This window comes from Azospirillum palustre (assembly GCF_002573965.1).
GTDB classification, from domain to species: Bacteria; Pseudomonadota; Alphaproteobacteria; order Azospirillales; family Azospirillaceae; genus Azospirillum; species Azospirillum palustre.
Genome location: NZ_PDKW01000040.1, coordinates 572,382 through 630,052, shown reverse-complemented (window position 1 = coordinate 630,052; position 57,671 = coordinate 572,382). Strand labels below are relative to the sequence as shown.

Below are 57,671 nucleotides of genomic sequence, written 5' to 3'. Positions count from 1 at the left end.
CGGCGCCGGGGGTCAGCACCTGGATGCGGGTGGCGGCGGAGAAGGCGGCGAGCGCCCCGTCGACCGACTGCGGCGCGATAGCGAAGCTGACGGCAGTGGCCGGGCTGGTTTGAGCCATCGCCGCGGGACTGCCGGGCAGCAGCAGCCCCGGCGCGATCAGCACCGTCGTCGCCAGCAGCCGTCCCAGGAACCTGCGGCCGAACGGGCCGTCCTGGACGCTGCCCCGACATCCACCCTTCACGCCAAACTTCGCCCCAAACTTCGCCAATGCCATCGCTCGCCTCTGATATCCGGTGAGAGACCGCGTCGCGTTCTGCGACTGCGTCTCATTCTCTTCTTTCCCGGACATGACGATGGGACGGCGGAGATCCCTGGGTGGTTTTTTTCAGGCCTGCCGATTTTTTTCAGGCCGGCAGCATTTTTTAGCGCAGCAGGGTCAGGTAGGGGGTGATGCGGGTGGCGTGGACGCCGAGGCCGCGTTCCAGCGCATCGAACACGGCATCCGGCCGGTCGAGCGCGAAGACGCCGGAGACCACGCGCTCCGCCGCCTCGTCGTTCAGCAGCACCACCCGGCCCGGCCATTGCCCGTTCAGCGCGGCGATGACGGAGGCCAGCGACTGCTGGCGGAAGACGATCTGCCCCTGGCGCCAGGCGAAGGCGACGGCGGGATCGGCCGCCCGCGGCCCGCTCAGGCCGAGCGGACCGGCCTCAGCACTTTGGCCCGCGTGCAGGCGGACGCTGTCGGGCCAGGGGGCGCGGCTGTCGGTGCCGGGATGTGCGGAGACCTCGACCAGCCCGTCGCCGACGGTGACGGTCGTGCGCCCGTCCTCGCGCCGGACGCTGAACTGGGTGCCGAGCACGCGGGCGGCGCCGGCCCCGCCATCGACGACGAAGGGACGGTCGGGGTCGCGGGCGACGTGGAACCACGCCTCTCCCCGCAGGATGCGGACGCGCCGCTCGCCGTCCCGGAAATCGAGCGCGAGCGCGGTGCCGCCGTTCATCTCGGCGGTCGAGCCGTCAGGCAAGGTCAAGGTCCGGCGCTGTCCGGCCGGGGTGACCTGATCGGCGACGGCATCCTGGTAGAGCGTCGGTCCGCGCCAGACGCCGAGCCCGCCGACAACCAGCAGGACCGCCATCGCCGCGGCGAAGCGCCGGACACCGGCCGCCGCCGGGCGGCGGGACGGCGCGCTGCGGAACCCGGCATAGGCAGCACGGTGGGCATCACGGTGGGCCGCGCGGGCCGGCTCCTTCAGGTCGTGCAGCAGGCTTTGCACGTCGGTCCAGGCATCGGCATGGGCCGGGCTGCGGGCCAGCCATTCGGCGAAGGCGGCACGCTCCGCCGCGGTGTGATCGTCGGATTGCAGGCGGAAGAACCACGCGTTGGCTTCGGAGAACAGCCGGTCCCCGTCGGAACCGATGCCGTCGGATCCATTGTCTGCCGCTCCCCTGCGCTGGCCGTCCCGATGATCCGTCACGTCTTGCCGCAAGCTCCTGTTTGCCTCGTGTGGTTGAAGACGACCGACGGAGGCCGATCCCTCAAAGAAAATGACCGGTCGGGACGCGAACCCCGCCGGTCAGCGCAGCGGGCGCCGCCTCATGTGGGCGCGGCACTGCTCCAGCGCCGTGCGCAGATGGTACTCCACCGTGCGCGGCGAGATGCCCAGCCGCTCGCCGATGGCGCGGTAGGGCAGCCCTTCGACATGGTAGAGCAGGAACACCTCGCGGGTTTTGGGGGGCAGGGCATCGATGGCGCCGCGCAGCCGGGCCATGGTCTGGGTCCGCTCGACCAGCGCGTCGGCGGCGGGGCCGGCGGCCGGCAGATCGTCGTCGGGCGGACCGGCCTCGCGCAGGCGCTGGCGCCGGGCGGCCCGGCAATGGTCCAGCGCGATGCGGTCGGCCACCACATAGAGCAGGCCCGCCGGATTCTGGACCGCCTCGCCGTCGGGCAGGCGGGCCAGCCGCAGGAAGGCGTCCTGCGCCAGATCGCCCGCCGTCTGCGGGTCGCCGGTCCGCCGCGCGATGGCACGCTCCACCCGCAGCCGATGCGCATCGAACAGCTCCGCGATCTTGCGCGCCCATGTGCCGACGGCGCCTGTCATCGGGCGCGCCGGGGCCGGGTGGCGTCGGGGAGGAGAGGGCGGAAAATGTCGGTCACGGATGCGCGGGTTGCCGGGTGCAGGGAAGCCGGCAGCCATCGGGCCATCGCCCGGAACGCCGGTCGCACCGGTATAGCCGCACCGGGCTTAGAATGCGAACCATTCTTATTAGCGGGAGATGCCCGGTCGGGACATCTCCCGTTTCCTTCCCGACGCTTACCAGGTCGCGCGCAGCGACAGCATCGCGTTGCGCGGCTCGCCGTAATAGCCGTAGCTCTGGATGCTGGTCATGTATTTCTTGTCGAACAGGTTGTTGACGTTCAGCGTCGCCGAAACCTTCTCGGTGATCCGGTAGCGGGTCATCAGGTCCACCACCGCGTAGCTGCTCTGCTCGGTGCGCCGGCTGCCGGTGCCGTTGTAGATGTCGCCCTGCCACTTCACATTGCCGCCGACGGTCAGGCGGTCCCAGGAGCCCGGCAGCCGGTAGGTGGTGAACATCTTCAGCGTGTCGCGCGGCACATAGGTCAGCAGCCGCTGGCCGCTGGCGTCCTTCACGGTGGTGTGGGCGAAGCCGCCGCCGACCTGCCAGCCGGGCAGCATCTCGCCGGTCAGCTCCAGCTCGAAGCCCTTGCTCTTGGCGCCCTTGGCCGCCTTGTAGGCCTGCCCGCCGTCGGGGGTGAAGCGGCCGCTGTCGGCGACGGCCAGATTGTCCTGCTGGATCAGGAACACGGCGGCGCTGGCGTTCAGGCGGCCACCGAAGAACTCCGCCTTCACGCCGGCCTCATAGGCGTCGCCGTCGATCGGGTCGAGGCTCTTGCCGGCGACGTCCTTGTAGTCCTGCGGCTTGAAGATGCTGGTGTAGCTGCCATAGACCGACCAGATGTCGGTCACGTCGAAGACGATGCCGGCATAGGGGGTGAGCACGCCGTTCTCCGACCGCTTGTCCGCGGTGCCGGCGGCGTCGTTCGGGTGGCTCTCCTCGCTCTGCTCCCAGCGGCTGATGCGACTGCCGAGGATGACGGACAGGGCGTCGGTCGGCCGCAGCCGCGTGGCGAGATAGGCCGCCATCTGCCGTTCGTTGGTCTGCGACCAGCCTGTCGGGTTCAGCGTCGGCTGGGCGATACGGCCGTTCCATGTGTAGTAGTTGGAAATCGAGGTGTCGTAGCCGTCGATGTACCAGAGCGGATAGTCGAGCCCGCTGCGCTTGGCGTAATAGCCGCCGACGCCGGCCATCAGGTCGTGGGTCCGCCCGAACAGCTCGAAGGGGCCGGTCACGTCGGCGTTGATGGAGGTCTGCTGCAGGGTCGAATTCCAGCGGCCGGGCCAGATGCCCATGCCGGTGCCGTCACGGTCGAGGGTGCCGCGCACGCCGTAGCCGAGCAGGCCGTCATATTCGCGCGTGCTGTGCTCGACATTCAGCGTCGCCGTCCAGCCATTGCCGAAGCGGTGCTTCACGTCGCTGAAGACGGTCAGGTTGTCGTGCGTGAAATAGGCCCAGTCGGCCCCGCTGTTGAAGGAGCGCGAAAAATCCGTCCTGCCGCCGTCGGCGAAGAACAGCGGAAAGCCGGCGCGCGAGGCGTCGTCCGACCTGTGCTTCTGGTATTCGATCCCGGCGGTCCACAGCGTGTCGTCGCTGATGTCGGCCTCCAGAACGCCGTAGAGCACCTTCTTGCGCTCGTGCAGCCGGTCGATGAAGCTGTCGCCGTCCTGATAGGCGCCGACGACGCGGCCGCGCAGGCGGCCGTTCTCGACCAGCGGGCCGGACAGGTCCGCTTCGCCGCGGTAGCGGTTCCAGGAACCGCCCTGTCCCTGGACATAGCCCTGGACGGTGGGGGTCGGGCGCTTGCGGACCAGATTGACCGCCGCGGAGGGATCGCCGACGCCGTTCAGCAGGCCGGCCGCCCCGCGCACCACCTCGACACGGTCGAACAGCGCCATGTCGGAGATGCTGTCGCCGAAGCCGTACACCGTCGAGCGCGGGATGCCGTCGACCTGATAGTTGCTGACGGCGAAGCCGCGGGCATAGATCTCGGAGCCGTCGCTGCCGAGTGCCGCGGACTGCTGCCGCGTCACGCCGACGGTCTGGTTGAGAACGTCGCGGATCTCGTTCAGACCCTGGTCGTCCATGCGCTGGCGGGTCATGACGCTGACCGACTGCGGCGTCTCGCGCAGCGTCAGGTCGAGCTTGGTGGCGCTGGTCGACGGGCCGGCGGCGGTGTAGGAGCCGCTGCCCTCGCTGCGGCCGCGGTCGCCGGAGGCGACGCCCTGCACCGTCATCGTATCGAGCATCGTCGCGCCGTCGCTGCCGCTGACCGGCTTTTCCAGCGTCACCGTGTCGGCATCGACGAAGCGTGCGGTCAGACCGGTCCCCGCCAGCAGACGCACCAGCGCCTCGCGCGGGGCCATGGTTCCGGTCACGCCGGGGGAGGAGAGGCCCTGCGCGATGTCGGTCGGGTAGAGGATTTGAAGCCCGGCGGCCTGCCCGTAGGCGGCCAGCACGCCCGGCAGGGGACCGCCGGCGATGGCGAAGGCGCGCGTGCCGGTCTGCTGCGCCACCTGCGGAACGGCCCCGGCGGTGGCCGCCGCCTGTGCGCCATGCAGCGCGGTCGACGCCAGCAGCATCCCCATCAGGACCGGCTTCCAGCCGATCCGGCCACCACTTGCCTGTCCCCCGGCCACCCGTTTGCCGACCGCCCGTCCTGTCGGGCGCGCCCCAGTACCAACCATCGCTACGACCCCCAAAAATGCGAATGAGTTGCATTTGCCATTCGGTGAGTCAGGACGCTGGCCGAAGGGCGGTCCCTCACCCCCCTTCGCAAAAAAAACTCTGCGGAACCGGTTAGACGGAACGGATGATGACCAGTCCGGGAAAAGGCCGCATCGTGCGCACGGGCAGGGTGCGGACGATGGCGTTGAGCGCTGCGTCCGGGCGGGCGATGTCGACGCTGCCGTCCACCCGCAGAGCCGCGAGCGGACTGTCCCACAGCAGGATGCGGGCGGGATGGTAGCGGTTGAGATCGGCGACCACCGCATCGAGCGGCTGGGCCTGGAAGACCAGCCGCCCCTGCCGCCACGCGGTCTCCGCCGCCACCCCGTCGCGCAGCAGGGGGCCGGGGCCGTCGGGACCGTAGCTGCGGCAATGGCCGGCGGCGAGATGGACCGGCGGCCGGTTCCCCGCCGCCAGCGTGGCCGTGCCCTTTTCCACCGCGACCACCACATCCTCCGGCCGGCGGTGCACGGTGACGGTGGCGTCGACCATGGTGACGCTGCCGTCGGCGCAGGCCACCGCGAAGGGGCGCCCCGGATCGGCGGCGGCGACGAAGCGCGCCCGGCCGTCGATCAGGCGGACCCGGCGCTCCGCGGTGGAAAACTCCACGGCGAGCGCACTGCCGGCGTCGAGCTCGACCGACGAGCCGTCGGCAAGCGCCAGGGAGCGGCGCTCGCCGGTGCCGGTGCGGATCTCGCCCGGCCAGCCGGTCAGGACCACCGTCGCGCCCAGCCCGGCGGCGCAGGCCGCGGCCCCGCCCACGCCGAACGCCAGCAGCCGGCGCCGGGTCGGCAGCGGGCGCACGGCGCGGCGCGGGTCGGGAACGCGGCCGAGATCGCCCCAGACGCCGGACAGCCGGTCGAACTCCTGCCGATGGGCGGGATCCCGTGCCAGCCAGTCGGCGAAGGCCGCCCGGTCGGCCGCGTCGGCGTCGCCGGATTCCAGGCGGACGAACCATGCCAGCGCCGCCTCGCGCGGGTCGCCGGACGGCTCCGGCGGTCTGCCGTCGCGACCGGTCACAGGGCCAGCCGGTCGCGGCAATGGGCCAAGGCCTTCATCACATGCTTCTCCACCATGCTGCGCGAAATGCCCAGGCGCACGGCGATGTCGGCATGGCTCAATCCGTCGAATTTGTGAAGTAGAAACACCTCCCGGCAGCGCGGCGGCAGTTCGGCCAGCGCGCGGCTCAGCCGTTCCAGCCGCTGCTTGTACTCCAGGGCGGTTTCCGCGTCGGGCTCCTCCAGCGGGCGTTCCATCCCCAGCTCGGCCGGGGCGAAGCGGCGTCCGCGCCGGGTCTCCGCCCGCAGCCGGTCGAGCGCGATGTTGTCGGCCATGCGGAACAGGTAGGAGCGCGGGTTGTCGATCTCCGGCAGGGCGGCCAGGCTGCGCAGGCGCAGGTAGGTGTCCTGCACGACGTCTTCGGCAAGGCAGAGCGATCCGAGGCGCCGGGCCAGATGGCCGGTCATCTCCTCGTAATGGACGATCAGCAGACCCAACAGGGAAGACCGGTCTCTTTCAGCCATGACCTCGGCGACACCCGTTCCAGCGATCCATCGGAAATCCAGTCCTAACCATGAATGATAATCATTCGCAATCAATACATCGCCCTTTGCAAAAAACTTCGCGAAACGGGGGTGAGGGAGGGACCGGCGGCGGTCGTCATGACGTGAAGGCGGTCTATGCGCCCGTTTTCGCCGGCTGGAGGATGTCGCTTCGGGGGTGAGGATCGAGCATCCGCCAAACGTCTATTATTGAGAACGACACGCATTCGCGCATTTCGATTCCACAGGGACAGCGACCGCCGCCATGACCAGATCACCCCCGCCCGCCCGCCGCCGGTACAGGGCCGTTCTCGCCGTCGGGGTGGTCGTCGCCGGCTTTGCCACCGCCGCCCTGTTGCGTCCCGGCGACCCGGCCGCCTCCGCCGAACTGGCGGCGATCGGGCGCGGCACGGTCGAGGACACGGTGACCGCACTCGGAAAGATCCAGCCGCGCGCCTATGTCGATGTCGGCGCCCAGGTGTCGGGACAGCTGATGCGGCTGCACGTCAAGGTCGGGCAGATGGTGCGCGAGGGCGACCTGCTGGCCGAGATCGACCCGGCGCTGCAACAGGCCAAGGTCGAGGCCGGCCGTGCCGAGCGCGCCCGCCTGACCGCCCTGCTGGACGAGCTGCGGGCACGCGCCGACTTCGCCCAGGCCCAGCTTGCCCGCCAGACCGCGCTGCGCCGGGTCGAGGCCGGGCGCGGCGAGTCCTACGACCAGGCGCGCATGGAGGCGCGCACCGCCGCCGCCCAGGTCGATGCCACGCTCGCCCAGATCCGCCAGACGGACTCGACCCTCCAGGCCGACGAGGCGCAGCTCGGCTACACCCGCATCTACGCGCCGATGAGCGGCACGCTGATCGCGGTGGACGCCCGCCAGGGCCAGACCATCAACTCGACCTACGAGGCGCCGGTCCTGATGCGGATCGCCGACCTGTCGGCCATGACCGTCTGGACCCAGGTGTCGGAGGCCGACATCACCCGCCTGACCGACGGCATGCCGCTCTACTTCACCACGCTCGGCCATCCCGGCCGGCGCTGGACGGCGCGGTTGCAGCAGATCCTGCCGGCGCCGCCGAAGCCGGTGACGAGCGGCTCCACCAACGGCGCGGCCTCGTCGGGCGGCGGGACGGGGGCCAGCACCGTCGTGCTCTACACCGCCCTGTTCGAGGTCGCCAACGAGCGCGGCGAGCTGCGCCCGGAGATGACCGCCCAGGTCTTCTTCGTCGCCGCCGAGGCGAAGGATGCGCTGACCGTCCCGGTCGCCGCCCTGACCGCGACGGACGAGGCGTCGGGGCGCCACAGCGTCGCGATGATCGGGGAGGGCGGCGCCGTCGTGACGCGCGAGGTGCGCATCGGCGTGCGCGACCGCTTCAACGCCCAGATCCTGCAAGGGCTGGCCGAGGGCGAGCGGATCGTGGTGGGCTGGCGGACCGACGACGGCCGGCCGCCCCGCATCGGGTTCCGGCTGTGAGCGCCCCCCTCCTCGTCCTGGAGGACATCCGCAAGACCTACGCCACCGGCGGCGGCGTCGCGGTGGAGGTGCTGCGCGGCGTCTCGCTGACCGTCGAGGCGGGGGAGTTCGTCGCCATCGTCGGCAGCTCCGGCTCGGGCAAATCGACGCTGATGAACATCCTCGGCGGGCTCGACCGCCCGACCTCCGGCAGCTACCGGGTCGGCGGGCGCGACGTGTCGGAACTGGAGGGCGACGGGCGGGCGGCGCTGCGGCGTGACGGCTTCGGCTTCGTCTTCCAGCATTATCACCTGATCCCCGGCACCTCGGCGCAGGAGAATGTCGAGATGCCGGGCCGCTATGCCGGCCTGCCCGCCGACTTGCGGGAAAGCCGCGCCGCGGCATTGCTCGGCCGGCTCGGGCTGGCGGAGCGCCGCCACCACCGGCCCAACCAGCTGTCGGGCGGCCAGCAGCAGCGCGTGTCGATCGCGCGGGCGCTGATGAACGGCGCGCCGGTGATCCTGGCCGACGAGCCGACCGGCGCGCTCGACAGCGCCAGCGGCGCCGAGGTGGTGGCCCTGCTGCGCGAACTGGCCGCCGAGGGCCGCACCATCGTCCTGATCACCCACGACCGCAAGGTGGCCGAAGCCGCCGACCGGGTGGTGGAGATGCGGGACGGGCGGATCGTCGCCGACAGCGGCACCGATGGCGGCAGGCGATCCCGTACCGCCGCTCCCGCTCCCGCTCCCGCCCCGGTCCCGGCGGAGCGCCATACCCCGGCCTCCGTCTGGACCAGCGCCGGGGAGGCGTTCGCGGCGGCGCTGCGCTCGCTGGGGGCGAACGGTTTCCGGACGGCGCTGACCCTGCTCGGCATCGTCATCGGCGTGGCGTCGGTGATCGCACTGCTCGCCATCGGCGAGGGCGCCAAGCGGGCGGTGATGGCGCGGGTCGGCGCGCTGGGGGTGAATTTGGTCTATGTGCTGGCCGGCAGCGGGGATCCCCGCCTGCCGACCACGCCGCTGACCGAGGCGGACGGCGAGGCCATCCTGCGGCTTCCCAACGTCGAGAGCGTCATGCCCTACCTCGACATGCCGGTGATGGTGCGGTACGGCAACATCGACCACCGCACCAGCGGGCTGGCGACCTCGGCCTCGCTGCCGCTGACCCACCGCTGGCCGGTGGCGCTCGGCTCCTTCTTCACCACCGCCGACGAACGGGCCGGGGCGGCGGTCGCCGTGCTCGGCCACAATGTCGCCAAGCGGCTGTTCCCGAACGGGGAGTCGCCGCTCGGCCGCCATGTGCAGGTCAACAACATCCCCTTCCAGGTCACCGGCGTGATGGGGCAGAAGGGCGACCTCACCGGCAGCCAGGACACCGACGACTGGGTGTTCGTGCCGCTGTCCACCGGGGTGCAGCGGCTGGTCGGCAAGCCCGACCTGCAGCTGATCCTGGTGTCGGTCCACGATGTCGGGCGCATCGCCGCGACCCGCGACGCCATCAGCGAGCTGATGACCAAGCGGCACGGTCAGGAGGATTTCCAGATCCGCGACGTGACCGCGCGCATCAAGACGGCGACCGAGACGCAGGACACCATGACGCTGCTGCTCGGCAGCGCCGCGGTGGTGACTCTGCTGGTCGGCGGCATCGGGGTGATGAACATCATGCTGGTCAGCGTGACCGAGCGGACCCGCGAGATCGGCATCCGCATGGCCGCCGGGGCGCGGGCCGCCGACATCGAGCGGCAGTTCCTGATGGAGGCGGCGCTGGTCGCCGGGCTGGGCGGTCTGGTCGGGGTGGCGCTGGGGCTGGCGAGCGGCGCGCTGGTCGGGCTGTTCGTGATGCCGGTGCTGTTCACGGCGACCGCCATCGCCGGGGCGGTGACCTCGGCGGTGGTGACCGGGCTGGTCTTCGGCCTGATCCCCGCCCGCCGCGCCGCCCGTCTCGACCCGGTGGCGGCGCTGTCGAGCGAGTAGGGCGTGAAGATAGGCGAAGGGGCGGGATGCCCCTTCGCGGCGCGCGGATCGCGCGCCGGCCCCCTCACCCTCCCCATGCTTTGCATGGGGCCCCTCCCTCTCCCCGGGGGGGAGAGGGCAATCCTCCGGGGCTCAGCGCAGCCCCGCCTCCAGCTGTTCGGCGATCTTCGCCAGGGCGGTGTCGATGGCGGCGGGGGGGCCGCTCTCCAGGCTGTCCAGCACGATCAGGCGGGCGCCGCCATCGGCGACGGCCTGGGCGATCTCCGGGGCGGGCCGGCGGTGGTGGAGCACCGCCGGGATGCGTTCGGCCCGGAGGTAGGCGGTCAGTTCGGCCAGCCGCTCCGGCGTCCAGTCGCGGTCGTCGCGGGTCCAGACCTTGCGCAGGTCGAGGCCGAAATCGGCGGCGAGCATGGCGAAGCGGTCGGACAGCGCCGCAACCGACGGGTCGGGCAGTGCTGCGAAGCTCTGCGCCGTCCGCGAGGACAGCGCCAGCAGGCTGCGCTTCACCGTGGCGAGGTTGGCGTCGATGGCGGCGGCAGACGCCGGGTAGAGGCGCCGCAAATCGGCGGCCAGGATGTCGGCCATCCGCCCTGCATTGGCGACGCCCAGCCAGGGGAAGGCGGCGCCGTCGCGCAGCGCGATGCCGGGCAGGGCGCCGTCCACCGGCCGGGCGGCGTCGATCTCGACCAGCCGGATGTTGGCGCGCCGCGCCAGCGGATAGAGCGGATCCTCCGCCCAGACCGAGCGCAGGGTCAGCACCGCATCGGCCTTGCGCGCCGCCTCGGCGAACTTGGCCTCGCCGCGCCCGCTGAGGAAGGACTGCTGGCGGCCCATCGGGATGGCGGGCGGCACCGCCGCCTCGACCTCCACCGCCGTGCCGCGGGTCAGCGCCAAGGCAAGGCCGGCGGTGACCGGATGCCCGGCCAGCAATGTTTCGGCACCGGCGGTCTGCGCGGCCGGGGCCGCCGCCAGCAGCAGGAGCGCTGCGAGCGTGATGCGTCTCATCCCTCGTCCCCTCTCATGACCAGACGCGCCAGCAGCGCGCCGAGGAACAGCAGCCCGGCCGCCAGGATGATGGCGCCGCCCGACGGCACCGGCAGGGCGAACTGCACCGGCAGCAGGATGCCGGCCACCGCCGCGATGCTGGCGAAGGCGACCGACAGCAGGAAGAAGCCGCGCAGCGACGTGGCGACGACGCGGGCGGCGGCGGCCGGGATCACCAGCAGGGCGCCGACCAGGATGGCGCCGATGATCTTGACCGAGGCGACGGTGACCACCGTCACCAGCACGATGAACAGATAGTCGAGCCCCTTCACCGGCACGCTGCGCACCCGCGCCAGCGCCGGGTTGAAGCTGGCCAGCAGCAGCCGGTTGAACAGCGCCAGCATCGGCAGGGCGACGCCGAGCGCCACCGCCAGCAGCACCGTCAGGTCGCGGTCGTCCACCGTCAGCACCGAGCCGAACAGCACGTTTTCCAGAATGTGGATGTTGACCCGGCTCGCCAGGACCAGCAGCAGGCTGGCGCCGAGCGCCAGCGACACCGACAGGAAGACGCCGATCAGCGTGTCGGAGGTCAGGTTGCTGCGGTTGCGGGTGTAGTTGACCAGCAGGGCGAACAGCAGGCAGTAGCCGAACAGGCTGGCATAGGGGCCGGTGTAGGGCTCCCCCACCAGAATGCCGATGGCGACCCCGGTCAGCGCGGCGTGGCCGACCGCTTCGGAGAAGAAGGCCAGCCGCTTGGTCACCACCAGCGTGCCGAGCCCGCCCAGCACCGGGCCGATGACCAGACCGGAGAGCAGCGCGTTGACCAGAAAGCCGTGGGTCAGGCCGGCGGGCAGCCACCCGGCTGCGGCCCAGCCCTGGATCAGGGCGCGGAATGTTTCGAAGCTCATGACGCCAATGCCCCGGCCATGCTGCGGGGGGCGGCGGAGAACAGGCCGAGCACCCGGTCGGGCGACAGCATCTCCGGCGGCGGGCCGTCGAACAGCACGCGCCGGTTCAGCCCCGACACCCGCGTCGCCAGCCGCCGCACCTGGGCGAGGTCGTGCTCGACCCACAGGATGGTGGTGCCGGCGGCGGTCAGCTCGGCCAGCAGGGTCTCGAAGATGGCGACGCCGGCCTCGTCGAGCGCGGTCATCGGCTCGTCGAGGACGATCAGGTCGGGCGCCGGGATCAGCGCCTGGGCGAGCAGCACGCGCTGGCGCTCGCCGCCCGACAGGGCGCCGAAGCGGCGGCGGCCCTTGCCGGCCATGCCGACGCGGGCCAGCGCCTCGCCGTAGCCGAGCCGGCGGTCCGGCCCGAGGAAGGCCGGGCGGCGCTGGCACAGCACGGCCAGGAAATCCTCCACCGTCAGCGGCAGGCCGCGGTCGAACTCGACCGCCTGCGGCACGTAGGCGATGGTGCCGGGCGCATCGCCGGGCCAGTCGAGCCGGATGGTCCCGCGGTGCGGCGCCTGTCCCAGCAGGGCGCGGATCAGCGACGACTTGCCGCCGCCGTTGGGGCCGACCACCGCATGGACGGCGCCGGGGGCCACGGCGAGCGAGACCTGTTCGAGGATGGCGGTGCGGCCGAGCGTCAGGTCGACGCGGTCGAACAGGATGGCGGGGCCGTTCGCTCTCCTGCCGCTCAAGGCGCGGTCTCCAGCATCGCCTGGACCAGCGTGTCCATGTTGCGGGTCATCTCGCGCTCGAACTGGGCGGCAGCGTAGTCGCCATGCGAGATGTGGGAGAAGCTGTAGAGTCGGATGCCGGTCTCGCGGCGGATCGTCTCGACATAGGCGCTGGGGAAGTTCAGCTCCGAGAAGATCACCTGGACGTCGAGCCTGCGCATCGTCGCGATGGTCTCGGCAAGCTGGGCCGGGCTGGGCTCGATGCCGTGGGCCGGCTCGACGACGGCGGAGACCTCCAGCCCGAACTCGCGCAGCAGGTAATCGTAGGCGCCGTGGATGGTGGCGACCCTGAGGCGGGTGTCGCCGGCGCCGGCCAGCTTGCCCAGCGCGTCGGCCCGCAGCTGGCGCAGCCGGCGGGAGTAGGTCCGGGCGTTGGCGGTGTAGGCCTCGGCGTTGGCCGGGTCGAGCCGCCCCAGCTCGCGGGCGATGGTGGCGACCTGAAGAACCGAGCCGGTGATCGACAGGAAGCTGTGCGGGTTGACCACCTTGCCCGAGGCCCGCGCCGCCGACCCAGCAGCTGGCAGCGGCGGCACGTCGGCATTGGCCTCGACCACCGGCAGCTTGGGCTTGGACGAGGCGGCGATCATCCGTCCGGCGAAATCGTCGTGGCCGATGCCGTTCAGGACGATGGCGTCGAGGCTGCCGATGCGCTGGATGTCCTCCGGCCGCGGCTCGTAGGCATGCGGGTTGAAGCCGGCGGGGATGATCGGCACCACCTCGGCCCTGTCGCCGACGATGTTGGCGACGTAGGAATAATAGGGGTGCAGGGTGATGCCGAAGCGCTTGCGCCCGGCGGCAGCGGCAGTGCCGGCGGGAAGGACACCGGCCGCCAGGGTGGCGGCGAGGAAGCGGCGGCGGTTCAGGGAAATGGTCATCGGATCGCACTCATCGGGTCACGCCGGCGGTGAAGGTGGAGGTGATCCGCTTCCAGCCGGCGGCGGCCAGCGAGGCTTCGTCGAGGCGTGCGGGCGGCGCCTCGGCGGCGCGCTTCAGCCAGATCGCGGGGCCATGGTAGTCCCCGCCCCCGTCCCCATGGTCGTCGCCATCCAGCAGCAGGACCAGCGACCCCGCTGTTCCGGGATCGGCGGACAGGCCGGCATAGGCGACCGTCCCGCCAGATTCCACCAGGGTCCAGGCATGGCCGCCGCGCGCCGCGGCGCTGGCGTCGGCGGCGAAGGGCGGCAGGGCCTGGGCCGCCAGCTCGGCCGGGGACGGCGACCGGCCGTTGGAGATGCCGGCGGCCTTGCGCAAAGCAGCGATTTCGGCGGCCGCCATCTTGAGGTCGGCGTGCAGCCCCTGTTCGGCGGCGGTCAGGGCGGTGCGGGAGTCGATCCGGTGCGGGGCCAGGGCGGCCTCCGCGTCCGGTGCCGGCCGCAGCCCGACCGCCGCCGTGGCGGTGGCGAGGATCAGGCCGGCGGCGAGCAGGACCCACAGGGTCTCGCGCTCGGCGCCGGCACGGCGGACGATCTGGTGATGCATGGGGTGGAGAACCCTATTTGATGGCGCTGTGCTCGATCTCGACCGTGTGGCCGGGGCCGGCATCGAACAGCACGTAGAAATCCTGGGCCGGGCGCGGGAAGGACAGGGTGGAATCCTCGCCCAGCCTGCCCTTGACCAGCACCTGCTCGTCGTAGGCGATCACGTCCAGCACCACGCCGGGCGCCTTCGAGCCGTCGGAGAAGCCGCCGGTGCAGACCACCGTCTGGCCGTCCGCCATCCTGCACTCGCAGACCGGGTAATGGGCGTGGGCGGCGGTGGCGGCGCACAGGGCCGACAGGGCGGCGGCGACCGCCAGGGCATGAATACGGGCAGTCATCGCTTTCCTCCCAGAAAACCGGCCAGCGGGGTCGAGGTCTGATGGATGCGTCCGCTCCAGTCCTCGACCGTCACCCACAGCTCCTCGGTCCCGGCCGGCTCGGCCGGCACCGCCACCTCGGCCTCGCGCTCGTACGGGTTGCCGAAGCTGAGCGCGCCCGCGGCGCGCAGGTTCCGCGGCTTGCCGACGCGCAGGAAGACGCCGCGCACCTTGTCGATGTCGGCCGGGCGGAGATGGACGTGGTATTCCTTCATCCACTCGCCGTTGCCGGCCCGATGCGGCGATTCGTCGTGGGTGACGAGCGTGATCGGGAAGGGGCCGGCGCTGACGTCCCGCCGGATCTCGGGCGGGGCGAAGATCGGCTTCGGGCTGAAATAGTTCGGCAGGAAGGGAAGCGGAACCAGCATCATCAGCGCGCTGAGATGGAATTTGCCGCGGTGCCAAAATTTACGCATTGGAGGATGCCCTCGCCGTCCTCAGCCCGCGCACCGCCTCGACCGTGGCGCGCGCCGTCCGCTTGGTCCAGATCAGCATGCCGCTGAACACCAGCAGGCTCATCAGCGAGCCGAAGGCGAACCAGATCAGCTTGACCGGCAGGCCGCCGAAATCGCCGGTGTGGAGCGCCCGCATGATGGTGCGGGTCAGCTCGACGCCGGACGAGCCCTCCAGCCCGCCCTCCACGGCGATCACCTCGGCGGTGTAGGGGTTGATGCGGACGATGTCCGGCAGCAGCGGCACCTGCCCGGAGGAGCCGAACACCGATGCGGTGTCGTAGGCGGTGTCGGGCAGCCGCAGGTAGCGCAGCCGCATGTCCGGCAGGGCGGCCATGGCCGCGGCCACCACGGCGTCGGCGTCGGTTTTCGGCCTGACCGCCGACACGGGAATCTGGTCGCGGGCGACCATCACCGGCGCCTTGCCGCCGCCCAGGCCGATGCCGAGATGGAACAGGGCGATGTAGATCAGGAACCACAGGCTGGTGACGGAGATCACGGCGATGAACCAGATCGACCAGGTGCCGGCGACGCGGTGCAGGTCGCCCCACATGACGCGGGGCGCCTGCGTCCAGCGGATGCGCGGCTGGTAGAAGGATTTCCAGAAGCGCTTGTAGACCACGAGCCCGGTGACGAGCGAGCCAACCAGCGGAATTGCCAGCGCCGTCACCAGATACCAGCCTGTCGGGAAGGTCATCAGCCAGCCGTGCAGCGCCCGGATGAACTGGCGGAACGAGTTTCCGGGGGACAGGCCCTGGACCGCGCCGGTCACCGGGTTGACCCAGGCGGTGGTGTAGGTGCCGTCGGGCAGTGCCATCTCGGCGCCCACCGCCATGTGGGAGCCGCCCCAGCTGAGCGAACCGACCTGTCCGCCGGGCGCCGCCGCTTCGGCCGCGGCGATCAGCGCGCTCGGCGGCAGCGGCTGCCCCTCGCCCGACGCCCGCATCGACGGATCGACCAGCCACGTGATCTCGGTGCTGACCACGGCGATGGTGCCGGTGACGCAGATGAAAAACAGGAAGGCCCAGATCGGCATCGCCAGCCAGGAATGCCACAGGAACCACAGCCGCGTGCGCGACTTGCCAGCACTCATCTCGATCCTCTCCGCACGGAACATCCTCGCCCTTTCCCCTCAGACGAACGGGCGGGCCTCCAGCCTCAGGATGAAATGCGAAGGATTCTCATTTTTTCGGATGCGGGTCGAAATCCGGGCGCAAGCCCGTCCGTGGCGGCAGCACCCTGTTCAGCGGCCTGGCGGTGGCGGCACCAGCGCATCCATGGTGCGGACGATGCGGGGCGCATAATGCAGCGAGGCCATCGTCGCCATGCCCTTGGCCACCATCCGCAAGGGGGCCGGCATCGGGCGCGCGACATCGATCATCAGGATCGCGCGCAGTTCCGGGCTGTCGTTGACCACCTCGTGATCCCAGGAATCGTCGAACAGCACGCTTTCGCGCTCCTTCCACTGATGGATCCGGTCCTTCACCCGGATGTGCGGCGGCCGGACCGTCGGCACGCGCAATGGCAGGTGATAGCGCAGATACATGCGCGACGGCCCTTCATGGGCGCGCACGCTCTTGCCCGGCTCCAGAATCGAGAACATCGCCTGATAGACGCCGGGAATATCCCGGACCAGCTCCAGCGTGCGCGGCGCCAGCGTCCGGGCGGCCTGCGGCACGCGGCCGAAACAGGTCAGCATGAACACGCTCCACCGCCGGTCGCGCTGCAACCGGCCCGACGAGTGGATCACGTCGGTGTCGATGCTGTGGTAGGAGGGCAGCCGCTCGTAGGCGGCCAGCACCTGGTCGAATTCGCCGCGGATGGTGTCGTAGGCCGCGTCGATCCGGCGCAGAGCGGGCATTTCCCGGTCGATGTCGTGAAACACCGGACGGGAGGCGCCGCCGGTGTGCAGGTCGAACAGCGGGTTCAACAGCGCTCCCGACTTGTAGAGCGACATGTTGCGGCGCCAGCGCCGCAGGGTCGGGATCAGCCCGTTGGGATCGGTCTTCTGCAGGGTCAGCATACTGGGTCCCCTTGGAAACAAGGATGTGTGGGAGGCGGGCCGCCGAAGCACCGGCCATCGCGGCCTCCTGATCGGCCGGGTTGTGCGCCAATCTCCATTATATAGACATATGTTCTGCTTCGATGTCCACGGGGCGCGGAGATATTTCATAATCATACACGGGCATTGATTTCAAAAATTTGCCCACGTTGGTGTGATTGCAAGCAGTACATTCGCATGCAAAAGACTTTTAGTTTTAAAATTGTTGTCACAGTTCTGATAATCGAAAAAATTATGTTTGTTTGTTATTGACACAATAAGAGCATCAATTGCACACTTCGCCGGCACATAAAAACAAATACTTTCCCAAAAAAGCCGGAACCCGACCGTCAGGCAGCAGCTTGCCGTGCCGTGAAGCATCGGCGTGCGACGGACAAACATCCATATACAAATGGGAGAATAATCGTGAGCTTTGCCTCGTACCGCGAGCAGCATGTCGCATTTCTGAACAAGGCGGTGAAGCCCGTCGACCTGACCCTCGACCAGCTCGAAGGCCGGTCGTTCGGTCCGGGGACCCACACGGGCCCGATGGTGATCTCCTCCGACCCGTCGGAGGACAATCTGGGCTCCAAGCTGGTCACCCTGCAGTCGGTCCAGCATCTGAAGGACATCGCCGGGATTTCCGACGATCACTTCGCGGCGAACCCGCATGCCGACCGCAGCGTCCGCTATCCGACCCAGCCGGTGCAGACCGATTTCGACAAGGCGATCGAACGGGCGCGCAACGACAACTGCGCGCTGGAGAGCCTGATCCATCCCGCCGACCACAACACCATCGGCCAGGCGATGCTGGCCTTCGTCAGCGGCAACAGCCAGAAGGTCAAGGCCTTCGAGCCGGTGATCAACGCCCTGCGCTTCCCCAACCAGATTCTGCTGACCACCGGCCAGGACATCACCGTCACGCCGGGCAACCCCCTGGTCATCGGTCCCAACAGCCCGTACGTCACCCAGGACCCGGTCCTCGGCGCGGTCGCCATCTTCGGCACCGTCACCGTCCAGCAGGGCGGACAGATCCAGATCCTCATCCCGGTGACCTTCAAGGCCGCCCAAGTCAATATGCTGTGAGGGCTGTCCAATGGCGGTCAACTACAACATCACCGTTCTCGGCACCAACGGGACGGCCGGCACCAGCGGCAGTCCCGGCGGACAGGGGTCTTCGGGCAGCAGTGCGACCGGAGGCGTCTGTAGCGGCAAGAACAACGCAACCTGCAGCACGGCGCCGACCCGCGCGAGCCAAGGCGGTACCGGCGGCACCGGGACGGCCGGTTCGCCCGGCAGCGACGGCAGCTGCCCGGCGAGCCTGACCTTCCAGGTCGGTTCCATCTCCGGCGCCTTCAATGCCCTGGTCACCGGCGGCAACGGCGGGGCCGGCGGCAATGGCGGCAATGGCGGCGCGGGTGGCAACGGCGGGGCCGGCGCCACCGTGGCCAGCTGCTGCCAGGGCCAGTACGGGACCAGCATGCCGGCCGGCGCGACCGGTACGGGCGGCAACGGTGCCAATGGCGGTGCAGGCGGCAATGGCGCGTCCATCGGCACCGCCATCGTCATCCTCTACACCGAGCTTGTCGGCTCGCCGACCTACAGCCTCGACGCGACGACGTTCGGCCAGGGCGGCGGCGGCGGTGCGGGCGGCAACGCCGGCGGTGCAGGCGGCAGTCCGGGATCGCCCGGCGCCACCGGCAAGAACACGCCGGCCGGCTCCGGTCCGACGATGACCATGCGGCCCTACAGCGGCTGACCGCCACCCCACGAACATCGTCGAGAACGGACACCTGACATGACGAACTCGATCAACGCTCAGATCCTGATCCTTGGATCCGGCGGAACCAACGGGGCAACCGGCATGGCCGGCGGCGCCGGGCCTTCGGGTGTGGCCGGTAACCCCGGAACAGCCACCGCCCATACGAACTGGTGGGGCAAGGTCACCTACACCTGCACCTGTGCCACCAACGGCACGGCCGGTGGCGGCGGGGCGGTCGGAGGAAGCGGCACCGCCGGCACCGCCGGAGGCGAGCCGCCTCCCTTCACCCTCCATTACGGCAGCCTGTCCGGCCCGCTCACCATTCTGTCGCAGGGCGGCAATGGCGGTTCCGGCGGCTCCGGCGGCCAGGGCGGCACCGGAGGTGCCGGCGGCGACGGCGGAAAGAATCAAACCGTCTGCACCGACTGCAACGGCAAGAATCCGCAATGCAACACCACACAGGGCGGTGGTGGCGGCAGTGGCGGCACCGGGGGTGACGGTGCGAACGGCGGCAATGGCGGCAATGGCGGATCGGTGACCGTCTATTGGGACACCGATCAGGGCGATATCGTGGTGCAGACGCCGGGCGGTGTCGGCGGTGCCGGCGGCGCCTTCGGCTTCGGCGGCGCCGGTGGTGCCGGCGGCGCGAACGAGGCCGGCGGCAACGCCGTGCCCGGTACGAGCGGCGGTGCCGGCCGTGCGGGAACCCCCGGAACTCCGGGCCAGACCGGCGCCCAGTCCGTGATCCGCTATCCGACCACGGCCTCGGCGGCCTGATTGGCGGCCGGGAGGCGCCGGGCTCCGCCTGTCACGGAGTTCCGACGCCTTCCGGCTGGTTTTCGCCGTCCCCCTTTCCCGATTCCTCCGCCAACATCCTCACGCCGGGAGCCCTGGTGCCATGGGAAGCGTCAGCCAGTATTCTGCGACCACCGCCAACGCCCTGCTCGATCTGGTCGACATCGCAGGCGGAGACCTCAGCCAAGCCTACCTCCCGGCGACCCTGAATCTCGTGACCACCTTCGCGAATGGCTCCGTCACGTCGGGCGGCGGTCAGGGATTGCTTGCCACCGGCACGGTGGCCGGCATCGACGGGCCCGTCGCGGTGCTGGCGGTGGGTGTCAACTGGCCCGCCTTCATCTCGTTCTTCGAGCAGTCCTTCCTCGCCACCACCACCGCGCCCCCCTACCTGAATGTCGGCGGCACCACCTCCCTGATCGCCCTGGGCTATTCGCTGGCCTACAACGCGATCCACACGCAGATCTGGGCCGCCGTCGCCAAGCTGAAGCTCGTGCCCGGATTCGCCTCGAACGTGCCGCTGCTGGTGGTCGGCATGGGGCCGGCCGGGCCGCTGGCGCAGATGGCCGCCCTCGACCTGCGGCCCGGACAGACCGGGCCGGACGGCAGCGGCGGCTCCATGACCAGCCCGGTCGGCACGGCCGGCTGCTATTCCTTCTCGACCCCGGCCTACGGCAACGCCTCCTATGCGGCGGCGGTGACGACGGCGTTGGGGTCGGTCTTCCTGTGCAACCTCGATGGCATCGACTTCTACCCGTCGATCACGGGGGCTCCGGCCGAATTCGCCTTCAGCGGTGCGGCCCAGACGCTGACCGCGTCGGTTCCCGCCTCCGACGTGCCCTGGCTGGAACGCACGCCGGCCTTCTACCAGACCGCCTACGGCGCGCCGCAGCCGCAGCTGGCCGGCGGCGGAACGGTGACGCCGGTTCCCGGCTACAGCGGCGACCTCGCCTACACTCTGGCCCTGCTGACGACGGCGACCTATGGGCGCTTCCAGCATCCGGATCTGCCGCAGCCGCTGCCGTCCGGCTACACGCGGGCGGCCGACGTCGTGGTCAACGGCGTCACCTGGGCGTCGATCTACAGCTCCGGTGATCGCACGGTGGTGGCGTCGCGCGGCGCCTGCTCGTGGATCGAGCTTCTGGCCTTCATGGGCAACGGGTCCCTGCTGCCGCTGCCCTGGTTCACCTCCGGCGGCCGCATCCTGCAGGGGCTCTACAACTTCTATCCAGGCTATGCGGCGGCGCTGTTCACCGCCCTGTCGGCGGTTCCCGGCGTGGCGGGCAAGCCGCTGGTGTTCGCCGGCCACGACTTCGGCGGCGCCCTGGCCGCGCTCGCCGCCTACAATCTGGCGCTGGTTCCCTACGGCGGCATCCCCTCCGCAACCGCCGTCTACGGCTTCGGCACCGTCCGTTTCGGCGATTATGCCTTCCAGAGCGCCTACCAGTCGGCGCTCGGCAGCGTCAGCTACCAGCTCCTGCGGCCGAACGACGTGATCGCGGCCAATCAGGGACTGTCGCTGATGGCCCCGCTGCCGACGACCATGCGGCTTTCCGGCGGAATGCTGAGCCCGGTCAACAGCACCACCGGCCATACGCTCGCCCTCTACACCTCGCTGCTGAACCCCCAGGCCTCGGCGGGCGCGCAATCCTTCGCCATGCACGGGCCGGTGGCCGCATTGCCGGCGAACGCGCGCCGGCTCGGCCTGCTCGCCGTCACCGCCGCGCCGCGCATCGTCACGGCGGGCGGGCCCGAACCGACGCCCTTCCTGTCGCGGATGACCGAGTTCTACGGTCTCCATCCCGGACATCTGTCCGGCCCGGTCCTCGACACCGCCAATCACCAGGGCCGCATCGTGCTGTCCGCCGACCCGAGGGTCAGCACGCTCGCCCCGGCGCAGGTCTTCGCCGGAGGGAGCCGGGTCTTCGCCGCCGGTTCAATCATAGTCCGGGCCGGCCAGACCCTGCATGTCGGTTCGCCCGGCAGCCCGCCGCTTCGCCTGGTCGCCCGCTCCATCCTGCTGGAGCCGGGTGCGACCCTGTCGGTCGAGAGTTCGGTGCATCTTACCGTCGGCACGATGACCGCCATGGCGGCCGGCGGCACCACCGTCAATCTTCATGTGACAGGGAGCAACGGCTACGACGGGTACCCGGGATCGCAGGGTGCGCGGGGTGCGCAGGGCGCTCCCGGCTATCCCGGCGGGAACGGGGGGGCGGGTTCGGCGGGCGCGCCGGGGAGCAATGGGGACCTGCCATCCTACGTATCCTTCTTCATCAGCGTCATCTCCGGGACTTTCGTCGTCCGCGTGACCGGCGGTCAGGGCGGCAACGGCGGTCAGGGCGGGGCTGGAGGTGCCGGCGGCACCGGCACCCCTGGCGGCTATGGCGGCAGCGGCGGCAACGGCGGCCGGGGCGGCAACGGCGGCAACGGCTCGTCCATCCTCGTCCAATACGAGATGATGGAACCCGGAACCGTCGTGACTCTCCAGGATTTCGGCGGCCTGCGGGGAGCCGGCGGGGACGCCGGCGCCGGGGGGGCGGGCGGCGCCGGGTCTCCTCCCGGCCCATCGGGCAATCCGGGTCTGCCGGGCCTGTCAGGGCAACCCGGCACCCCGTCGACCCTGCAATTCGTCCCCTTTTCCTGACGGCCGGTGCGGAGCGCTGCCATGCCCACCAAGACCCTGCCCGACAAGGCCGAGGCGCCCGCCGCCGTGCCTGACAGGCCCGCCGTGAAAGCCGGTGTGAAGGCCGGCGTGATCTCCAGCTGGCCCAGGCCGGCGGGGAACCGGGTAATCGACCCCTTCAACCCGCCCTTGCCGCGCTATTCCGGGCCGCAGACCATCGCCCACGAGGAGATGCCGGCGGATGCCCGCGCCTTCATGGACCGGCAGCTGTCCTTCCACGGCATCGACCCGGAGGAATTCCGGCGGCGCTGGCTCGACAGCGCCCGGCACGGGCGGGCCATGCGGATCTCCTGGGTGCCCGAGCGCTCCTTCGTCGAACCGGCGCAGACCTTCCGCCACACCTGGGTGCGCTATGCGCTGGACGGCATCGTCCTGCGCCCCGGCGCCGAGCTGACGCTGGAAACGCCGTTCGGCGACCCGGTGGAGCTGTATGTGCATCGGCTGACCCTGATGGAGGGGGCGCGGCTGACGGTGCAGGGCGGGGCGGCCCGGCTGGTGATCGGGCAGCTGGTCGGCGCGCGGCCGGAAACGGCGGACAGCGTCGAACCGGCGACGTTGCTGCTGGCCAGCGCCGACGGCCGCGACGGCGACCCCGGCGCCAGCGGCGGTGCCGGCCCGCTGGGCAGCACCGACCTGCCGGACGGCGGCGGCGGCGGCGGCGGCAAAGCCGGCGAGCCGGGCCTGAACGGCATGCCGCTGCGGGACATGGCGGTCACCGTCCACACGGTGACCGGCCGGTCCCGGCTGCTGGTGCGGCCGGGCCGCGGCGGCAATGGCGGCCGCGGCGGCCGCGGCGGGCCGGGGGCCTACGGCCATGCCGTCGCGTTCCACCGCATGGGCCAGGGCGGCGACGGCGGCCATGGCGGCGAGGGCGGCGGCGGCGGGGCCGGCGGCGATGCCGGGCTGCTGCGGCTCGACGTGCATGTCCGTCAGCCGGGATCCGCCTTCGACCTCGACGTCGCGGACGGCGCGCCCGGCGCCGGTGGCGAGGGGGGAGCCGGCGGGGCCGGGGGGATCGGCCTTCCCGACGGACTGACAGGACATGCCGGACGCGACGGAGCGCCGGGCCGGCCGGGCCGGCCGGCGCTGGTGCAATGGCTTCGCACAGGGGAGTGACACCCGTGACCACAGAGCCCGAGACCACAGGGACCGCGCGCACCGGCATCGTTCCGGCGCGCTCCACTGCGCTGCGGGGGGCCGCAGCCGCGGATCTTCTGGCCGAGAATCCTCTGGCCGTCGACCTGACCAGTGCTTCCAGCCCCATCCTGATCGAGGCGGCGGGCGTCGAGGCTCCGGCCATCCAGCTTGCGGTCGCCTGCGGGCTGCTGCTGCCGGTCGACGGGCAGGAGGGCGTCTATCAGCTCAACCCCGACTGGTTCACCGACCCGGTGGGCAAGACCGGCCAGGGAATGAGCGAGAACGCCGTCACGCTGGCCCTGGTGATCGCCCAGCTGATCGGCCAGGCCTCGGGCAGTTCGCTCGGCATTCCGGTGCGGGAGCCGGGGGCGCTGGGAACCTGGTATCCGATCAACAAGCCCGGCACCGACACGCCGAGCGGCCTCTATCTGGCGACCCAGCCGGTGTCGTCCGACAGCAATGGCAGCGGCGAGCCGCTGACGGTGTTCGGCCTCGGCGTGATGTACACCACCACGGTGACGCTGGGGACGGATGAGAAGGCGGAGCTGGATCTGGTGGCCGACGGCCCCTCCAGCATCGACCTGAAGGTCTGGGGCATGGTGCCGGTCGCCCTGCTCGGCAACGGCGGCGTCGAGGTGGTGGTCGGGCAGGCCGGCCATCCCTTCACCATGGGCTTCGAGGTCACCGGCGGCGACGGGCCGCTGATCGACGCGGCCGGCTTCTCCTTCACCGGCGTGCGGCTGACGGTCGACCTGTCGCCCGCGACCGACCCGGCGGTCAACGTCTCGCTGGTCATCACGCAGCTGACCCTGCCCACCGCGCCGGGCGCCCGCGACTTCACGCTGGCCGACCTCCAGGCGATCAGCGGCGCCGAGATCCTGGCGACGGCGGCGGCGCTGGCGGTGACGGCGCTGGGCAAGCTGGTCGGCGACCAGCCGTCGCTGTCCTACCTGCTGCCGGCGCTGGGGCTGGGCGCCAGCGTGCCCGGCGTCGACGGCGTGCTGCTGCCGATCCTGCGCTGGGACAGCTTCATCGCCCTGGCAGTGAGCGGCGGCGACGTGGCGCGGCCCTTCGTCGACTGGTTCACCGCACTCGCCACCGACGGGCCGACCCTGTCCGCCTGGATGAAGGCGGTGGGCGGCGCCGTCGGCGGGCTGACCGGCACCGACGCCACGGTGTCGGGAAGCGGCACGCGCGACGATCCCTTCGCGGTGCCCGTCCTCAGCGTGAGCAGCGTCGGCACCCTGCGGCTGACCGCCGGCACCGGGACCGACACGGCGGGCTTGCGCCATTTCTATCCCGGCCTCGCCTTCGCCTCCACAGCACTGGTGCTGGGCAGCTCCAGCGCCGCGGTGACCGGCAGCGCCGGGCTGGAAATCCTCGATTTCACGCTGGCCACCGGCGGCGGGGTGCAGGGCGTCGCCCCCGGCCGCTTCAAGGCCGGCATCCTGCTGGCCAATAAGGACATCACGCAGCCGCTCTACAGCGGGACCATCCTCGGCGGCACCTACAGCTTCGGCGCGCTGGCCGGCGGCATGTCGGTCATCGTCGCCGACGGCGGCGCCACGGTTCAGCCCGCCTTCTCGCTGCTGTCGGTGACGACCCCCACCGGCAGCTATCCCACCATCGACCTGACCCAGCCCGGCGACCTCGTCGCGGCGGCCGAGGCCGAGCTGAACGCCGCCATCGGCGACGCCTTCAACGCGCTGTTCGGTCTGGGCACCGACAGCGAGGTCGGGCCGTCGCTGGCGGCGCTGCTCGGCGTCGCCCCGCCGCCGGGCGCCACCGCCTGGCCGTCGTCGCTGACGCCGCCCTTCAGCCTGTCCGGGCTGCCCAACTCCATCCAGTTCCCCGTCGAGGCGCTGAGCCGCTACTGGGCAGCGCTGATCCGTGGCGACGTCGAGGTCGACGGCCAGCCGCCCTTCTCCTTCATGGTGGACGCGCTGGGCACCGTGCTGCGGCAGGTCGGCGGCGGCAGCGGCGGCGTGACCGGGTCCGGCACCAACAGCGATCCCTGGAGCATGACGCTCGGGCCGGCGGGCAGCCCGGCGGCGCTGGTCGCCTACATCGCCGACACGCAAACTTCGAACGGTGCGGCCAAGCGGCTGGTGCTGGGCCTCGGCGTCGGGGCGACGCTGCCGATCGCCGGCAACACGCTGGACCTCGCCTTCCGCATCGAGGCGCTGGGGCTCGATGCCGGCGCCGCTGCCGGCCAGGGCATCCGGTCGGCGCAGATCCTGCCGGGCATCGGCGTCTACGGCGCGCTGCCGTCCGGCGTGTCGACGCCCGCGGTGGCCGGAGCCTCGCTGCAGATCGACAAGGGCGGCCTGTCGCTCTACTGGAGCCCCTACGACGGCTGGCACTGGTCGATGTCGGTGGCGGCCCCGACCCTGGTGGTCGATGGCGTGCCGGAGCCGGTCGGCACCGACATGAACTATTCCGACGCCACCGGGCTGTCGCAGCTGGTCACCGATCAGGCCGCCACCTTCGGCGCCATCCTGACCGGGGTGCTGGGCGTGGCGCTCTACCGCGCGCAGCGCCGCGGCGGGCTGGCGCTCGACGGCTGGCTGGGGCTGCTGCCCAACCTGGGGCCGTTCATGCCGCAGGGCATCGACTGGCCCGACGGCATGCCGGTGCTGGCCCCCACCAGCTTCACCGATCCAATCGGCCAGGTCCGGGCCCAGCTCAAGGCGGTGCTGTCCACGCCGGACCGCGCCGCCGCGGTGCTGGGCCTGCTGGGCTGGGCAATCGACGGCACGGCGGAAACCGCGGCGCCCGTCGCCGGCACCGGCACCCAGCTGGATCCCTACCGGGTGCCGCTCGACGTGCCGTGGAACCTGCAAGGCACGCTGTGGCAGGATTCCGGCCAGACCATGGCGGTCCCCGGCCTGTCGACGCTGCTGTCCTACACGGCGGGCGACGTCACCGCGGTGACCAGCGTCCGGCTGGACCCGATGGGCATCTCCTGGAGCACCGGCCTGCCGGTTGCCGCCTCCGGCGTTCCGGGCCTGTCGGTGCAGGCCGTGCTGAGCGGCACGGGCGGCACCCTGGTCACGGTCGACGGCGTCGCCGTCGAGAGCGTGACGCTGGGCGTCGTGCTGACCATGGACCTGTCGGGCGGAACGGCGGGCTTCGCCGCGACCCCGGTCCTGGCGGCCAAGCAGACCGACGGCACGGTGATTGTGCTGGACGGCACGCTCGATCCGTCGGCCAACAGCGCCCTGCTGTCCATCGTCAACGCCGCCATCGGCGTGGCCGCCGCCGCCTTCAAGGGCGACGAGACCTTCCAGCTGGTCTACGGAATCCTCGCCGACCTCGGGCTGGCGGTGCCGGCGGCCAGTGCCGACGGTCCCTACGGCATCGACCCCGGCGGCTTCACGGCGCTGGTGTCCAGTCCGCTGGGCTTCCTGACCGACCGGCTGATGGCGGCGCTGGCCGACGCGACGGTGCAGCCGCTGCTGTTCCAGGCCATCGACGCGACGCTGGGCTTCTCGCTGCCGGAGATGCCGGAGCCGCTGCTGGCGATGCTGGCCGGGCTCGGGCTGGTGGCCGACGCGGATCACGGCTATGCCGCCAACGCCGAGGCGATCCTGGCGGTCGCCCGCGCCCCCGCAACCGAACTGTCGCAGCGCCTGACCGCCCTGCTGTCCGATCCGGATGCCCGCTCGTCGGTCATCGCGGCGATGACGCACGGCTCGCAGAGCTTCACCGTCGGCCCCTGCACCCTGACCACGGCCAACGGCCGGATCATGACGCTGACGCTGCCGCGCGGCGGCTTCACGGTGGGATCCTTCCTCGACCCCTCAATGACCGTGCGCGTCGATCTGCAAACCGGCACCATCACGGCCACGCTGGACTGCTTCCTGCCCGATGCCGGGTTCAGCGTGCTGTCCACCCTGACCTACACGGTCGGCGGCAGCGCCCCCACGGTGACGGTCTCGCTGGTCTGGGGCGACGGGTCGGTCCCGCAGCCCACGCCGCTGGTGATCTGGCCGTTCGACCAGAGCGCCTTCATCGACCAGCTCGCCGCCGTCGGCCCGGCCTATGTGCTGGCGACCTTCGTCGCCGAGGCGGTCGACGACATGCTGCTCGCCAAGTATCCGCTGGCGCGCAGCCTGTTCCAGGCGTTCGGGCTGGCCGACCCCGATCCGGATACCGGCGTCTGGCAGATGAAGTCGGCGCTCGGCCTGTTCGAGAAGCCGGTGGACTGGCTGCTGTCGGACGCGGTGGTCGGCCAGGACGGGCTGCTGAACATCGCGCAGATCCAGAAGGTGCTGGGCAGCCTGCCGTCCGGCACCGCCGGGGGGCTGACCCTGGCGCAGGCGCCCGGCGGCGTGCTGCTGTCCGGCCTGCCCTATGGCTTGCAGGTGACGGTGACCGCCGACCCGGCGACCGGCCTGTTCACGGTGGCGCCGGCCTTGAGCGAGGCGATGCCGCTGCTGGCCGGGGCGGAGTTGGAGTCGATGGGCTTCGGCCTGTCGCTGACCGCCAACTACCAGCCGGGCCTGAGCGGCAGCGGCCGGCTGACCGCCGCCATTCCCGGCCTGGACCAGCCGCTGTTCCTGCAGGGCGGCTACGACAAGGGCTTCACGCTGACGGTCGGCGAGGAGGGCGACGGCAAGCCGGTGCTCGACCTCGTGCCGTTCGGCGGCTGGCAGACCTTCGTCCTCCAGGTCGCCGCCGAAGTGGCGCAGACGCTGTTGCAGACGCTGACCCAGCAACTGCTCGACCAGCTCGCCGCCGAGGGCGACACGACGCTGACGCAGTTCGTCACGGCGCTGCGCAGCACCGCGGCCTCGCTGGACATCAACGCCCTGGTGCAGTCCCTCATCGCCGCACAGCCCGACGCGGCGGCGCTGGAGGCGGCGGCGCTGGCATGGCTGCGCGAAAGATTGCAGCCGGAGCAGGCGGCCGCCACCGCGTCCGCCGTCGCCAGCCTGTTGCAGCTGGCGCTGAGCGGCGTCACGAGCGACGGCGGCCTGCTGGTCTATGCGCCGTCCAAGTCGGTGCCGGTCACCGTCATGGCCGGCGTGCGCACCGTGGGCGCCGAGACGCTTGCCGGCATCTGGGCGACCCTGTCGGTCACCGCCGCCGACAGCGTGGTGGTGGCGCTGACCCCGACCGGCGTCGGCGTGCCGCTGACCGGCACGCCCGAGGCGCGCGTGCAGTTCGGGCTGTCGGCCCAGGCCATCATCGCGCTCAACCAGGGCCCTGGCCTGACGGTGTCCTACGACAGTGCCGGGGGCGGCGTCGCGGCGGCGGTCGATCCCCTGATGACGGCCGGCGCCTCCAGCAGCCTGAACGCCGAGCTGCTGCCGCTGCCGTTCGGCGTGGCGACGGGCGACGGATATGCCGGCCGGCTTGAGGCGGCGCTGGCCGTCTGGCTGGAAGGGGTGATGGTGCAGGCGCTGCCGCGCTACGTCTCGGTCGTGGTGCTGAACACCCAGACGGTGGTCAGCTGGCTGAACGCACCGCTGTTCACCGGCTCGACCCTGACGGCGGGGCAGGTGCTGACCGCCTCGCAGCTTCTGGTGACCGAGGACGGGGCCTATGCGCTGAACGACCTGGCGTCGTTGCAGTCGCTCGGTGTCGAGGGCTTCCTGGCCGGCTTCCTCAAGGCGCTGACCCAGACGCAGATCCAGGTGCTGTCCTTCCCCGACGGCGGCGGCATCTGGCTGGAACCCGGACCGGACGGCAGCTATGGCGTGCGCTTCGCCGCGACCGGCCTGTCCTTGAAGCAGGTGCCCTATCTGGTCTTCCAGCTGGGTGCCACCGACACCGAGTGGATCGCGCTGACCGGGGCGGACCCGTCGCAGTACCAGCCCGGCGTCGCGGCCTACCTGCCGGTCGACGGGCTGATCCCCGACTTCACCGCGGTCAAGCTGCGCCTGATCAACATCGGCGTCGATTTCCAGGGCAAGGCGGGCACGCCGCTGGTCGATTTCAGCCGCTTCCAACTGGCGAAGATCAAGCCGCGCGGCCTGCTGACCTTCGACTTCGCCCAGTCCGATCCGATCACCGCCTATGGCGGCGGCGTCGATGTCGAGGACATCGCCATCTCGCTGGCCCCCGACACGCTGACGCCGGGCGCCAACACCAACCCGGTCGCGCAGAACCTGCTGGGGTCGGGCGACACCGCCTCGGCCGGCAATCCGGCGGCGAACCCCGGCTTCTCGATGCGTGCCGGCTGGATGTCCGGCGAGGATCTGGGCGTCGAGCTGTACGACAGCAACGGCGGCAGCCAGACGCGCATCTGGCTGCCGGTGCAGCGCAGCTTCGGCCCGGTCCATGCCAACAAGGTCGGCATCGGCTGGGACAACCCGACCAAGATCGGCAGCGTCCTGTTCGACGGCGGCCTGACGCTGGCCGGGCTGGACGTCGAGCTGATCGACCTGTCGGTGAGCGTCAACGTCACCCAGATCACCGACTACAGCCAGTACAGCCTGGATCTGGCGGGATTGTCGGTGTCGTTCAGCGGCGGTTCGGTCAGCGTGTCGGGCGGGCTGCTGAAGCAGAACGACCCGCTGCGCTACGATGGCCAGCTTCTGGTCAAGGCGGGCAGCTTCTCGCTCTACGCCGTCGGTTCCTTCGCGCTGATCCCGGTCGATCCGGACAGGCCCGACGGCGACAAGGCGGTGTCCTTCTTCGTCTTCCTGAACCTGAACGCGCCGCTGGGCGGCGTGCCGGCCTTCTTCGTCAACGGCGTGGCCGGCGGCTTCTCGGTCAACCGCAACATCATCGTTCCCGATGCCGGGAACATCATGTCCTTCCCGCTGATCCAGGGCGCCATTTCCCAGGCGACCTTCGGCAGCGACCCGACGCCGGCCAGCGCGCTCGCCGTGCTGTCGCAGGACGTCTACCCGCAGATCGGCAGCTATTGGGTCGCCGCCGGCCTGAAATTCTCCAGCTTCCAGATCCTCGACGTCTTTGCCATGCTGCTGGTGAAGTTCGGGCGGGAGTTCGAGATCGACGTCATCGGCGTCGCCACCGCCACCCTGCCGCCGCAGGTCCAGCCCTCCGCGGCGCTGGCCTACATCGAGCTGGCGCTGGTCGCCTCGTTCAAGCCGGACGAGGGCGAGATCTCGGTCACCGCCCAGCTGACCCCCAGCTCGTTCCTGCTGGCGAAGGACTGCAAGCTGACCGGCGGCTTCGCCGCGAAATTCTGGTTCGGCTCGAACCCCTATGCCGGCGACTTCGTCATCACGCTGGGCGGCTACAACCCGTCCTTCCAGCCGCCGGACCATTACCCCAACGTGCCGCGGCTGGGCTTCGACTGGCCGGTGCTGAGCAGCTCGGCGATGACGGTCGGCGTGTCGGGCGGCACCTATTTCGCCCTGACGCCGTCGATGATCATGGCCGGCGGCTATCTGAAGGCGCTGTTCAAGGCCGGGCCGCTCAAGGCCTGGTTCAACGCCGGGGCCGACTTCCTGATCGCCTGGCAGCCCTTCTATTACTATGCCGGGGTGCAGGTGTCGGTCGGCGTCTCCTTCGGCTTCGAGGTCGCCGGCGTCAAGGTGACGCTGACCGCCGAGCTGGGGGCCGGGCTGGAGTTGTGGGGGCCGCCCACCGCCGGCAAGGTCAAGGTCAGCTGGTACGTCATCTCCTTCACCATCCCCTTCGGCGACCAGGGTCAGGACCTGTCCAGCACCCAGCCGCTGAGCTGGGAGGAGTTCGAGGCGCGCATGCTGCCGCAGCCGGACTCGCAGACGGCTCCCCTGGCAAATGCCCGGACGGCGTCGATGATGCTGGCGGCGGCGGAGGGGGAGGGCACCTCCTCCGGCAACACGGACGGTGCGGACGCCACCCAGGTGGTCGTCAACATCCAGGTCAGCAGCGGCCTGCTGAGCGAAGCCGGGGAGTTCGGGCCGACGGTCCAGTCCGCCCCCTTCGCCATCGATTTGCGGTCGGTGATGCCGGCCTCCACCGTCACCGTGGCGGAGTCCAGCTATCAGGCCTCCAGCCCGTCGCTCGGCATCCCGCCGATGGATCTGCCGGACATCGCGACCGGGATGGCCGTCACGCTGGAATCGCAGGACGATCAGGGGGTCTGGACCACCCTGTCCATCGACCGGCCCGGCCTGACGCCGGCAACCCTGTCGGGCGGTGCGGCGGCGGCGATGTGGTCGACGCAGGCCTTCGACCCGGTGGGCAAGCCGTCCTCCGACTTCATCGCCGGTGCCGCCTTCGGCATGACCCTGGCCGCCACCGGCGACCATGTGGTCGACACGCTGGCGCCGATGGACCTGCTCACCTCCTTCGGCTACGAGCAGGCCGACCCGCTGCCGCTGCCCTTCGCCGTCACCCCCGTCTACACCGCACCGGCGGCGCTGTCGCAGGATGGCCGCTTCGCCGTCCTGATGGGAAGCATCATGGCGCCGACGCCATCGACCCTGCGCGGCCAGGTGATGCAGGCGCTGGAGGACGCCCAGGTCGCGGTCATCGTCGACCAGAACCTGTCGGTGATGGCCAGCTTCGCCGACCAGATCTTCCAGGCGGCGCCCAGCCTCGCCGAGCTCGGCTTCGACCTTGCGACCTCCGGTCCGCAGGCGCTGGCGGCGCCGCAGCCCAAGCGCGCGGCCAAGGCCGTAGCGGTGGAGGCGCCGCTCGCCCCGCGGCTGCTCGGTTCCTCGCAGGCCTACGCGCTGCCCGCAGCGGCGCCGCGGCGCATCCAGTCCGCCAGCGCTGCGGCTGTCGGTGCGGCCGGGGGGAGCGCCCGCAAGGGATCGGTGCTGCTGCCGGCGCCGCGGGTGACGATGCGCTGGGCCGATGCCGACGTCCGCCCGACGCGCGGCGGTGCCCGGACGCTCGCCGGTACAGGGACCGCGCCGTCCGCCATCGAGGCCGGCCTCAGCCTCCAGCCGGGATCCGTCGCGGTGTTCGATGCCGGACGGGGGGCGGGAGCGCCGATGCTGGAGCTGACGGGTGGAACCCCGGTGATGGTCCACGCCTTTGACAAGGCCGGCCGTATCCTGTCCAGCCGCCTGGTCTCGCCGGCCGGCAGCACTGCCGAGCCCCTGCCTGCCGACACCGCCCAGGTGACGCTGGTCGGGGTGGACAGTGCCGGGACGGCGGCGGTTGCGGGCTGGAACCGGCACAGCACGCTGGTCCAGGCCGACCGCTACACCCTGCTCGGCAGCGGCTGCACCGTGCGGCCCCAGGCCGGACCGCGCCCGCAGCGCGGCCAGCGCGATGCAGCACCGATTGCGGCACGGGGACCGGTGGAAGGGGCGGCGATGCTGACCCGCAACCGCGTCCAGACCGGCGTCGGCAGCACCGCGCCGGGCTGGGTGGAGACCGTCTTCGGCCACACCGTCGGAACCGTGGCGGTGGTGCTGGACCGCAGGGCGGACGCCGATGCGGTGACGGTGAAGATCGCCGCGACCGGTTCCCCCTGGACGGTCGGGTACGGCGTGGCGGCGACCCCCGTGGCCCGGATCGCGGCCGGCGACGGCACCATCCTGCTCTACGACGCCGCGGCTCTGGCCGCGACGGGGACCGCTGAAGTCGCCGGTGACGGCGAGCGGCATGCCGTCCTGGTGCGCGGCGTCGAGGGGCTGGCCGGTGTCTATGGGCTGGCCGGCACGCCGGCCGAGGTCGAGGCCGGGTGGGACGGGCTGTCGCTCCCGGCGCTGGGGCGCAGCGTGGCGCCGCGTCCGGGCCTGGGCCAAGGCCTGGGCCAAGGCATGGGACGGGTTGCATCGGCGAAGGCCGGCGGCCCGACCCTGCTGCGGTTCGTCCGCAGCAACGCGGCGTAGGGGTGCGGGTGCCCCCGCCCCGGCGGGGTGGGGGCGATTGGCAGGACAGGTTCGTGAGGAAGGGGATCCCACATGTCGAACGCGATCGCGCTGGCCGGTGACGGCGACGCGCTGCAACCCGGCCAGATCCGGTTCAGCCAGGCGGCCCTGCCGCCGCTGCCCGCCGGGACCTATCGGCTGAGCGCCACCCAGACCGTGGATGGCATCAAGGATCAGGACACGCCCCCCACCTACACGGCGGTGCAGACCTTGCAGATCCAGGGGCCGCGCTTCGCCCTGGCGCCCGGCGACCTGCAATCGGTGATGCCGCCGGCCAACCAGACGGGCTCCTGGGAGAACACGCTGCCCAACGTGGTGCTGCGCCGCCGCACGCTGCCCTGGGAACGCACGCTGGACGGCAGCGTCCCGCCGGCGGACAGCGTTCCGGCGCCGTGGATCGGCCTGCTCACGGTGACCGCCGCCGAGCTGGGCGGCGAGGCCGGCGCGGTCGCCGCACCGTCGCCCGTGCACAGCGGGACGGTGTCCGATCTGGTCCAGCCGACGAACACGGCGGTGCTGGGGCCGCAGCTGTCGGGCGTCCCGCAGGCCGACATGCAGACGGGCCTGCTGCTGCTGGACTTGCCGGTGACGCTGTTCCAGTCGGTGGCGCCGACGCTGGCCGACCTGTCCTGGCTGGCCCATGTGCGCGAGGTCAACACCGATCACAAGGAGATCCTGGGGCTCGACGAGGATGGCACCTTCTCCATCGTCGTCGGCAACCGGACGCTTCAGCCGGGGGCGGTGAACTACCTGTTCCTGGTCTCGCTGGAGGGGCACCAGGACCATCTGGCCGGCAGCACCATTCCGTCCTCCTACACCACCATCCGCTTCGCGTCGCTGGCGTGGTGGAAGGTGCAGGCCGATGTCTCCAAGGGCGACTTCATCGAGATCATGCAGGCCCTGCCCGACAATGGCGGCGTCGATCTGGTGCAGATGCCCCATCTGCCGATCCCGGCCTCCGGCAATGGGGACGCCGACGACCCGTCCGCCATCGCCGCCATGGGGCTCGGGATGGGCTATGTGCCGCTGACCTACCGCATGCGGGTGGGCGAGCAGGCGACGGCCTGGTACCGCGGCCCGGCCAGCGCGGTGCCGACCAAGGCCGACGGGCTGGGGCCGTTCGTCTTCAGCGATCAGGCGATCCGCTACGACCCGACCACGGCGCTGTTCGACGTGTCGCAGGCCGCCGCCTGGCAGATCGGCCGGCTGCTCGCCCTGTCGGACTCCACCTTCGCCCGGCTGATGTTCCTGTGGCGCAAGGAGTTCCATCAGGCGGTCGCCGCCAATGTGGTGCTCGGGCAGGTCGCCGATGCGCTGCCGGTCACGGCGGAGACGATGCTGGCACTGCCGGCCGCCGGGCCGGGGAGCGGCGGGCGCACGCTTGCCCTCTCGCACCAGACCGCCGCCGTGGCGCTGGCCGAGGCGTTCGCCGCGCTGGCGGGGCGGGAGGTGGCGGTTCCCGCCGCCGATGGCGGAAGCCTGTCCGGCATTCCCCGCCGGATCCGCCGCGAGGACCGGCCGCCGGTCGCGGCGGCTCCCGGCCTGCAAAGTAACGGCCTGCGGAGTGCCGCAGCTTCAGCAGACGCCGCGACGGGTGCCGCCGATCCGCTGGAGGCGCTGCTCGACCACGTATTCGGCCCTTCCGCGGAGTGATCGTCATGGACCGTGCCATCAGCAACCGCGCCGCCACCTTGCAGGCGCTCATCGACACGGCGACCGCCCCGGCGCTGGCCGCGCGGCGCTCCGGCCCGGCGCATGCCCGCGTCGCCCTGCCGGCCGCCGTCGCTCCCGCCGCCTCCGGCCGGGCGGCCACGCAGCCCACCGTCGAGCTGCCGGACCCGCCTCCCGCCGTCATCGACTGGCTGGCCCGCGCGGCGCTGCTCTACGGCGTGCCGTTCGAGTACATCACGCCCGACGGGCGGATGCTGCCCAAGGAATCGATCCGCTTCTTCTATGTCGACCTCAACTGGATCCACCGGCTGCTGGAGGGCGCGGTGAGCATCGGGCTGTCGACCAGCGCCGATTCCGTGCAGATGATGGCGACCATCGAACAGCTGGTCGATCAGGCGCTGTCGCACAGCTCGACGGTGCGTCCGTCGCTGCGCGCCAAGGCGACCAGCGGCCACAGCCGGGCCGGTGCCGCGCTGAAGGCCGCCGCGGCCCAATCCAGCGCCGACGGCGGAACGGCGACCGGCCCGATCACCGGGCTGCTGATCCGCTCGGCCGCGGTTTCCGGCTGGCCGGGGGTGGAGGTCAGCGCTTATGCCGACGATGCCGCCACCCAGAAGCTGCCGCTGCTGCGGCTCGACCGCCTGTCGGACGATGTGCTGATCGCCCTGTTCGACGGGCTGCCCCGGGTGGTGAATTTCCTCCAGCCGCCGGAAAGCCTGCATTTCGGCGTCCGCCCGACCACCAGCTTCCCCAGCGGCTACATGAGTTTCCTGCGGGGCCTTGGCTATGGCACCTATCCCGCCGGCCAGCAGATCCAGGGCCAGCAGGCGGCGGTCTCCATGCGCAGCGGTGCGGCGGCCGGCGTGCTCGACGTCGCCGCCTCGGCCGCGTCGCTTCAGGCGGCCATGAAGACGCTGGGCGCGCTGGACAGCGCCGGCACCTTCACCGCCGCCGAGTTCGCCGTGCAGATGGTGCGGGCGGCCGGCATGCAGTCCTTCCAATGGGGCGCCAGCGCCCCGACGGGCCAATGGGGCGTCACCGCCCAGACTGAATCCACCGCCCCCGTTGTGGGCCGGATCGCGGGTTGATCGGAGCGCAGACCATGACGGATACCCAACCCAACACCGCCACCTCCTCTGCCGCGCCCATCGTCGATCCGCTGTGGCCCGGCCCCTGCCTGTTCGTGCCGATCGGCATCGAATGCCTGCTGGTCGGCGTTCCCAACCAGCAGGGCAGCTGGGCCGACCTCGCCATCGATTACCGCAAGGTTCCGGCGAACGTCGATCCCGAGCCGCAGCCCTTCCAGCTCCGTCCCGCCAACGCCCCGCCCGGCACCGGCGCCCATTTGCAGGCGACCCTGCCGATGGGCTACCGCCAGGGGCACCAGCAGCCCGACGGGTCGGTCCTGTTCCCGCCGATCCCGAACCGCTGGCTGGTGGCCCGCTCGGTGGTGACGACACCCGGCGCCGCCCCGGTGTTCACCGTGTGGGTGTTGCAGGGCGATTTCCTGGGCGACATGGGGGAGGGCAGCAACACCTATCCCGATCCGGTCCAGACCGGCAACACCCAGTGGGTCGGCCGCGCCTTCACCTTCGATGCCTGGACCAACCCGGCCGGTCCGGCGCAGCCGCTGCTGCGGTCGGTCGGTCCCGGTTCCGTCAGCTGGGTCGTCACCTACGACAACACGCTGAATGTGCTGAGCTTCTACGACAGCCTGTCGGACGTGTCCGCGGGCACCGTCACCTACGCCATGCTCGGCTGGTACAGCCCCTCGGGCTTCGATCCGCTGCTGGGCGTCACCGACGCCGACCCGCAGGGCTTCACCACCCAGGACGAGTGGCAGTCGATCCTGAACACGCTGCTGCTCAACGTCCATGGCGAGTCCGGGCTGGCGGCGGCGGAAGCGGCCTGGCAGGCGTGGCAGGCGGCCAATCCGGTCAGCGGGGGGGCCGCCATCCCGGCGATCCAGATGCAGCTCGCCAGCCAGACGCTGTGCCACGGCATGGTGTTCGGCATGGCGTGGAGCGGACCGCAGCAGAGCTACCCGCGCGACCCGGTGCTGAACGGCCAGAATCCGGTGTCGGTCGCCGTCGGCTGCACCGGCGTCGAGGCGATCGCCGCCTGGATGGCCAATATCCTGAACCAGCCCGACCTGGAGGATCTGATCCTCGCGGTGCAGCAGGATCTGGTGTTCGACTATCTCCAGCAGCCGTCGGTGTTCGCCACCCGGACGCTGGAGGCGCGCTTCGCCAAGGCCGACGGCGGCACCGTCTGGCTGGTGGCGCGGCCCGACTACGATCCGTCCGACCGCGGCCGGACCCTGCAGACGGTGGACCTGTCGCCGGCCCAGACCCAGGCGCTGACCGCGCTGAACGACGATCAGGCGGCGCTCGACGGAACCAGCCAGCTGATCGCCTCGAATGTCTGGCAGCTTTTCGGGCTGGTTTACAAGCTCCAGCAGCTCGGCCCCTTCTCGCCGGACACCCAGACGGTCCAGGACGCCATCGACGCCGTCATGGCCACCCTGACGACGCTCGACGCCCAGCGCACAACCCAGGCCGCCGCCGTCGAGACCGACAAGACGGCCTTGCTGGGCCTGCTCGGCAGCGAATTCGTGCTGACCAGCAACGGGAACACGCGGTTCCACGCCCCGGCGGCGACGACGGTCATGGTGGCCGGCGCCCAGCAGGACACCCGCCTGCTGCCGCCCGGAACCGACGGCGGCCCCGAGGACAGCCTGTTCAGCCGCTTCACCGGCCAGACGGTGTCGGCGCTGACGGTGATCGAGCCGGTCGGCGGCACCACCCAGACCATCGATGCAGACGACCTCACCAGCCGCGTCCCCACCCTGCCGCCGGCCAGTTCCGGCGTGCCGAAGGAGATGACCGACTATCTGGTCGAGGTGATGCTGTTCGACACCTCCAACGCGCGCTTCCTGGCCGCCATCGCCTATCAGAAGGCCGGGGTCACGCCGACATCCGCGCAGCTGGACACGCTGGCCAACACCATCGCCGCCCAGCAGACCGCACCGTGGAACGCCACCCCCGCCACCCCCTACACCGAGGAGACGGTGGGGGCCGCCGTCGGCTTCACCGGCGTCGTGCCGCTGAAGCGGTCGGTGCTGCCCTGGTCGCCGCCCTGGACGCCGCTCTACATCGACTGGCAGGTCACCTGGTATCCGACCGCGGACGCCGCCGCCGGCATGCTCGATGGCTGGACGCTGGAGGGCTTCGACTACAGCTGGACGGCCACCGCCATCGGCACCGCGAGCGAGACCATCAGCGGCCGGTCGTTGGTGGGCACCCAGATCGCCGCCGGGCTGGCGGAGAAGCTGAACGATCTGGTCACACTCAATCCCAATTTCGACGAGTTGCCGCAGTACCAGCAGGACGCCCTGACCCAGGCCGCCGCCGACATCGCCGAGTATGACATCGTCACCGAGGCGCTGAGCGGCTTCGGCGGGTTCATGCTGATGCAGCAGGGCCAGATGACGGAGCTGACCAGCGACGATCCGGCCATCGAGTCCTGGCTGGAGCTGGCGCCGTCCATCGTGCCGCTGCCGGGCAGCGGGACCGACGGCAGCGCGCCGGGCTTCTACCCGGTGCGGTCCGGCCATTACGTCATCAACCAGCTCTGGGTGGTGGACGCCTTCGGGCAGATCCTGCGCACCACCAACCCCGGCCAGGACGTGCTGCCGATCCGCTCCAAGAGCGTCACCACCCCGGACGCCGGCGGCCAGGACAACAAGCGCTTCGTCCAGGTGGCTCCGCGCATCCAGCAGCCGGCCCGCGTGGCGCTCACCCTGCTGGACGCCGAGGACGATGCGATCCCCACCAACTCGTCCAACCTGACCAGCCCGGTCGCCGGCTGGCTGCTGCCCAACCATCTGGACAACAGCGTGCAGGTGTTCGCCGCCGACGGGACGCCGCTGGGCGAGATCCTGCCGGTGGAGACCGACAACGGCCGCGGCATCCGCTGGGATCCGGCGCCGGGGCTGAACCTGCCGCTGGGGTCGCCGCCGGCCATCGGCAACGCCCATCTTCTCGGCTTCGTGCAGGGGCTGCTGGCCCAGGGGCCGGTCTCCGGCGACCAGGCGTTGCAGGATCTGCTGGACGTCATCGACGTCACGCTGTGGCGCACCACGGCGACGCCGCAGCCGGACGGCGACAATCTCGCGGTGCTGATCGGGCAGCCGGTGGCGGTGGTGCGGGCGGACATCGCGCTGCATCTCGACGGCGACCCGGCCTACGACCAGTCCTGGGCGGCCACCGGCCAGAACGACGACGGCGGCGTCACCGCCATGCCCTTCCCGGTCTATGTCGGCGACATCGCCTATGACGGCAACGGCGCGCTCGGCTTCTTCCTCGACGACGATTACTCGCTGCTGAATCCGCTGCGCGGCTTCGACACCGCCTTCGGCACCGTGCGCCGCGCCCTGTCCTCGCGGACCGGCAACCCGCGCAGCAACCTCGGCCGGGCGATGGCGCGGCTGCCGGCCCTGCTGGCGGCGGGCAGCCCGGCCACCACCTCGGGCTATCTGAACCCCGACCCGTCCTTCACCCTGCTGCCCGACGGGCCGGTCCACCGGCTGACGGTGCTGATGGACCCGCGCGGCTCCATCCCCGCCGTCTCGGGCATCCTGCCGGTGGAGACGGTCTCGCTGCCGCCGGGGGTCGTTTCGGCGATGAACACCCTGCTGGCCACCTTCCGCGTCGGGCCGCTGCTGATCGACCCGCGCGAGGTGCAGATGCCGCTGCCCGGCAACGTCTCCGGCACCTGGTCGTGGATCGCCAGGACCGGCGTCACCCTGTGGGAGACGGTCGCGAACCTGAAGAGCAGCCAGCCCCAGGCGCTTCTGCCGACGGCCGTACCGGCGGCGCGCGAAGGCTGGCTTGGGCTGGTTCCCACCCCCTCCAGCGGCCAGTCCGGCGGCCTGCTCAAGGCGTCCCGGCCCGTCGCCGACCAGAAACTCGCCCACATGCAGTTCCATGAGAGGTACAAGACCATGGCAGCGGCCCCCACGGCGACCACACCGCCCTATTACCAATACCGGTTCGACCCCAACAGCCTGATCATCGGCGCGACGACCGCGCCGACGCTGACCGTCACCAACCCCAACGCGACGAGCGCGCTGACGGGCACCCAGACCATCTATGTCAGGATTCCGGTCGGCACCGGCGCCGACGCCATCGCCACCAGCCTGGGCGGGGTTTCGGTGACCGCCAGCATCCCGACGTGGCTGGCCCTGCCCTTCTTCAGCACCAACCCGCCCTACATCAAGCTGACCGGCCCGGCCCTGGCGGCGAGCGCCAGCCTGTCGGTCTACATCAACAATCTGGTGGTCAACGATGCGGTCGGCACCGCCGCCTTCTCCATCCAGGAGAGCTTCACCGGCGGCGGCACCACGGCCGTCACCATCGCCAAAACCAACCAGCCGCTGGCGATCAATCAATTCTACGCCAACCCGATCACCGTCGCGCAGGGGCAGTCGACGACGCTGAACTGGACGGTTTCGGGCGGCAGCTACGTGCTGATCCAGCCCGGCAACATCAAGCGCCCGGTGCAGGGCAGCAGCTTCACCGACAGCCTGCAGATGCCGGTGTCGCAGGCGCAGACGATCTACACGCTCCAGCTCTACACCGACGACCGTCAGTTCAAGCAGGACGTCACCACCGCCTATCTCGGGCCGGTCAGCGCCACGCTGTCCTGCGATCCGACCGGCCCGATCGACACCGGCGCCAGCGCGGTGTTGAGCTGGAGCAGCACCTACGCCGTCACCCCGCTCTATCTGTCCACCCCCAGCGGCGCGCAGCGCGTCGGCGCCCAGGGGCGGCAGAGCGTAATTCCCGGCAGCTACCTGTCCGGCAACCAGTCCAGCGTGACCTTCTCGTTGCAGGCGCTGGGCTATCAGGGGCCGGTCACCCAGACGGCGACGGTCACCTTCAACCCTGTGCGCATCCGCTGGTTCCGCTACACCGACGCCACCCTGACCCAGGTCACCTACAATGTGGTCAATCCGTCTCCCGGATCGCCGACCGTGAGCACCAGCGGCCAGGACTACACGCTGACCGCCTATGGTCCGGGTGCGGGAAGCGGGCCGCTGGTCGCCCATCTCGGTCCGGGGCCTTATCTCCAGGTCCAGCTCCTCAGCGCGACGCCGAGCCCGGCCACCCCCGGCGCCACCGTGACGGTCAGCTACCAGACATTGAACGCGACGTCGGCAACCCTGGCGGTTGGCAACCAAGCCGCGATATCAGTTCCGCTCGACACGACAAAACAGACGGGGCAGACAACCATTACAGCTCCTTCGGCCTCGACTGTGCTAACATTGACCATCTCCGGTAACGGGCAGGCGCCGGTCTCCAGCGAGCTGGACCTGCCGGTCACCGCCGGCTGACGCGGCCCCGCGCCGCCGCCATCCCGATCCCCTATCGACCTCAACCGAAGGAACCCCGATGCCCGACTCCACCCCCTTCGCCGACAGCCCGGTCTGGGGCGGTATCAAGGACTGTATCGTCAAGGTCGTGCCCAGCCTGCGCGAGACCGAGTTCACTCCCGACACCCGTTTCGACCGGCTGGGGCTGGCGTCGATCCAGGTCATCACCATCACGTTCGAGATCGAGGAGATGTTCGGCGTCGGCATCGTCGACGAGGGGCTGGACGTCTTCGAGACCTGCGGCGAGCTGGAGGTGCTGGTCCGGCGTCTGGCCGCCACCAGAGAGGTGACGGCATGACAGGCGGTCGGTACCGCCGCCCCGACGGCTCGCACCGGGTGGTGGTGACCGGCGTGGGCGCCGTCACCGGCTTCGGCGTCGGCCTTCCGGCCTTCTGGCAGGGCGTGACCGAGGCGCGCACGGCCATCCAGCCCACCCGCCGGACCTTCGAGGCGATGGAGGTCGTCCATCCTGCGGCGACCGTCGCCGGCTACCGGCCGCTGGATCATTTCAGCGAGGCGCAGCTGCTGACCTGCGAACCCTTCGTGCAGTATGCGCTGCTGGCCGCGAACGAGGCCATCGCCGCCGCCGGCCTGACCTCCGCCGACCTGACCGATGCGGCCATCGTGCTCGGCTGCGGCGGCGGCGGCGAACTGTCGCGCCAGGAGACGGCCATCCACCTGTTCGCCAACCGCCGGCCGCGTGCCCATCCGACCACGGTGCCGCGCACCAATCACCAGGCCTGTTGCGGCATGATCGCCATCGAGCACGGCATCCTCGGGCCGTCCTTCGTCGTCGCCACCGGCTGCGCCTCCGGGTCGCACGCCATCTCGCAGGCGACGACGATGGTGCGCCACGGCTATGCCGAACGCGCGCTGACCGGTGGGACCGAGGCCAACGTCATCTATGCGGTGATGCGCTGCTTCGACGCGGCCCGGACCATCGCCTCCGACACCTGCCGCCCCTTCTCCACCGGCCGCTCCGGGCTGGCGCTGGGCGAAGGATCCGGCATCCTGGTCATCGAGACGATGGAGTCCGCCGACAGGCGCGGCGCCCCGGTGCTGGCCGAGATCGCCGGCTTCGGCATGTCGAGCGACGCCACCGACACCGTGCAGCCGACGATCCGCGGCCCGGTCCGGGCCGTGATGCAGGCCCTGGCCGATGCCGGGCTCAACACCGATGAGATCGGCTATCTCAATGCCCACGGCACGGGGACGCCGCTGAACGACCGGGTGGAAACGGCGGTGGCCCATGCCGTGTTCGGTCCCCATGCGGCGCGGCTGATGATGTCCTCGACCAAATCGCAGATCGGCCACACCTTCGGCGCCGCCGGTGCGCTGGAGCTGATCGCCACCATCCTCGGCATGACCCGCGGCGTGGCGCCGCCGACCGTCAATTACCAGGGCGCCGACCCCGACTGCGACATCGACTGCGTTCCGAACGAGGCACGCGCCCATCGCTTCGACGCCGCCGTCTCGCAGTCCTTCGCCTTCGGCGGCGTCAATGCGGCCATCGCCGTGCGGGCGGTGTGAGGCGGCGATGACGGGGCTTCTGAACTGGCTCGATCATGGCGGGGCCGCAGGCGACCCGCTGTGGCATTTTCCCGCCGAAGGGATGGACCGGCGGCTTTCGGAGCTGCGGACCCGCTCCGGCGTCCTGGCGGCCGGGCTGGCGGCCCGCGGCATCCGGCCGGGCGACCGCGTGGTGATGCTGCTCGACACCGGCTCGTCCGCGATCTGCCTGCTGCTGGCCCTGTGGCAGCTGCAAGCCGTGCCGGTGCCGCTGCGGCCCTGGTCGGGGCCGGTTTCGGGGCCGGCTTCGGGAGCGGCTTCGGAATTGGCCGGCGGCAGCGACCGGGCGGGCGGCTTCCTGCGCTTCCTGCTGGAGGTGACGCGGCGAAGCGATGCCCGGCTGGTGGTGACCGACCGTCCCGCCGCCATTCCGCAGCTCGACCCTTTGCTGACCACGGTGGAGGCGCTGGAGGCGCCGCTCGGGCCGTTGCCTCCGGCCGGCGGCGATATCGACGGCGATGTTGACGGCGAGGGCGAGGGCAGGGCCGACGGGTTGGCGCTGATCCAGTTCAGTTCGGGCAGCACCGGCCAGCCGAAGGGCGTGATGGTCACCCACGCCATGGTGATGGCGCAGCTCCGCCAGCTCGCCGACAATTATGCGGCTGCCGGCAGCGGCCGGCCGCCGCGCTCGGTTGCGTCCTGGCTGCCCTTCTATCACGACATGGGGCTGTTCATCGGCATCCTGCTGCCGCTGTTCACCGGCGCCGACGCCATGGCCGCACCCCCCGCCTGGTACATGCGCAATCCGGCGCGCTGGTTCGCCGCGATGGCCGCGCGGGGCAGCGATCTGGCTTTCTCCACCAGTTCGGTGCTGGCGGCGACGCTGCGCGGGGTGCGCCGCCTGCATGGCCGCGGCTGCGATCTGTCGGCGCTGATCCTCTATGTCGCCGCCGAGAAGATCAGCCCGGCGGTGATGGACGAGGCGGCGGCGGTGCTGGCGCCGCTGGGGATGCCGCCATCGCAGCTGCGCGCCGGCTATGGCATGGCGGAATACACGCTGGGCTGCACCCACAGCCGCGAACCGGGGCTGCGCCGGCTGCGCGTGCGCATCGCTCCGGGGGGCCGGGTGCTGACGGACGACTCTGGTGACGGCGGCGGTGAAGCGCTGGACCTCGTCTCGGTCGGCAGGCCCAACGATGCCTGCGACCTCGTCGTGCGCGACGAGGCGGGATGTCCGCTCGGCGAGCTGATGCTGGGCGAGATCACGGTCGCCGGCCCCTGCCTCACCCCCGGCTACTGGCGGGACGAGGCGATGACGCAGCGGGCGCTCGGCCGGGGATGGATGCGCTCCGGCGATCTCGGGTTCCTGCATGACGGCGAGCTGTTCTTCGTCGCCCGCAAGGACGAGATGCTGGTGGTGGGCGGCCGCAACGTCATCCCCGCCGATGTCGAGCTGGAGGTCGAATCGCTGCCCTTCGTCGGCCCCGGACGCGCGGTGCTGTTCGGTGCCGACGAGCCCGGCGGGCCGCGTCAGGTGCTGCTGGTCGAGGGCAACGCCACATCGCCGCCGCCGGTGGTGAGCGGCCGGCTGACGGCGATCCGGCGCTGCATCCTCGACGGCTTCGGCTTCGTGCCGACCGACATCGCCGTCGTGCCGAAGGGAACCATCGAAAAGACCTCCAGCGGCAAGAAGCGCACCGCGGTCATCCGCCGCCGCTGGCAGGCCGGAGCGATCCCGCAGCTGGCCTGACCGGCCTTGCCTTGGGCCGCCGGGTCAGGCGGCGGGTGCCTGGGCCTGTAGGACGATCCGCTCCCCCGGCTCGGCCAGACTTGTTCGCGTTCCGGCGGCGCAGGCGGCAGCCAGCCGGTCCCGTTCGCCCATGCGGACATGGTAGAGGCGCATCGCGCGGACGCCGAGCCGCTCGGGAAAATCGGACAGCTGGCTGAAGGCGGCGTGGAAGGGCTGGAGCGGGTCCGGCTCCACCGTCAGGCATTCGTGGAACAGCAGGTCGGCGCCGCGGAAAAGATCTTCGGAGTCGGGCGTGGCGCGGCCGTCGCCGGAATGGGCGAAGGCGACGCCGCCCGCCTCCAGCCGGATGGCGCGGTTGGGCATGGAGTGGCGGGTGAGCGCGGTGCGCAGGCGGAAGGGGCCGAGCGTGCCGTCTTCCGGGGTTTCGATCCAGCGCAGCGGAAAGGAGAGCGACCGCTCGGGATCGGTGGCGCCGGCCTGGAACAGCAGGGCCAGCTGCTTCCAGCCGCCGATGGTGGTGACGATGTCCAGCGGCTTGCTGCGGCGGTCGTCGGTCCAGCGGATCAGCGTGGGAATCAGGCCGAAGCAATGGTCGGGGTGGTGGTGGGTGAAATAGAGCGCGTCGATGGCGTCGGGGTCCGGCACCTCGCGCCACAGGACGGGCGGCACCGAATGGCCGCAGTCGATCATCAGGCGAAAGCCGCCGGCGGCGACGATCAGCGAGGAATTGGCGAAGGAGGGGTCGGCCGCTTCGCCGACGCCCAGAACCTGGATGTCCATGGGGATCAATGTCCGACTTTGGCCAGCACGTCGGCCTTGAGGAAACGTTCGATCACCAGCATGAAGCCCACCGAGGGAACCAGCAGGATCAGGGCGGTGATGGCGGCGATCTGGAAATTGCCGCCCATGCCGGCGTTGAACATGAGCAGCGGCAGGGTGGAGATGTCGGGCACCCCGACGAAATAGGTGCCGGTGAACTCGTCCAGCGATTCCAGGAAGACGAAGATGGAACTCGCCATCACCCCCGGCGCCGCCAGCGGCAGGGTGATGCCGAAGAAGGTGCGCAGGGGGCCGGCGCCCATGTCGCGCGCCGCCTCCTCCAGCGAGCGGTCGACGGCGGCGAAGGCGGCGGCGGTGATCCAGACGGAGAAGACCAGCCCATGGACGGTGTGGACGAGGACCACGCCCGCCACCGTGCCGTTGAGGCCCAGCGTGTAGAAGATGCGCGCCACGTTGATATAGACGGCGACGCTGGGAAAGGCCTGGGGCAGCAGGAAGGCCAGCAGGATCGCGCCCCGCCAGGGCAGCCGCAGCCGGGCCAGCGCATAGCCGGCGGGAACCGACACGGCGAGGCAGGCCGCCACCGTCAGCAGCGCGATGGTGACGCTGGTTCCCAGCGACGCCATGGCGTTGGAGCGCGGGGCGAACACCCGCTCCCAGAAGGAGAAGCCGTATTGCAGGGGCAGGGTGTGGGGGAAGTACCATTTCTCCGCCACCGCCCACAGGCCGAGATTGGTCAGCGGCCCGAAGATGACGAAGGCCAGCACCCCAAGGGCCAGTCCGCGCGGAATCCAGGCGAATATTTGGGCGAGGGCTCGTGTTGGGATAAGGTGGGTCATCGCGCACCGCCCTGGCGCACGCCGTGCCGCAGGTAGAACCAGCCGACCAGACCGGCCATGGCGTAGGACACGAAGCCGAGAGCGTTGGCGACGCCGTAATCGCCGTGGGCGTTGATGCGATAGGCCATGTCCACCGTGATCATCGTCGGGCTGTTGGGATTGATCATCATCGGCACCGACATCACCGACAGCATGGTCACGAAGCTGAGGATCAGCCCGACGACCAGCGTCGGCCTGACCTGGGGAACGACGATTTCGGCCAGGATGCGCAGCCGCCCGGCGCCGAGATCGCGCGCCGCCTCGATGGTCGAGCGGTCGAGCGAGGCCATGGCGCCCGCCACCATCAGCGCCACGAAGGGCGTCTGCTTCCAGACGAAGGTCACCACCACGCCGCGCCAGTCGAGCAGGCTCGCCGCCTGCAACGGCTCGATGACGCCGCCGCCGATCAGCAAATTGTTCATCAACCCGTTCTTGGCGAGGAAGGAGCGCATCATCTGGGCGGCGACGATGAAGGGAATGAACAGCGGCCAGCGGTAGAGCCAGCGCAGCAGCGTCACCGACAGCCGGTTCTCGCCGAGCGTCAGATAGCCGCCGATGGCCACCGACAGCACGGCCACCAGCGCCGAGGACAGCAGCACGATGGCCAGCGTGAAGGCCATGTCGAGGCTGTACAGCTCGAACGCCTTCACGACGTTTGCCAGCGTCCAGCCGCCGTCGCGGCCCTGGAAGGCGCTGACCGCCGACAGGCCGAGCGGATAGAGGAAGAACAGCGCCACCATCGCCAGCGCCGGCAGGACCAGAAGCACGCCCCACAGCCAGTCGGGACCAGTCCTGGCGGCGGGCAGGGCGGGGGCGCCGTCTCCCCCGCGCGAGCGGGGGAGGGCAGCGGGACGGCCGGCGGCCTCAGTTGGCAACGGTGCGCTCATAGGCTTCCATGATGTCGGTGAAGTAGCCCGACAGCGGGAAGGGCTTGCCCTTGCTCGCCAGCTCGTCCGGCTTCACGTCGGTGAACAGCTTGGCCCAGGTCTGGGCGTCCAGCTTCGGCTGCACGTAGGTGGCGTCGATGCCCGGATACCAGTTGAAGCGCTTGACGATGCCGTCGGCCTGCACCTCGGGGCTGGTCGCCAGTTCGATGAATTTGCGGGCGGCGTCCTGGTTGGCGGCCTTGGCCGGGACGGCGTAATACATCGGCTGGCCGGGCATGCCCGGACCGATCAGCTGGAGCTTCATCGCCGGGTTGAGGCGGCCGTCGGCCTGCCAGCTGTAGAACATGTCGACCCACACCGGCCCCATGGTGATCTCGCCGCGGTTCAGCATGTCGAGCGTGCCGGCATTGCCGGGGGTCAGCGTGACGCTTTTGTTGAAGTCCTTCAGGCCGGACAGCGCCTTCTCGATCGCCGGCTTCATCGCCGCGTCGTAGGGGCCCTTCTCCAGCCTGGCGGCATCGCCGATGTTGGCGGCAGCCCAGCCGGTGACGAAGCCGACGCCCGACATGCCGCCCTTGATGCCGTTGTAGCCGAAGGATTTCGGGTTGGCCTTCACCCACTCCGCCAGTTCGGCGTAGGTCTTCGGCGGCGCCTTCACCAGTTCGGGGTTGTAGGCCAGCGCGATCTGGCTGTGGAACATCGGCAGGACATAGCCGGTGACGTCGGTGCCGAGCGCGTTGCGCGCGCTGTCGCGGCTGGCGAGCGTGCCGGTCTTCACATCGCCGACATAAGCCGACAGCATCTTCTCCTGCACCATCTGGCCGGCCATCTTCTGGTGGATGACGGCGACGTCGACGTCCCATTTGGCGGCCCCGGCGGCGGCCTCGGCGCTCAGCTTCTCGTAGATCTTCTGCGACCCGCCGTCGCCCGGCCCGGTGCCGGCGGCGCGCACCTTGACGCCCGGATTCTGCGCCTCGAACTTCGGCGCCAGATACTCGTTGACGTAATCGACCATGTTCTGGTCGCCGGCGGTGAGCACGGTCAGCACCGTCTCGGCCTTCAGCGGTGCTGCGGAAAGACCGGCGGCGAGCGCCAGACCGGCGGCCCCGGCGAGCAGCGTCCTCAGCGTCGTGAGCGTCATGGAAAAATCCCCCTTCTTCCCCGATGGTGGACCGAATGGTTGAGATCGCCTTAGGCCGTTCCCGCCGCCTCCTGGCGGAGCGGGAAGCAATGGAGGGCCGAAGGCGGGATGACGATGGCGACGGCGTCGCCGACCGTGCGGCGGTCGTCGTCGTCGACCAGGAAGACCGTGCCGCCGACCGCGACGCCGTAGCGCCAGCGGCCGCCGGGATAGGTGGCTTGCGTGATGCGGCCGTGCAGGACCAGCGTGTCGGCCGGGGTCTGGCCGGCCGCTGCCAGCCGCACGGACTCGGTGCGGAAATGCGCGGCAACCGGGCCGCTGCCCGGCATCTCGACCTGTGCGCCGCCCTGGGCGCCGTCGTTGCCGAGCGGCAGGCTGACGGCGTCGTGGTCCGGGCCGGCGGCGATCTCCAGCGTCCGCTCCGTCCGCGTCGCCTGCAAGGGCACCACATTGTCGGCGCCGAGGAAGCTGGCGACGAAGGCGCTGGCCGGGCGGCGGTAGATCTCCTCCGGCGTGCCGATCTGGGCGATGCTGCCGGCATTCAGGATGACGATGCGGTCGGCCATCACCATGGCCTCTTCGCGGTCATGCGTCACATGGACCGCGGTGATGCCGAGCCGCTGTTGCAGCGCGCGGATTTCGTGGCGCAGTTCGAGCCGGATGCGGGCGTCGAGGTTGGACAGCGGTTCGTCCAGCAGCAGGATGTCGGGGTTGACCGCCAGCGCCCGGCCGAGCGCCACGCGCTGGCGCTGGCCGCCCGACAGCTGGGTGACGTTGCGGTCGGCCAGCCCGTCGAGCTTCAGCAGCCGCAGCATCTCGGCCACCCGCTCGGCGATGCGCGGGCGGGGCCAGCGGCGCAGCTTCAGGCCGTAGCCGATGTTCTGGGCGGTGCTCATGTGCGGCCACAGCGCATAGGACTGGAAGACCATCGCGGTGTCGCGGCGCTCCGGCGGTGCCTTGGTCACGTCGCGCCCGGCGATGGCGATGCGCCCGCCGTCCACCGGCACGAAGCCCGACACCGCCCGCAGCAGCGTGGTCTTGCCGCAGCCCGACGAGCCCAGCAGCGCCACGAACTCGCCGGGGCGGACATGCAGGCTGACGCCGTTCAGCACGCGCGAGCCGCCATAGGCGACGGTCAGATTCTCGACATGCAATTCCGCCATCGCCGCAGATTTCCCGCATTTCCCGAAGTGGTCAGCGCCGTTGCATGCGTATGCAAAGCCGCTGACGCAGGGTTTAGGCGCGAAGCGTGAAGCGCGGATGATGGAATTGTGATGCTTTGGTGAATGCGGCGGTGCCGTGTGTCAGAGGCGCGCCGATCCGCGCCTGACCAGCAGCGGGGGCGGGCGGTGCAGGACCGGCGGGGCGTCGGGGTCCGCCAGCCGCCGCTCCAGCATGTCGAGCAGGATCGCCACGATGTCCTCGACCGGATTGCGGATGGTGGTCAGGGAGAAGCTCGGCCAGCCGGCCATCGGCACATCGTCGAACCCGACGATGGACAGATCGTCCGGCACGCGAAGGCCAAGCGCGGTGCGGGCGGCGTCGAGCGCGCCGAAGGCCATGGCGTCGTTGCCGCAGAACAGGGCGTCCGGACGGTCGGGACCGGCCAGCAGCCGCAGGGCTTCGCGATGGCCGCTGTCGTAGCTGTAGTCGCCCTCTCCCGCGGCGGCCAGCGGCAGCCCCAGTTCCGCCAAGGCCGCGCGGAAGGCGCTGCCGCGTTCCTGTTCGGAAAAGGCGGTGGGGCGTCCGCCGAGATAGGCGATGCGGCGGTGGCCGGCCGCGGCCAGAGCCTGCGCCACCAGCCGGGCGCCGAGCGGGTTGTCGCAGCAGATGCTGTCCACCCCGTCGGCCTCCACCGCCCGGCCATAGAGAAGCAAAGGGACGCCGAGCGCCATCAGGCCGCGGATCGCCGCCGGAGAGACGCTGCCGGCCGTCACCACCACCGCATCCACCTGATAGTCGAGAGCGGCCATCGCCGTGCCGTCCAGCGCATCCGCCGGGTCGCCGCGCACCAGCAGCGGCTGCCTGCCGCGCGAGGCCAGGCCGCGGGTGAGCGTTTCGAACAGATAGGGCTGGAACGGCCCGTCCAGATCCCCCATGACGACGCCGATCAGGTTGGTGCGCCGGGTCGTCAGGCTGCGCGCGATGGCGTTCGGGCGGTAGGACAGCCGCCGAGCCGCTTCCAGCACGCGGCTGCGCGTTTCCGCCGAAACGCTGGCCCCCTCGGTAAAGCACCGTGACACGGCGGACTGCGATACCCCCGCCAGCCGCGCCACATCCACTGCGGTCGCCCGCCTCCGCTCCCCCGCCACTGTTCCTCCGGCCGCTCGGTCGCGGGGCGAGTGTAAGGGCTTCGCGGCCTGGGTGCCAGACTGCCGACACTGGGGCGCTGATCGCGATGGCGAAGCTGATGCGGTCGCCGCAAACGGCCGTCAGTCCACCGCCGCCTAAGGACGCAAGGGCGGCGGCCTCAGTCGTCCGGCTGCACCGGAATGCCGTGCTTGCGCAGTTTCGCGTAGAGGTTCGTGCGCGACAGGCCGAGGCTGCGGGCGGCCTCCAGCTTGTTGCCCCGGCAGTCGGCCAGCGCCTCCAGGATCAGCGACCGTTCCAGATCGTCCATCGCGGCGGCCAGCGGCCGTTTCCCCTCCAGCGGGGCGGGGCGGTCGAGGGGAGCGTCCGGCAGGATGTCGGCGAAGTCCTCTGCCAGGATGCGGTCGCCTTCGGTGCGCACATAGACCTGTTCGATGACGTTGGCCAGTTCGCGGATGTTGCCGGGCCAGTCATGGCGCCGCAGAGCGTCGAGCGCCGAAGGCGTGAGGTCGCGCATCGGCTGGTCGAGGCTGAGCGCGACCTTCTCCGAAAACAGCGAGGCGAGGATTTCCAGATCGTCCCTGCGGTCGCGCAGCGCCGGCAGCTGGATGGGGAAGACGTTCAGCCGATAATAGAGGTCCGGCCGGAAGGCGCTGCTGCGCACCATCTCGGCCAGCGGCCGGCTGGTCGCCGCGATGATGCGGACATCGACCTTGACCACCTGGTTGGAGCCCAGCGGCTCGACCTCGCGTTCCTGCAGGGCGCGCAGCAGCTTGGCCTGCAACGGCAGCGGCATGTCGCCGATCTCGTCGAGGAACAGGGTGCCGCCGTCGGCCAGCTGGAACTTGCCGGGGCGCGGCTGGCGGCCGGCGCCGGTGTAGGCGCCGGGGGCGACGCCGAAGAACTCCGCCTCCAGCAGGTTTTCGGGGATGGCGGCGGTGTTGACGCCGACGAAGGGGCGGTGGGCGCGGTCGGAGCAGGCATGGATCGACTGCGCCACCAACTCCTTGCCGGTCCCGGTCTCGCCCAGCAGCAGCACCGCCGAATTGATCTGGCCGGCCCGGCGCACCAGCCGCTTGACCTGAAGCATCGCCGGGCTGAAGCCGATCAGGTTCTCGACCGTGTATTTCGACGCCCGGCTGGCCGCCAGCTCCTGCTCGACCCGGGTCAGCCGGGATTGCAGCTTGTTGAAGCGGTCGGCGATGGGGCGGAGATAGGTCAGGCTGTTCTTCAGGGCGAAGGCGAGGGCGCCGATGACCTCGCCGGTCTCATCACGCAGCGGCAGGCGGCTGACCAGCAGCGTATGCTCGCCATAGCGCATGATGTCGAGCGGCATCGACCGGCCGGTTTCCACCACCTCGCGCATCCGGCTGTGCGGGATGACGCGCTCCACCGGCTGGCCGATGGCGTCCGCCCGTGACTGGAGCCCCAGCTGCGCCATCAGCTTTTCAGTGAACCAGACATGCCTGTCGTTCGACCAGACGATGCGGGCATCGCGGTCGACCAGCAGGGCGCCGTCGATCATCTCGTCGACCATCGCCATCAAGGCGCACGCCGCTGCGAACTGTTGGCTTCGATCCGTTGGCATTCCCAGCCCTCCCTGGTGCGGAATGTCAATATTACGTACAGTATCTGTCAGAAAAATGAACACGATGAAAGGGCTGATTTTCTGGGAAACCGGGGATCCTGGCGGGCCGGACTGTGCGCACTCGCAAACACCGGGCCGGCATGCTTGAGCAGGCTTTCAACAAAATCCTGACTTAACAGCCACTTGGCTCCCTGGCACGGCCGTTGCTTACCAAGCATTCCAAACAGCGTCCATGGCGAACAATCAGGGCGACACTCAATGGGCGCCGGTCGAGCGGGACGGGGGAATGCACAGACCATGACACACCAGCGCATCGCCATCATCGGCGCCGGGATGATGGGGCAGGGGATCGCGCAGGCGTTCGCCGTCGCCGGTCATCCCGTCGAGATCCAGGAACCCGATGCCGTTCGCCGGGCCGGCATCCTCGACCGCATCCGCCGGACCCTCGGCGATCAACCCCTTGGCGATCCGGGCCAGCACACTGCCATCGTCGACCGCATCCGGCTGCACGAGATGCTGGAGGAGGCCGTCGTCGCCGCCGACATCGTCATCGAGGCAGTTCCGGAGGATCTCACCCTCAAGCAGCGCATCCTGGCGGCGGCGGAAGCGGCGGCTCCACCCCATGCGCTTCTCGCCAGCAACACGTCGGTCATCCCGATCACCCGGATCATGGAACCGCTGCGCGACCGCACCCGCGCGCTCGGCACTCATTGGTGGAACCCGGCGCATCTGATCCCGCTGGTCGAGGTGGTGCGGACGCGCGACACCGCCGATGCGGCGGTCGCCGCGATGACCGGCCTGCTGAGCTCCATCGGCAAGCTGCCGGTGGAGGTCCGCAAGGATGTGCCCGGCTTCATCGGCAACCGCCTGCAGCATGCGCTGTGGCGCGAGGCCATCGCGCTGGTTCAGGACGGCGTGTGCGACGCCGAGACGGTCGACACCGTGGTCAAGGCCAGCTTCGGCCGGCGGCTCGCCGTGCTGGGGCCGCTGGAGAACGCCGATCTGGTCGGCACCGACCTGACGCTTGCGGTCCATGGCCATGTCCTGCCGGACCTCGACCGCACGCCGGGCCCGCAGCCCCTTCTCAGCGAACTGGTCGCCTCCGGGCGGCTCGGCATGAAGTCCGGCGCCGGTTTCCGGGTCTGGAGCGAAGGGCAGCGGGAGGAGGTCGCCGCCCGCCTCACCGCCCATCTCCAGCGTCTCGATGAGCTTGAGCGCCGATAGACGTCCCCCGCCGAACATTTCGAACCGTCCGGGCCTTCCCGCCCGGACCAGCACAGGAGGGCCTTGCATGGCCGCATCGAAGAAGAAGGTCATCATCAGCTGCGCGCTGACCGGATCGATCCACACCCCCACCATGTCGGACGCCCTGCCGGTGACGCCGGACGAGATCGTCGAGCAGGGCGTCGGCGCGGCGGAGGCCGGGGCGGCGATCCTGCATCTGCACGCCCGCGATCCCCGCACCGGCCAGCCGACGCCCGACCCGGCGGTGTTCATGGAGTTCCTGCCGCGGCTGAAACAGTCCACCGACGCGGTGCTGAACATCACCACCGGCGGCTCGCTCAACATGACGGTGCAGGAACGCCTCGCCGCCCCGCTGCTGGCCAAGCCGGAGATGTGCTCGCTCAACATGGGGTCGATGAATTTCGGCATCTTCCCGCTGGCCGACCGCTACAGCAACTGGAAGCATGATTGGGAGGAGCCCTATCTGCGCAGCACCGACGACTTCATCTTCCGCAACACCTTCCGCGACATCGCCTATATCCTCGAACATCTCGGCGAGGGCTGCGGCACCCGCTTCGAGTTCGAGTGTTACGATGTTGGGCATCTCTACAATCTCGCGCATTTCCTCGACCGCGGGCTGGTGAAGACTCCGCTGTTCATCCAGACCATCTTCGGGATTCTCGGCGGCATCGGGGCGGAGGAACGCAACCTCGTCTTCATGCGCGAGACCGCCGACCGCCTGTTCGGCAAGGATTACGAATGGTCGGTGCTGGCCGCCGGCCGCCACCAGATCCCCTTCACCACCATGGCCGCGGTGATGGGCGGCAATGTCCGCGTCGGGCTGGAGGACAGCCTCTATCTCGCCAAGGGCCGGCTGGCCCGCAACAGCGCCGAGCAGGTGGCGAAGATCCGCCGCATCCTGGAGGAGCTGTCGCTGGAGGTCGCCACCCCGGAAGAGGCGCGCGCCATGCTCGACCTGAAGGGCGCCGATCAGGTGGCGTTCTGACGCGCAATCATCCGACCGAGGAATGAAGAGACATGCAGAACAGAATTGCTGTCGTCACCGGATCCACCAGTGGCATCGGGCTGGCGACGGTGCGGGAGCTTGCTGGCCGCGGCTGCGACGTGATGGTCAACGGCTTCGGCGACCGCGCGGAGATCGACCGCAACTGTGCCGAAATCGCCGAGCGGACCGGCTGCCGGATCGTCTATTCCGCCGCCGACCTCAGCCGGCCGGAGGAGGTGCGCGCCATGATGGCCGACGCTGCCGACCGGCTGGGGCCGGTCGACATCCTGGTGAACAATGCCGGCGTCCAGCATGTCGCGGCACTGCACGAGTTCCCCGACGACAAGTGGGACCTGCTGCTGGCGGTCAACCTCAGCGCCGCCTTCCACGCCATCAAGGCGGCGGTGCCGTCGATGCGGGAGCGGGGCTGGGGGCGCATCGTCAACACCGCCTCGGTGCTCGGCATGGTCGGCGCGCCGCACAAGCCGGCCTATGTCGCCGCCAAGCACGGCCTCATCGGCCTCACCAAGTCGGTGTCGATCGAGGTGGCGCCCCACGGCATCACCTGCAACGCGATCTGCCCGGGAACGGTGCTGACCCCGATCATCGAGCGCCAGATCGCCCAGCAGGCGCAGGTCACCGGCCTGCCGGAGGATCAGGTGCTGCGGGCGGTGTTCCTGGAGAGAATGCCGACCGGCCGGCTGATCGCGCCGGAGGAGGTCGCGTCCGCCATCGCCTTCCTGTGTTCCGACGCTGCGGGGTCGATCACCGGAGCGGCCCTTCCCGTCGATGGCGGCTATACCACCCATTGATCTCCGCCTCCCGGCCCACCGGCCGGGGGCCGGCGTCCGAAACAGCAAAACCAAAACACCAAAAACCGTCCAATTGGGGAGCGAACCATGCGTAAACCGCTTGTTGCCGGGCTTCTCGCCGGCACCGCCCTGGCCGTCCTGGCGTCCGGCACCGCCCAGGCCCAGATGTCCGACAACGTCATCAAGATCGGCATGCTGTCCGACCGTTCCGGCATCTACGCCGACATCAACGGCGAGGGGTCGGCGGTGGCGGCTCGGATGGCCGCCGAGGAATTCGGCAATGCCGTGAACGGTACGAAGATCGAGATCATCGTCGGCGACCACCAGAACAAGGCGGACATCGCCGCCAACCTGGCCCGGCAATGGATCGACACAGAAAAGGTCGACGTCGTCGCCGACGTGCCGAACTCCGCCGCAGCATTGGCGGTGCAGGCGATCACGCGCGACAAGAAGCGGCTGTTCCTGATGTCCGGCCCCGGCTCGACCGACCTGACCGGCAAGGAATGCAGCCCCTACGGCTTCCAATGGACCTGGGACAACCACGCCGTGGCCTCCGCCACCGCCCGCGCGCTGGTCGAGCAGGGCCGAAAGAGCTGGTTCTTCATCACCGCCGATTACGCCTTCGGCCATTCGCTGGAAGCCGAGGCGGCCAACACGGTCAAGCAGCTGGGCGGCACCATCAAGGGCAGCGTGCGCCATCCGCTGGGGGCGTCCGACTTCTCCTCCTACCTGCTGCAGGCGCAGGCATCGGGGGCCGAGGTGGTCGCCTTCGCCAATGCCGGCGGCGACACCATCAACGGCGTCAAGCAGGCGGCCGAGTTCGGCATTCCCCAGGGCGGCCAGACGCTGGCGGGGCTGCTGCTGAACATCAACGACATCCAGGCGCTCGGGCTGGAGACTTCGCAGGGCCTGATGCTGGCGAACTCCTTCTACTGGGACATGACCGAGGAAACCCGCGGCTGGTCGAAGAAGTTCGAGGAGCGGACCGGCCGCAAGCCGTCGATGAATCAGGCCGGCGTCTATTCGTCGGTCCGCCATTACCTGAAGGCGGTGCAGGAGCTGGGCACCGACGATCCCGACAAGGTGGCGACGAAGATGCGCGCCATGCCGGTCACCGACATGATGATGAAGGAGGTGAAGATCGCCGCCAACGGCCGCGTCTTCGACGACATGTATCTGGCGCAGGTGAAAACGCCGGCAGAGTCGAAATACGCCTGGGACTACTTCAAGATCCTGAAGACCGTTCCCGGTACGCAGGCCTACATCGACCCGAAAGACAGCGGCTGCCCGCTCGTCAAGTGACGCCCCGACCGTGATGTCCAGTCTGTGATGCCGGGGGCCGTCCGAGCGGCGGCCCCGGCCTTCCCGCCGCTCTTGCGGGTGACGCCGGTTTCAATGACCGGGACCGTCCCCATGTCTACGGCTCCCGGTCGCGGCTCCCGTCCGCAGCCAGGGCCTGTCATCCGCAGCCGGTAGGGAAGGGAACGATGAGCAACCTGAGCAAAGTCCTCGGCGTCATCCTGGCCAACGGGCTGGCCGGCCGCACCGGTCGCGGGCCGGCCTTCGCCGCCGCCATGCCCTTGCTCCTCGGCAAGAAGGGCAAAAAGAAGATGAAGGGCTATTACGGCCACGGCCATGGCGTGCCCCATGTTGCTGCCACCGGTTCGGGGTTGATGCAGAAGGCGGGCCTGGCCTCGCTCGCCTATCTCGCTTACCGGGCCTATCAGGACAGCAAGGCACCCGCCACCCCCGGCCATCCGCCGTCGGGACCGGCTCCAACCTCGGCTCCCGCTGCGGGTGGACCGTTGGGTGGGATTCTCGACCGGCTCGGCCTTGGCGGCGTGGCCGGCGGGGGACCGATTGCCGGTTCCGGAGGTGGTGCGCTCGGCAGCGTGCTGGGCGGTGTGCTGGGAGGGGCCGGCGCGGCCGGCGGTTTGGGCGACCGTTTGGCCGGGGTGCTGCGCGGCGGCCAGCCGGAACCCGATCTCGGCGACGCCAAGGCGCTGCTGCTGATCCGCGCCATGATCGCGGCGGCCAACGCCGACGGCCACATCTCGCCCGACGAGCAGCGGCGCATCCTCGACAGCCTCGACGCCGCCCAGGCCGAGCCGGAGGACCGGCGCATCGTCGAGGCCGAGCTGCGGTCCCCGCGGCCGCTGGATCAGATCGTCCGTGACGTCGGCGATCCCGAGACGGCCGAGCAGGTCTACCTCGCGTCCGAACTGGCGGTGCGCGGCGGCAGCGAGGTCGACCGCCAGTATCTGGCCTACCTTGCCTCCCGCCTCGGCCTGACCGACGCCCGCCGCCGCGAATTGGACTCGATGGTCTGAACGGCTGGGGTCTGAACGGTCTGGGAGCTAACCGGCCCAGTGCGGCGCCCGCCCGGCGCCGCAGTCCGGCCGCAGGGGTCAGCCAAAGTTTTTTTGCCACCCGATGAAGAAAGTTCTTGCGCGGTTGGGGCGGGCCCGCATATAAGACGCCTCCCGACGCGAACGACGCCGGCGCCGCCGACGCGGCAGCGACCGACACGCGGAAGGGAAGCCCGACAAACCGGCGCTTGACAGTCGAACCCCAGGGGTTCGGCCAAGCAACGGTTTCTGCATCGGGCGGGTTCATTGACAAGTTAATACCGTGTTGTGAGAAGGGATGCGCAGGCGGCGGC

General features: G+C 70.4%; 41 protein-coding genes (1 of these 41 only partly in view). 19 read left to right on the top strand and 22 right to left on the bottom strand.

The genetic code is table 11. The annotated features are described in order from the left end of the window. From CRT60_RS12685 to CRT60_RS12660, 6 genes are all read right to left on the bottom strand, one after another. Nucleotides 1–241 carry the 5' portion of a TonB-dependent receptor gene (locus tag CRT60_RS12685; protein WP_244592448.1) on the bottom strand. Its footprint begins 2,219 nt before the window's first position, so 241 of the gene's 2,460 nt are visible here — the first part of the coding sequence; it begins with the start codon at nt 239–241; its stop codon lies beyond the left edge, outside the window. Nucleotides 242–422: 181 nt separating this feature from the next. Continuing rightward, entirely contained in the window at nt 423–1,475 is a 1,053-nt protein-coding gene (locus CRT60_RS12680; protein ID WP_098736755.1) for a FecR family protein, read from the bottom strand. Between the two features lie 99 nt (nt 1,476–1,574). After that, nucleotides 1,575–2,099, bottom strand: a complete 525-nt coding sequence (locus CRT60_RS12675; RefSeq protein WP_098736754.1) for an RNA polymerase sigma factor — start codon at nt 2,097–2,099, stop codon at nt 1,575–1,577. 213 nt (nt 2,100–2,312) lie between these two features. Then, a complete protein-coding gene (locus CRT60_RS12670) occupies nt 2,313–4,823 on the bottom strand; it encodes a TonB-dependent siderophore receptor (RefSeq protein ID WP_244592447.1) in 2,511 nt (836 codons plus the stop codon). Nucleotides 4,824–4,935: 112 nt separating this feature from the next. After that, the gene (locus CRT60_RS12665; RefSeq protein ID WP_161958036.1) at nt 4,936–5,883 is read right to left on the bottom strand and encodes a FecR family protein; all 948 of its coding nucleotides are present in this window, start codon (nt 5,881–5,883) and stop codon (nt 4,936–4,938) included. Then, nucleotides 5,880–6,386 (bottom strand): sigma-70 family RNA polymerase sigma factor, encoded by a 507-nt coding sequence (locus CRT60_RS12660; protein ID WP_098736752.1) that lies wholly within the window; start codon nt 6,384–6,386, stop codon nt 5,880–5,882. The genes CRT60_RS12665 and CRT60_RS12660 overlap by 4 nt, the downstream gene beginning before the upstream one ends. Before the next feature lie 283 nt (nt 6,387–6,669). On the opposite strand from CRT60_RS12660, the gene CRT60_RS12655 reads away from it, so the two are divergent. Continuing rightward, nucleotides 6,670–7,878, top strand: coding sequence for an efflux RND transporter periplasmic adaptor subunit (locus CRT60_RS12655; protein WP_098736751.1), 1,209 nt, complete (start codon nt 6,670–6,672; stop codon nt 7,876–7,878). Then, entirely contained in the window at nt 7,875–9,830 is a 1,956-nt protein-coding gene (locus tag CRT60_RS12650; RefSeq protein WP_098736750.1) for a MacB family efflux pump subunit, read from the top strand. Before CRT60_RS12655 ends, CRT60_RS12650 begins: the two co-directional genes overlap by 4 nt. 132 nt (nt 9,831–9,962) lie before the next feature. Here CRT60_RS12650 and CRT60_RS12645 read toward each other — a convergent pair whose 3' ends face one another. The 9 genes from CRT60_RS12645 to CRT60_RS12605 all read right to left on the bottom strand — a co-directional run bounded on the left by CRT60_RS12645 (nt 9,963) and on the right by CRT60_RS12605 (nt 16,828). Next, nucleotides 9,963–10,835, bottom strand: coding sequence for a metal ABC transporter substrate-binding protein (locus CRT60_RS12645; protein ID WP_098736749.1), 873 nt, complete (start codon nt 10,833–10,835; stop codon nt 9,963–9,965). After that, entirely contained in the window at nt 10,832–11,722 is an 891-nt protein-coding gene (locus tag CRT60_RS12640; RefSeq protein ID WP_098736748.1) for a metal ABC transporter permease, read from the bottom strand. The genes CRT60_RS12645 and CRT60_RS12640 overlap by 4 nt, the downstream gene beginning before the upstream one ends. Then, nucleotides 11,719–12,459 carry a metal ABC transporter ATP-binding protein gene (locus CRT60_RS12635; protein ID WP_098736747.1) on the bottom strand — a complete coding sequence of 247 codons (741 nt, stop codon included), beginning with the start codon at nt 12,457–12,459 and terminating at the stop codon, nt 11,719–11,721. The genes CRT60_RS12640 and CRT60_RS12635 overlap by 4 nt, the downstream gene beginning before the upstream one ends. Further along, entirely contained in the window at nt 12,456–13,373 is a 918-nt protein-coding gene (locus tag CRT60_RS12630) for a metal ABC transporter solute-binding protein, Zn/Mn family (RefSeq protein ID WP_161958035.1), read from the bottom strand. Before CRT60_RS12630 ends, CRT60_RS12635 begins: the two co-directional genes overlap by 4 nt. Before the next feature lie 10 nt (nt 13,374–13,383). Continuing rightward, on the bottom strand, nt 13,384–13,977 hold the full coding sequence (locus tag CRT60_RS12625) for a DUF6162 family protein (RefSeq protein ID WP_098736746.1): 594 nt from the start codon (nt 13,975–13,977) through the stop codon (nt 13,384–13,386). A gap of 13 nt (nt 13,978–13,990) precedes the next feature. Beyond that, the gene (locus tag CRT60_RS12620; RefSeq protein WP_098736745.1) at nt 13,991–14,314 is read right to left on the bottom strand and encodes a hypothetical protein; all 324 of its coding nucleotides are present in this window, start codon (nt 14,312–14,314) and stop codon (nt 13,991–13,993) included. Further along, the gene (locus CRT60_RS12615; protein ID WP_098736744.1) at nt 14,311–14,769 is read right to left on the bottom strand and encodes a hypothetical protein; all 459 of its coding nucleotides are present in this window, start codon (nt 14,767–14,769) and stop codon (nt 14,311–14,313) included. The genes CRT60_RS12620 and CRT60_RS12615 overlap by 4 nt, the downstream gene beginning before the upstream one ends. After that, the gene (locus CRT60_RS12610) at nt 14,762–15,898 is read right to left on the bottom strand and encodes a PepSY-associated TM helix domain-containing protein (protein WP_098737011.1); all 1,137 of its coding nucleotides are present in this window, start codon (nt 15,896–15,898) and stop codon (nt 14,762–14,764) included. Before CRT60_RS12610 ends, CRT60_RS12615 begins: the two co-directional genes overlap by 8 nt. A 150-nt stretch (nt 15,899–16,048) precedes the next feature. Next, the gene (locus CRT60_RS12605; protein WP_161958034.1) at nt 16,049–16,828 is read right to left on the bottom strand and encodes an aspartyl/asparaginyl beta-hydroxylase domain-containing protein; all 780 of its coding nucleotides are present in this window, start codon (nt 16,826–16,828) and stop codon (nt 16,049–16,051) included. Nucleotides 16,829–17,272: 444 nt separating this feature from the next. Here CRT60_RS12605 and CRT60_RS12600 point away from each other — a divergent pair, with 444 nt between their 5' ends. The 12 genes from CRT60_RS12600 (at nt 17,273) to CRT60_RS12545 (ending at nt 44,383) form a co-directional block, all read left to right on the top strand. Further along, the gene (locus tag CRT60_RS12600; RefSeq protein ID WP_098736742.1) at nt 17,273–17,932 is read left to right on the top strand and encodes a hypothetical protein; all 660 of its coding nucleotides are present in this window, start codon (nt 17,273–17,275) and stop codon (nt 17,930–17,932) included. A gap of 10 nt (nt 17,933–17,942) precedes the next feature. Then, nucleotides 17,943–18,605 carry a hypothetical protein gene (locus CRT60_RS12595; RefSeq protein ID WP_098736741.1) on the top strand — a complete coding sequence of 221 codons (663 nt, stop codon included), beginning with the start codon at nt 17,943–17,945 and terminating at the stop codon, nt 18,603–18,605. Between the two features lie 39 nt (nt 18,606–18,644). Then, nucleotides 18,645–19,385 carry a hypothetical protein gene (locus tag CRT60_RS37530; RefSeq protein ID WP_098736740.1) on the top strand — a complete coding sequence of 247 codons (741 nt, stop codon included), beginning with the start codon at nt 18,645–18,647 and terminating at the stop codon, nt 19,383–19,385. A gap of 121 nt (nt 19,386–19,506) precedes the next feature. Continuing rightward, nucleotides 19,507–22,047: a lipase family protein gene (locus tag CRT60_RS37525; RefSeq protein ID WP_098736739.1), complete on the top strand. Its 2,541-nt coding sequence runs from the start codon at nt 19,507–19,509 to the stop codon at nt 22,045–22,047. Between the two features lie 21 nt (nt 22,048–22,068). Next, entirely contained in the window at nt 22,069–23,202 is a 1,134-nt protein-coding gene (locus CRT60_RS12580; RefSeq protein ID WP_098736738.1) for a hypothetical protein, read from the top strand. Between the two features lie 5 nt (nt 23,203–23,207). Further along, the gene (locus tag CRT60_RS12575) at nt 23,208–32,978 is read left to right on the top strand and encodes a DUF6603 domain-containing protein (RefSeq protein WP_098736737.1); all 9,771 of its coding nucleotides are present in this window, start codon (nt 23,208–23,210) and stop codon (nt 32,976–32,978) included. Between the two features lie 72 nt (nt 32,979–33,050). Further along, nucleotides 33,051–34,670, top strand: coding sequence for a hypothetical protein (locus CRT60_RS12570; RefSeq protein ID WP_098736736.1), 1,620 nt, complete (start codon nt 33,051–33,053; stop codon nt 34,668–34,670). A 5-nt stretch (nt 34,671–34,675) separates the two neighbouring features. Beyond that, a complete protein-coding gene (locus CRT60_RS12565) occupies nt 34,676–35,776 on the top strand; it encodes a hypothetical protein (protein WP_143273229.1) in 1,101 nt (366 codons plus the stop codon). Nucleotides 35,777–35,790: 14 nt separating this feature from the next. Next, nucleotides 35,791–41,085 (top strand): hypothetical protein, encoded by a 5,295-nt coding sequence (locus tag CRT60_RS12560; RefSeq protein WP_098736734.1) that lies wholly within the window; start codon nt 35,791–35,793, stop codon nt 41,083–41,085. 58 nt (nt 41,086–41,143) lie between these two features. Further along, complete coding sequence (locus CRT60_RS12555; protein WP_098736733.1) at nt 41,144–41,422, top strand: acyl carrier protein; 279 nt, start codon at nt 41,144–41,146, stop codon at nt 41,420–41,422. Next, on the top strand, nt 41,419–42,654 hold the full coding sequence (locus CRT60_RS12550; protein WP_098736732.1) for a beta-ketoacyl-[acyl-carrier-protein] synthase family protein: 1,236 nt from the start codon (nt 41,419–41,421) through the stop codon (nt 42,652–42,654). Before CRT60_RS12555 ends, CRT60_RS12550 begins: the two co-directional genes overlap by 4 nt. A 7-nt stretch (nt 42,655–42,661) precedes the next feature. Then, nucleotides 42,662–44,383, top strand: a complete 1,722-nt coding sequence (locus tag CRT60_RS12545; RefSeq protein ID WP_161958033.1) for an AMP-binding protein — start codon at nt 42,662–42,664, stop codon at nt 44,381–44,383. A 24-nt stretch (nt 44,384–44,407) separates the two neighbouring features. Here the strand turns inward: CRT60_RS12545 and CRT60_RS12540 are convergent, their stop codons facing one another. The 7 genes from CRT60_RS12540 to CRT60_RS12510 all read right to left on the bottom strand — a co-directional run bounded on the left by CRT60_RS12540 (nt 44,408) and on the right by CRT60_RS12510 (nt 51,967). Continuing rightward, nucleotides 44,408–45,163, bottom strand: coding sequence for an MBL fold metallo-hydrolase (locus CRT60_RS12540; RefSeq protein ID WP_098736730.1), 756 nt, complete (start codon nt 45,161–45,163; stop codon nt 44,408–44,410). A 5-nt stretch (nt 45,164–45,168) separates the two neighbouring features. After that, nucleotides 45,169–46,002, bottom strand: a complete 834-nt coding sequence (locus tag CRT60_RS12535; protein WP_098736729.1) for an ABC transporter permease — start codon at nt 46,000–46,002, stop codon at nt 45,169–45,171. After that, on the bottom strand, nt 45,999–46,928 hold the full coding sequence (locus tag CRT60_RS12530) for an ABC transporter permease (protein ID WP_204561850.1): 930 nt from the start codon (nt 46,926–46,928) through the stop codon (nt 45,999–46,001). Before CRT60_RS12530 ends, CRT60_RS12535 begins: the two co-directional genes overlap by 4 nt. Beyond that, nucleotides 46,906–48,069, bottom strand: coding sequence for an extracellular solute-binding protein (locus CRT60_RS12525; protein WP_098736728.1), 1,164 nt, complete (start codon nt 48,067–48,069; stop codon nt 46,906–46,908). Before CRT60_RS12525 ends, CRT60_RS12530 begins: the two co-directional genes overlap by 23 nt. A 50-nt stretch (nt 48,070–48,119) precedes the next feature. Beyond that, nucleotides 48,120–49,232, bottom strand: coding sequence for an ABC transporter ATP-binding protein (locus tag CRT60_RS12520; RefSeq protein WP_098736727.1), 1,113 nt, complete (start codon nt 49,230–49,232; stop codon nt 48,120–48,122). Nucleotides 49,233–49,373: 141 nt separating this feature from the next. Next, complete coding sequence (locus tag CRT60_RS12515; protein WP_244592490.1) at nt 49,374–50,345, bottom strand: LacI family DNA-binding transcriptional regulator; 972 nt, start codon at nt 50,343–50,345, stop codon at nt 49,374–49,376. A 194-nt stretch (nt 50,346–50,539) separates the two neighbouring features. Further along, on the bottom strand, nt 50,540–51,967 hold the full coding sequence (locus tag CRT60_RS12510) for a sigma-54 interaction domain-containing protein (protein ID WP_098736725.1): 1,428 nt from the start codon (nt 51,965–51,967) through the stop codon (nt 50,540–50,542). A 297-nt stretch (nt 51,968–52,264) separates the two neighbouring features. Here CRT60_RS12510 and CRT60_RS12505 point away from each other — a divergent pair, with 297 nt between their 5' ends. From CRT60_RS12505 to CRT60_RS12485, 5 genes are all read left to right on the top strand, one after another. Beyond that, a complete protein-coding gene (locus CRT60_RS12505; protein WP_098736724.1) occupies nt 52,265–53,191 on the top strand; it encodes a 3-hydroxyacyl-CoA dehydrogenase family protein in 927 nt (308 codons plus the stop codon). Nucleotides 53,192–53,258: 67 nt separating this feature from the next. Next, on the top strand, nt 53,259–54,197 hold the full coding sequence (kce, locus tag CRT60_RS12500) for a 3,5-dioxohexanoate:acetyl-CoA acetone transferase (RefSeq protein ID WP_098736723.1): 939 nt from the start codon (nt 53,259–53,261) through the stop codon (nt 54,195–54,197). Nucleotides 54,198–54,229: 32 nt separating this feature from the next. Then, nucleotides 54,230–55,009, top strand: coding sequence for a 3-hydroxybutyrate dehydrogenase (locus CRT60_RS12495; protein WP_098736722.1), 780 nt, complete (start codon nt 54,230–54,232; stop codon nt 55,007–55,009). Nucleotides 55,010–55,096: 87 nt separating this feature from the next. Then, nucleotides 55,097–56,311: an ABC transporter substrate-binding protein gene (locus CRT60_RS12490; protein ID WP_098736721.1), complete on the top strand. Its 1,215-nt coding sequence runs from the start codon at nt 55,097–55,099 to the stop codon at nt 56,309–56,311. A 185-nt stretch (nt 56,312–56,496) separates the two neighbouring features. Next, the gene (locus CRT60_RS12485) at nt 56,497–57,339 is read left to right on the top strand and encodes a tellurite resistance TerB family protein (RefSeq protein WP_098736720.1); all 843 of its coding nucleotides are present in this window, start codon (nt 56,497–56,499) and stop codon (nt 57,337–57,339) included. Nucleotides 57,340–57,671 lie beyond the last annotated feature (332 nt).

Bases quoted from the DNA above. Each gene is read 5' to 3' on its own strand.
- CRT60_RS12490 (WP_098736721.1), top strand. From the start codon at position 55,097: ATGCGTAAACCGCTTGTTGCCGGGCTTCTCGCCGGCACCGCCCTGGCC.
- CRT60_RS12615 (WP_098736744.1), bottom strand. From the start codon at position 14,769: ATGCGTAAATTTTGGCACCGCGGCAAATTCCATCTCAGCGCGCTGATG.
- CRT60_RS12625 (WP_098736746.1), bottom strand. From the start codon at position 13,977: ATGCATCACCAGATCGTCCGCCGTGCCGGCGCCGAGCGCGAGACCCTG.
- CRT60_RS12560 (WP_098736734.1), top strand. From the start codon at position 35,791: ATGACGGATACCCAACCCAACACCGCCACCTCCTCTGCCGCGCCCATC.
- CRT60_RS12620 (WP_098736745.1), bottom strand. From the start codon at position 14,314: ATGACTGCCCGTATTCATGCCCTGGCGGTCGCCGCCGCCCTGTCGGCC.
- CRT60_RS12520 (WP_098736727.1), bottom strand. From the start codon at position 49,232: ATGGCGGAATTGCATGTCGAGAATCTGACCGTCGCCTATGGCGGCTCG.
- CRT60_RS12570 (WP_098736736.1), top strand. From the start codon at position 33,051: ATGTCGAACGCGATCGCGCTGGCCGGTGACGGCGACGCGCTGCAACCC.
- CRT60_RS12495 (WP_098736722.1), top strand. From the start codon at position 54,230: ATGCAGAACAGAATTGCTGTCGTCACCGGATCCACCAGTGGCATCGGG.
- CRT60_RS12540 (WP_098736730.1), bottom strand. From the start codon at position 45,163: ATGGACATCCAGGTTCTGGGCGTCGGCGAAGCGGCCGACCCCTCCTTC.
- CRT60_RS12525 (WP_098736728.1), bottom strand. From the start codon at position 48,069: ATGACGCTCACGACGCTGAGGACGCTGCTCGCCGGGGCCGCCGGTCTG.
- CRT60_RS12510 (WP_098736725.1), bottom strand. From the start codon at position 51,967: ATGCCAACGGATCGAAGCCAACAGTTCGCAGCGGCGTGCGCCTTGATG.
- CRT60_RS12675 (WP_098736754.1), bottom strand. From the start codon at position 2,099: ATGACAGGCGCCGTCGGCACATGGGCGCGCAAGATCGCGGAGCTGTTC.
- CRT60_RS12545 (WP_161958033.1), top strand. From the start codon at position 42,662: ATGACGGGGCTTCTGAACTGGCTCGATCATGGCGGGGCCGCAGGCGAC.
- CRT60_RS12555 (WP_098736733.1), top strand. From the start codon at position 41,144: ATGCCCGACTCCACCCCCTTCGCCGACAGCCCGGTCTGGGGCGGTATC.
- CRT60_RS12550 (WP_098736732.1), top strand. From the start codon at position 41,419: ATGACAGGCGGTCGGTACCGCCGCCCCGACGGCTCGCACCGGGTGGTG.
- CRT60_RS12485 (WP_098736720.1), top strand. From the start codon at position 56,497: ATGAGCAACCTGAGCAAAGTCCTCGGCGTCATCCTGGCCAACGGGCTG.
- CRT60_RS12655 (WP_098736751.1), top strand. From the start codon at position 6,670: ATGACCAGATCACCCCCGCCCGCCCGCCGCCGGTACAGGGCCGTTCTC.
- CRT60_RS12595 (WP_098736741.1), top strand. From the start codon at position 17,943: ATGGCGGTCAACTACAACATCACCGTTCTCGGCACCAACGGGACGGCC.
- CRT60_RS12605 (WP_161958034.1), bottom strand. From the start codon at position 16,828: ATGCTGACCCTGCAGAAGACCGATCCCAACGGGCTGATCCCGACCCTG.
- CRT60_RS37530 (WP_098736740.1), top strand. From the start codon at position 18,645: ATGACGAACTCGATCAACGCTCAGATCCTGATCCTTGGATCCGGCGGA.
- CRT60_RS12535 (WP_098736729.1), bottom strand. From the start codon at position 46,002: ATGACCCACCTTATCCCAACACGAGCCCTCGCCCAAATATTCGCCTGG.
- CRT60_RS12660 (WP_098736752.1), bottom strand. From the start codon at position 6,386: ATGGCTGAAAGAGACCGGTCTTCCCTGTTGGGTCTGCTGATCGTCCAT.
- CRT60_RS12580 (WP_098736738.1), top strand. From the start codon at position 22,069: ATGCCCACCAAGACCCTGCCCGACAAGGCCGAGGCGCCCGCCGCCGTG.
- CRT60_RS12505 (WP_098736724.1), top strand. From the start codon at position 52,265: ATGACACACCAGCGCATCGCCATCATCGGCGCCGGGATGATGGGGCAG.
- CRT60_RS12610 (WP_098737011.1), bottom strand. From the start codon at position 15,898: ATGAGTGCTGGCAAGTCGCGCACGCGGCTGTGGTTCCTGTGGCATTCC.
- CRT60_RS12630 (WP_161958035.1), bottom strand. From the start codon at position 13,373: ATGACCATTTCCCTGAACCGCCGCCGCTTCCTCGCCGCCACCCTGGCG.
- CRT60_RS37525 (WP_098736739.1), top strand. From the start codon at position 19,507: ATGGGAAGCGTCAGCCAGTATTCTGCGACCACCGCCAACGCCCTGCTC.
- kce (WP_098736723.1), top strand. From the start codon at position 53,259: ATGGCCGCATCGAAGAAGAAGGTCATCATCAGCTGCGCGCTGACCGGA.
- CRT60_RS12565 (WP_143273229.1), top strand. From the start codon at position 34,676: ATGGACCGTGCCATCAGCAACCGCGCCGCCACCTTGCAGGCGCTCATC.
- CRT60_RS12645 (WP_098736749.1), bottom strand. From the start codon at position 10,835: ATGAGACGCATCACGCTCGCAGCGCTCCTGCTGCTGGCGGCGGCCCCG.
- CRT60_RS12530 (WP_204561850.1), bottom strand. From the start codon at position 46,928: ATGAGCGCACCGTTGCCAACTGAGGCCGCCGGCCGTCCCGCTGCCCTC.
- CRT60_RS12640 (WP_098736748.1), bottom strand. From the start codon at position 11,722: ATGAGCTTCGAAACATTCCGCGCCCTGATCCAGGGCTGGGCCGCAGCC.
- CRT60_RS12670 (WP_244592447.1), bottom strand. From the start codon at position 4,823: ATGGTTGGTACTGGGGCGCGCCCGACAGGACGGGCGGTCGGCAAACGG.